At 33.5% G+C, this 56,364-nt stretch carries 58 protein-coding genes, 2 tRNA genes, 1 rRNA gene, 1 pseudogene and 1 riboswitch (1 of these 63 cut by a window edge); of the genes and pseudogenes, 6 read left to right on the top strand and 56 right to left on the bottom strand.

Features of this window, described 5'->3' with window-relative positions; all coding sequences use genetic code 11:
* The 20 genes and pseudogenes from JV528_RS07845 to kdpF all read right to left on the bottom strand — a co-directional run.
* A 16S ribosomal RNA gene (locus JV528_RS07845) occupies positions 1–58 on the bottom strand; the annotation flags it as partial.
* 119 nt (positions 59–177) lie between these two features.
* Positions 178–251: transfer RNA gene (locus JV528_RS07840), tRNA-Gly, on the bottom strand.
* A gap of 21 nt (positions 252–272) precedes the next feature.
* Positions 273–355, bottom strand: a tRNA-Leu gene (locus JV528_RS07835).
* 646 nt (positions 356–1,001) lie between these two features.
* Positions 1,002–1,457 carry a SprT family protein gene (locus JV528_RS07830; RefSeq protein ID WP_001058106.1) on the bottom strand — a complete coding sequence of 152 codons (456 nt, stop codon included), beginning with the start codon at positions 1,455–1,457 and terminating at the stop codon, positions 1,002–1,004.
* Entirely contained in the window at positions 1,450–3,600 is a 2,151-nt protein-coding gene (locus JV528_RS07825; RefSeq protein ID WP_204177625.1) for a Tex family protein, read from the bottom strand. Before JV528_RS07825 ends, JV528_RS07830 begins: the two co-directional genes overlap by 8 nt.
* A 433-nt stretch (positions 3,601–4,033) precedes the next feature.
* Positions 4,034–4,804 (bottom strand): RNA polymerase sigma factor SigB, encoded by a 771-nt coding sequence (gene sigB, locus JV528_RS07820; protein ID WP_001041107.1) that lies wholly within the window; start codon positions 4,802–4,804, stop codon positions 4,034–4,036.
* Positions 4,779–5,258 carry an anti-sigma B factor RsbW gene (gene rsbW / locus JV528_RS07815; RefSeq protein ID WP_001190825.1) on the bottom strand — a complete coding sequence of 160 codons (480 nt, stop codon included), beginning with the start codon at positions 5,256–5,258 and terminating at the stop codon, positions 4,779–4,781. Before rsbW ends, sigB begins: the two co-directional genes overlap by 26 nt.
* A 1-nt stretch (position 5,259) precedes the next feature.
* On the bottom strand, positions 5,260–5,586 hold the full coding sequence (locus tag JV528_RS07810; protein ID WP_001052491.1) for an anti-sigma factor antagonist: 327 nt from the start codon (positions 5,584–5,586) through the stop codon (positions 5,260–5,262).
* Positions 5,587–5,704: 118 nt separating this feature from the next.
* Entirely contained in the window at positions 5,705–6,706 is a 1,002-nt protein-coding gene (locus JV528_RS07805; protein WP_000390829.1) for a SpoIIE family protein phosphatase, read from the bottom strand.
* Between the two features lie 349 nt (positions 6,707–7,055).
* A complete protein-coding gene (locus tag JV528_RS07800) occupies positions 7,056–7,418 on the bottom strand; it encodes a type II toxin-antitoxin system PemK/MazF family toxin (RefSeq protein ID WP_000621175.1) in 363 nt (120 codons plus the stop codon).
* A complete protein-coding gene (gene mazE, locus JV528_RS07795; RefSeq protein ID WP_000948331.1) occupies positions 7,415–7,585 on the bottom strand; it encodes a type II toxin-antitoxin system antitoxin MazE in 171 nt (56 codons plus the stop codon). Before mazE ends, JV528_RS07800 begins: the two co-directional genes overlap by 4 nt.
* 84 nt (positions 7,586–7,669) lie before the next feature.
* Entirely contained in the window at positions 7,670–8,818 is a 1,149-nt protein-coding gene (alr, locus tag JV528_RS07790; RefSeq protein WP_001281150.1) for an alanine racemase, read from the bottom strand.
* Between the two features lie 65 nt (positions 8,819–8,883).
* A complete protein-coding gene (acpS, locus tag JV528_RS07785; RefSeq protein ID WP_000581198.1) occupies positions 8,884–9,243 on the bottom strand; it encodes a holo-ACP synthase in 360 nt (119 codons plus the stop codon).
* Positions 9,244–9,246: 3 nt separating this feature from the next.
* Positions 9,247–9,738 (bottom strand): PH domain-containing protein, encoded by a 492-nt coding sequence (locus tag JV528_RS07780; protein WP_001286982.1) that lies wholly within the window; start codon positions 9,736–9,738, stop codon positions 9,247–9,249.
* Positions 9,731–11,308, bottom strand: a pseudogene (locus JV528_RS07775) (PH domain-containing protein). The gene JV528_RS07780 and the pseudogene JV528_RS07775 overlap by 8 nt, the downstream one beginning before the upstream one ends.
* Entirely contained in the window at positions 11,301–11,780 is a 480-nt protein-coding gene (locus JV528_RS07770) for a PH domain-containing protein (protein ID WP_001287084.1), read from the bottom strand. The pseudogene JV528_RS07775 and the gene JV528_RS07770 overlap by 8 nt, the downstream one beginning before the upstream one ends.
* Before the next feature lie 208 nt (positions 11,781–11,988).
* Positions 11,989–12,549 (bottom strand): K(+)-transporting ATPase subunit C, encoded by a 561-nt coding sequence (locus JV528_RS07765; protein ID WP_001092415.1) that lies wholly within the window; start codon positions 12,547–12,549, stop codon positions 11,989–11,991.
* A gap of 19 nt (positions 12,550–12,568) precedes the next feature.
* Complete coding sequence (kdpB, locus tag JV528_RS07760) at positions 12,569–14,596, bottom strand: potassium-transporting ATPase subunit KdpB (RefSeq protein ID WP_204177626.1); 2,028 nt, start codon at positions 14,594–14,596, stop codon at positions 12,569–12,571.
* An 18-nt stretch (positions 14,597–14,614) separates the two neighbouring features.
* Positions 14,615–16,291, bottom strand: coding sequence for a potassium-transporting ATPase subunit KdpA (gene kdpA, locus JV528_RS07755; RefSeq protein ID WP_000402649.1), 1,677 nt, complete (start codon positions 16,289–16,291; stop codon positions 14,615–14,617).
* Between the two features lie 23 nt (positions 16,292–16,314).
* A complete protein-coding gene (kdpF, locus tag JV528_RS07750) occupies positions 16,315–16,425 on the bottom strand; it encodes a K(+)-transporting ATPase subunit F (protein WP_001793397.1) in 111 nt (36 codons plus the stop codon).
* Between the two features lie 137 nt (positions 16,426–16,562).
* On the opposite strand from kdpF, the gene JV528_RS07745 reads away from it, so the two are divergent.
* Positions 16,563–19,220 (top strand): sensor histidine kinase, encoded by a 2,658-nt coding sequence (locus tag JV528_RS07745; RefSeq protein WP_000072266.1) that lies wholly within the window; start codon positions 16,563–16,565, stop codon positions 19,218–19,220.
* The gene (locus JV528_RS07740) at positions 19,220–19,915 is read left to right on the top strand and encodes a response regulator transcription factor (RefSeq protein WP_001190844.1); all 696 of its coding nucleotides are present in this window, start codon (positions 19,220–19,222) and stop codon (positions 19,913–19,915) included. The genes JV528_RS07745 and JV528_RS07740 overlap by 1 nt, the downstream gene beginning before the upstream one ends.
* A 355-nt stretch (positions 19,916–20,270) precedes the next feature.
* Here the strand turns inward: JV528_RS07740 and cshA are convergent, their stop codons facing one another.
* From cshA to JV528_RS07725, 3 genes are all read right to left on the bottom strand, one after another.
* Positions 20,271–21,791: a degradosome RNA helicase CshA gene (cshA, locus tag JV528_RS07735; protein ID WP_001178942.1), complete on the bottom strand. Its 1,521-nt coding sequence runs from the start codon at positions 21,789–21,791 to the stop codon at positions 20,271–20,273.
* Positions 21,792–22,307: 516 nt separating this feature from the next.
* The gene (locus tag JV528_RS07730; RefSeq protein ID WP_000611455.1) at positions 22,308–23,666 is read right to left on the bottom strand and encodes a UDP-N-acetylmuramoyl-tripeptide--D-alanyl-D-alanine ligase; all 1,359 of its coding nucleotides are present in this window, start codon (positions 23,664–23,666) and stop codon (positions 22,308–22,310) included.
* Positions 23,667–23,680: 14 nt separating this feature from the next.
* Positions 23,681–24,751, bottom strand: coding sequence for a D-alanine--D-alanine ligase (locus JV528_RS07725; protein WP_000159631.1), 1,071 nt, complete (start codon positions 24,749–24,751; stop codon positions 23,681–23,683).
* Between the two features lie 317 nt (positions 24,752–25,068).
* On the opposite strand from JV528_RS07725, the gene JV528_RS07720 reads away from it, so the two are divergent.
* Complete coding sequence (locus JV528_RS07720) at positions 25,069–26,271, top strand: FtsW/RodA/SpoVE family cell cycle protein (RefSeq protein ID WP_204177628.1); 1,203 nt, start codon at positions 25,069–25,071, stop codon at positions 26,269–26,271.
* A 266-nt stretch (positions 26,272–26,537) separates the two neighbouring features.
* On the opposite strand, the gene JV528_RS07715 is transcribed toward JV528_RS07720, so the two are convergent.
* The 3 genes from JV528_RS07715 to csoR all read right to left on the bottom strand — a co-directional run bounded on the left by JV528_RS07715 (position 26,538) and on the right by csoR (position 27,317).
* Positions 26,538–26,675, bottom strand: a complete 138-nt coding sequence (locus JV528_RS07715) for an Lmo0850 family protein (RefSeq protein WP_000828354.1) — start codon at positions 26,673–26,675, stop codon at positions 26,538–26,540.
* A 127-nt stretch (positions 26,676–26,802) separates the two neighbouring features.
* Positions 26,803–27,012 carry a putative copper chaperone CsoZ gene (gene csoZ, locus JV528_RS07710; RefSeq protein ID WP_000581796.1) on the bottom strand — a complete coding sequence of 70 codons (210 nt, stop codon included), beginning with the start codon at positions 27,010–27,012 and terminating at the stop codon, positions 26,803–26,805.
* 11 nt (positions 27,013–27,023) lie between these two features.
* The gene (gene csoR, locus JV528_RS07705; RefSeq protein WP_000138932.1) at positions 27,024–27,317 is read right to left on the bottom strand and encodes a copper-sensing transcriptional repressor CsoR; all 294 of its coding nucleotides are present in this window, start codon (positions 27,315–27,317) and stop codon (positions 27,024–27,026) included.
* 165 nt (positions 27,318–27,482) lie between these two features.
* Between csoR and cls the strand changes: the two genes are divergently transcribed.
* Positions 27,483–28,967 carry a cardiolipin synthase gene (gene cls, locus JV528_RS07700; RefSeq protein WP_000571549.1) on the top strand — a complete coding sequence of 495 codons (1,485 nt, stop codon included), beginning with the start codon at positions 27,483–27,485 and terminating at the stop codon, positions 28,965–28,967.
* A 27-nt stretch (positions 28,968–28,994) separates the two neighbouring features.
* Positions 28,995–29,642 (top strand): HD domain-containing protein, encoded by a 648-nt coding sequence (locus tag JV528_RS07695; RefSeq protein ID WP_204177630.1) that lies wholly within the window; start codon positions 28,995–28,997, stop codon positions 29,640–29,642.
* Between the two features lie 744 nt (positions 29,643–30,386).
* Here JV528_RS07695 and yidC read toward each other — a convergent pair.
* From yidC to JV528_RS07660, 7 genes are all read right to left on the bottom strand, one after another.
* Entirely contained in the window at positions 30,387–31,259 is an 873-nt protein-coding gene (yidC, locus tag JV528_RS07690) for a membrane protein insertase YidC (RefSeq protein WP_000725802.1), read from the bottom strand.
* An 85-nt stretch (positions 31,260–31,344) separates the two neighbouring features.
* Positions 31,345–31,986 carry a thiamine phosphate synthase gene (thiE, locus tag JV528_RS07685; protein WP_000483160.1) on the bottom strand — a complete coding sequence of 214 codons (642 nt, stop codon included), beginning with the start codon at positions 31,984–31,986 and terminating at the stop codon, positions 31,345–31,347.
* A gap of 1 nt (position 31,987) precedes the next feature.
* Positions 31,988–32,779, bottom strand: coding sequence for a hydroxyethylthiazole kinase (gene thiM, locus JV528_RS07680; RefSeq protein WP_204177631.1), 792 nt, complete (start codon positions 32,777–32,779; stop codon positions 31,988–31,990).
* On the bottom strand, positions 32,763–33,593 hold the full coding sequence (gene thiD, locus JV528_RS07675; protein ID WP_000594952.1) for a bifunctional hydroxymethylpyrimidine kinase/phosphomethylpyrimidine kinase: 831 nt from the start codon (positions 33,591–33,593) through the stop codon (positions 32,763–32,765). The genes thiM and thiD overlap by 17 nt, the downstream gene beginning before the upstream one ends.
* Entirely contained in the window at positions 33,586–34,275 is a 690-nt protein-coding gene (gene tenA / locus JV528_RS07670) for a thiaminase II (protein ID WP_000396067.1), read from the bottom strand. Before tenA ends, thiD begins: the two co-directional genes overlap by 8 nt.
* Positions 34,276–34,354: 79 nt before the next feature.
* Positions 34,355–34,457, bottom strand: a riboswitch (TPP riboswitch).
* A gap of 204 nt (positions 34,458–34,661) precedes the next feature.
* Positions 34,662–35,357, bottom strand: coding sequence for a lytic transglycosylase SceD (gene sceD / locus JV528_RS07665; protein ID WP_000751999.1), 696 nt, complete (start codon positions 35,355–35,357; stop codon positions 34,662–34,664).
* Between the two features lie 388 nt (positions 35,358–35,745).
* Positions 35,746–36,141 (bottom strand): single-stranded DNA-binding protein, encoded by a 396-nt coding sequence (locus tag JV528_RS07660; RefSeq protein ID WP_000932694.1) that lies wholly within the window; start codon positions 36,139–36,141, stop codon positions 35,746–35,748.
* Positions 36,142–36,334: 193 nt separating this feature from the next.
* Here JV528_RS07660 and JV528_RS07655 point away from each other — a divergent pair, with 193 nt between their 5' ends.
* Positions 36,335–36,775, top strand: a complete 441-nt coding sequence (locus JV528_RS07655) for a YwpF-like family protein (protein WP_000846746.1) — start codon at positions 36,335–36,337, stop codon at positions 36,773–36,775.
* Positions 36,776–36,831: 56 nt separating this feature from the next.
* On the opposite strand, the gene fabZ is transcribed toward JV528_RS07655, so the two are convergent.
* The 23 genes from fabZ to rho all read right to left on the bottom strand — a co-directional run.
* Positions 36,832–37,272: a 3-hydroxyacyl-ACP dehydratase FabZ gene (gene fabZ, locus JV528_RS07650; protein ID WP_000447678.1), complete on the bottom strand. Its 441-nt coding sequence runs from the start codon at positions 37,270–37,272 to the stop codon at positions 36,832–36,834.
* Between the two features lie 33 nt (positions 37,273–37,305).
* Positions 37,306–38,571, bottom strand: coding sequence for a UDP-N-acetylglucosamine 1-carboxyvinyltransferase (murA, locus tag JV528_RS07645; protein WP_000358002.1), 1,266 nt, complete (start codon positions 38,569–38,571; stop codon positions 37,306–37,308).
* A gap of 110 nt (positions 38,572–38,681) precedes the next feature.
* Positions 38,682–38,915: a DUF1146 family protein gene (locus tag JV528_RS07640; protein WP_000384523.1), complete on the bottom strand. Its 234-nt coding sequence runs from the start codon at positions 38,913–38,915 to the stop codon at positions 38,682–38,684.
* A 620-nt stretch (positions 38,916–39,535) separates the two neighbouring features.
* Positions 39,536–39,940, bottom strand: a complete 405-nt coding sequence (locus JV528_RS07635) for a F0F1 ATP synthase subunit epsilon (protein WP_001094394.1) — start codon at positions 39,938–39,940, stop codon at positions 39,536–39,538.
* Positions 39,941–39,959: 19 nt separating this feature from the next.
* Positions 39,960–41,372 carry a F0F1 ATP synthase subunit beta gene (gene atpD / locus JV528_RS07630; protein ID WP_000511135.1) on the bottom strand — a complete coding sequence of 471 codons (1,413 nt, stop codon included), beginning with the start codon at positions 41,370–41,372 and terminating at the stop codon, positions 39,960–39,962.
* A gap of 21 nt (positions 41,373–41,393) precedes the next feature.
* Positions 41,394–42,260 (bottom strand): ATP synthase F1 subunit gamma, encoded by an 867-nt coding sequence (gene atpG, locus JV528_RS07625; protein WP_000157603.1) that lies wholly within the window; start codon positions 42,258–42,260, stop codon positions 41,394–41,396.
* A 30-nt stretch (positions 42,261–42,290) separates the two neighbouring features.
* Positions 42,291–43,799 carry a F0F1 ATP synthase subunit alpha gene (gene atpA, locus JV528_RS07620; protein WP_000974881.1) on the bottom strand — a complete coding sequence of 503 codons (1,509 nt, stop codon included), beginning with the start codon at positions 43,797–43,799 and terminating at the stop codon, positions 42,291–42,293.
* 21 nt (positions 43,800–43,820) lie between these two features.
* Complete coding sequence (locus JV528_RS07615; protein WP_000241343.1) at positions 43,821–44,360, bottom strand: F0F1 ATP synthase subunit delta; 540 nt, start codon at positions 44,358–44,360, stop codon at positions 43,821–43,823.
* Positions 44,360–44,881, bottom strand: coding sequence for a F0F1 ATP synthase subunit B (locus JV528_RS07610; RefSeq protein WP_000140679.1), 522 nt, complete (start codon positions 44,879–44,881; stop codon positions 44,360–44,362). The genes JV528_RS07615 and JV528_RS07610 overlap by 1 nt, the downstream gene beginning before the upstream one ends.
* A gap of 198 nt (positions 44,882–45,079) precedes the next feature.
* Positions 45,080–45,292, bottom strand: coding sequence for a F0F1 ATP synthase subunit C (gene atpE / locus JV528_RS07605; protein ID WP_001048816.1), 213 nt, complete (start codon positions 45,290–45,292; stop codon positions 45,080–45,082).
* 42 nt (positions 45,293–45,334) lie between these two features.
* Positions 45,335–46,063: a F0F1 ATP synthase subunit A gene (atpB, locus tag JV528_RS07600; RefSeq protein ID WP_000349655.1), complete on the bottom strand. Its 729-nt coding sequence runs from the start codon at positions 46,061–46,063 to the stop codon at positions 45,335–45,337.
* A 20-nt stretch (positions 46,064–46,083) separates the two neighbouring features.
* Positions 46,084–46,536 (bottom strand): ATP synthase subunit I, encoded by a 453-nt coding sequence (locus tag JV528_RS07595; protein ID WP_078061117.1) that lies wholly within the window; start codon positions 46,534–46,536, stop codon positions 46,084–46,086.
* A 67-nt stretch (positions 46,537–46,603) separates the two neighbouring features.
* Positions 46,604–47,731, bottom strand: coding sequence for a non-hydrolyzing UDP-N-acetylglucosamine 2-epimerase (wecB, locus tag JV528_RS07590; protein ID WP_000723421.1), 1,128 nt, complete (start codon positions 47,729–47,731; stop codon positions 46,604–46,606).
* Positions 47,732–47,754: 23 nt separating this feature from the next.
* The gene (gene upp, locus JV528_RS07585) at positions 47,755–48,384 is read right to left on the bottom strand and encodes a uracil phosphoribosyltransferase (RefSeq protein ID WP_204254816.1); all 630 of its coding nucleotides are present in this window, start codon (positions 48,382–48,384) and stop codon (positions 47,755–47,757) included.
* A gap of 27 nt (positions 48,385–48,411) precedes the next feature.
* Entirely contained in the window at positions 48,412–49,650 is a 1,239-nt protein-coding gene (glyA, locus tag JV528_RS07580; RefSeq protein ID WP_000120494.1) for a serine hydroxymethyltransferase, read from the bottom strand.
* Positions 49,651–49,676: 26 nt separating this feature from the next.
* Complete coding sequence (locus JV528_RS07575; RefSeq protein WP_204177632.1) at positions 49,677–50,201, bottom strand: TIGR01440 family protein; 525 nt, start codon at positions 50,199–50,201, stop codon at positions 49,677–49,679.
* A gap of 106 nt (positions 50,202–50,307) precedes the next feature.
* On the bottom strand, positions 50,308–50,727 hold the full coding sequence (locus tag JV528_RS07570) for a low molecular weight protein arginine phosphatase (protein WP_000697334.1): 420 nt from the start codon (positions 50,725–50,727) through the stop codon (positions 50,308–50,310).
* Positions 50,724–51,770, bottom strand: coding sequence for an L-threonylcarbamoyladenylate synthase (locus JV528_RS07565; RefSeq protein WP_000379896.1), 1,047 nt, complete (start codon positions 51,768–51,770; stop codon positions 50,724–50,726). Before JV528_RS07565 ends, JV528_RS07570 begins: the two co-directional genes overlap by 4 nt.
* Positions 51,771–51,853: 83 nt before the next feature.
* Entirely contained in the window at positions 51,854–52,690 is an 837-nt protein-coding gene (gene prmC, locus JV528_RS07560; RefSeq protein ID WP_000248731.1) for a peptide chain release factor N(5)-glutamine methyltransferase, read from the bottom strand.
* A complete protein-coding gene (gene prfA / locus JV528_RS07555) occupies positions 52,677–53,753 on the bottom strand; it encodes a peptide chain release factor 1 (protein ID WP_000460244.1) in 1,077 nt (358 codons plus the stop codon). Before prfA ends, prmC begins: the two co-directional genes overlap by 14 nt.
* Positions 53,754–54,353 carry a thymidine kinase gene (locus JV528_RS07550; RefSeq protein WP_204177633.1) on the bottom strand — a complete coding sequence of 200 codons (600 nt, stop codon included), beginning with the start codon at positions 54,351–54,353 and terminating at the stop codon, positions 53,754–53,756.
* A gap of 345 nt (positions 54,354–54,698) precedes the next feature.
* Positions 54,699–54,953, bottom strand: a complete 255-nt coding sequence (locus JV528_RS07545; RefSeq protein ID WP_000808968.1) for a type B 50S ribosomal protein L31 — start codon at positions 54,951–54,953, stop codon at positions 54,699–54,701.
* Positions 54,954–55,070: 117 nt separating this feature from the next.
* Positions 55,071–56,364, bottom strand: partial view of a transcription termination factor Rho gene (gene rho, locus JV528_RS07540; protein WP_001115100.1) — the 3' portion only. 23 nt of this gene lie beyond the right edge of the window; the window shows 1,294 of its 1,317 coding nt (coding positions 24–1,317); its start codon lies off the right edge, out of view — the gene reads right to left on this strand; the stop codon is at positions 55,071–55,073.

The raw sequence follows: 56,364 nt of genomic DNA, 5'->3' as shown, positions 1-56,364 counted from the left end.
GCATGTATTAGGCACGCCGCCAGCGTTCATCCTGAGCCAGGATCAAACTCTCCATAAAAATTATGATGTTTGATTAGCTCATAAATACTAAATAATGTTTGTAACTTATAGTTACGATTTTTGGAATTAACGTTGACAAATTGTCATTCAGTTTTCAATGTTCATTAAAATTATCTATGGAGCGGGTGATGGGAATCGAACCCACAACATCAGCTTGGAAGGCTGAGGTTTTGCCATTAAACTACACCCGCTTATTTAATTAAGAATTTTGATGCGGCCGAGAGGACTTGAACCTCCACGGGATTTCTCCCACTAGGCCCTCAACCTAGCGCGTCTGCCATTCCGCCACGACCGCGGATATAGGCATTTAAAACATCTTCGTTTTTCAGAACGTTATTTATTATATTATGATTAAAAATATTTGTCAATAACTTTTAATCGTTTTTTTACATTAAATTAATTTGTGTTATCAGTTGTTAACACAACGTTATTTATAATAAAACATTAAGAACTTATTGTCAACATATTTTATAAATTAAATTTAGAATTGACTGTCTTTCAAATCAAAGTTTATTTAATTTGTTCTTTTTTAAGGAACGTGTTTAATCATACTAACTATAAGCTGTACAGTCAATAGATAAATTCAATCAAAATGTCATTAAAAATGTATAATTATCTTTTGTGCTACTTTAAAGCTTTAATTGGGTAAAGTTTATATATTATTCATTACTAAAATACGCCAAGATTTTTAATCTAATCAATTGAATTTCATCCTATCAAGTCACAATTTATGCCATTACCTATATCAATAGTAGAAAAGCCGCGATTGCGAAGTATTAAATTACGACAATCTCGGCTTTAAACATTTTATAAACACAATTTCTTCTTATTCAATTACTATGTTTACCAATCAAAATAACTCACTGATAAATTCTATATAAATTCCATACAACTCCTAAATAATCTTACATATACTCGAATTAGCTCTATTTGTATTGTACTTATTTCAATTGTCTTTTCATTCTTAATTTTCCATTACAATGTCCGCAACGCATACGATTCGTATCAACTTTACGGATACGTATATATTTTGCATGACATTTAGTGCAATAATATTCATAATTCGCCCGTTGTTGATAGCTTTCAATGCTGTTACAAAATCTAGGCGCTCCAACCTGTTGGCTCAATCGTTTAAAATCTTGATCTTTATGTTGATAACCTTTACCAGCAATATGCAAGTGATAATGACATAATTCATGCAGTATAATTTTTACAATAGCATCTTCTCCATAATGCTCATATTGTTTTGGATTAATTTCAATATCATGGGACTTTAAAAGATAACGTCCGCCTGTTGTACGTAACCTTTTATTAAAATATGCACAATGTCGAAACGTACGTCCAAATTTTTCTTCCGAAAGGTTCTCAACCATTCGCTGAAGTTTGTCATTATTCATGTGGATCAATCATCGTTAATGATACTTTGTCTTTATTTTTGTCAATACTGTAAATCCAAACGTCAACGATATCACCGACACTGACAATATCCATTGGATTTTTTACGAACTTCTTAGAAAGTTTCGAAACATGGACAAGGCCATCTTGTTTAACACCTATATCTACAAATGCTCCAAAATCTACTACATTTCTAACTGTGCCACTCAATTTCATTCCTTCTTTTAAATCTTCAATTGATAGCACATCAGATTTAAGGATTGGTGTTTCAAACTCGTCCCTTGGATCTCGATTAGGTGCTTTCAAGGATTTAATAATATCCTCTAATGTAGGTACACCTACTTGTAATTCAATCGCCAGTTCATCCATATCCAATGAATTTAATTTAGCTTTTAATGCATCACTACCTAAATCATTGCCACCAAATCCGAGTTTATCTAATAACTGATACGTTACTTTATAGCTTTCGGGATGAATCGATGTATTATCCAATGGCTCTGACCCGTCTACTATTCTTAAAAATCCTATACTCTGCTCAAAAGTTTTAGCACCCAAACGCTTAATCTTACTTAACTCTTTATTATGCTTTATTGCGCCATTTTCTTCTCTATATGCAATTATATTTTTAGCAATTTGCGAACTTAGACCAGACACATATTGTAATAATAATGATGATGCTGTATTGACATCAACACCTACTTGGTTAACTGCTGTTTCAACAACGAAAGTTAATGCATTTTCTAGTGCTTTTTGATTAACATCATGCTGGTATTGTCCAACACCAATAGATTTAGGATCGATTTTAACTAATTCACTTAATGGATCTTGGACGCGTCGTCCAATTGATACGGCACTTCTTTCTTCCACTTGAAAATCAGGAAATTCATCTCTAGCAATTTCTGATGCTGAGTATACTGAAGCACCCGCTTCATTGACAATGATGAATTGTACTGGCAACTGATGCTTTTTAATTAAATCTGCAACAAATTGTTCTGTTTCACGACTTGCTGTACCATTGCCAATTGCAATTAATTGCACATCATACGCTTTAACCATTTGTACAAAATCCTTCTCTGCTGCTTCTTTTTTAGAAACTGGTGGATGCGGATAAATCACACCTTTTGCTATAAAAGTACCGAATGGGTTAATGACTGCTAATTTACAACCTGTTCTAAATGCAGGATCTACGCCTAATATTTGTTTACCTTTCATTGGAGGTTGCAGTAATAGATTTCTTAAGTTTTCACTAAAAACATCTATTGCATGATTTTCAGCTTTTTCAGTTAAATCAGCATGGATTTCACGCTCTATCGAAGGGACAATTAAGCGTTTCAAGCTATCTTTAATCGCCTCTAAAATATAACTGCGATTTACATTATTATGATTGATTTCTTGACGTGCAATGAAGTCCTCTACTGATGTCGTATCGAATTCAAACTTTACAGATAATACTTTCTCTTTTTCACCACGATTCACAGCTAAAACTCTATGATTAGCAATGCGTTTAATTGGCTCACTGTATGCATAATACATTTCAAAAATACCTTTTTCATCTTCAGCATTTTTCTTTTTAGATGTAGTTAACACACCTTGATGATACATATCTTTTAAAATTTTTGTTCTATATTTAGGATTATCTGAAATTTGTTCCGCAATAATATCTTGCGCACCTTTGATAGCATCTTCAACCGATTGCACTTCTTCATTTATAAATTGTTGTGCTTTTTCTTCAATTGAGACTTCATGTTTACGTGCCTTCATCCATATCGCTAATGGTTCTAATCCTTTACGTTTCGCCTCAGTTGCCCTAGTCTTTTTCTTTTGTTTAAAAGGTCTATATAGGTCTTCAACACGTTGTAATTTGTTCTGTTTTAAAATATCTTTCTTTAATTCCTCAGTAAGTAATCCTTGCTGTTCTATATTTTTGATAACTTCTTCTTTACGTTTTTGTAAATTGACCATATATTGGTATTCGTCATCAATTTGCTTTATTTGAACTTCATCTAGTCCACCAGTTTGCTCTTTTCGATACCTCGCAATAAATGGTACTGTATTTTTTTCTTCAAGCAGTGTTAACACTGCTTCAATTTGTTTTTTACTAAATTGATATTTCTCTATGATTGAATTAATCAATTGATTGTCCATTTACTTAACCCACACTTTTTCTTAAATTTACTCATTTATTTTAACATATTCTAAAGTACTTCTATTAAGGTATGATACTTAATGCAATTTTAACTTCCAAAATTTTAAAAACGAATTATTAGGTCATATAATATTTTAAAACGCACTAAGATTATTGAAAATGACACACCATCATTTCTTAAATTTCATAATCTAAGCCTACTTTTTTATTCTAATAGCAATCCACCTATTTAAGCCGACAATTAGATATCTTCCTCACTTAAATTATTAATACTATATCGCGACATTTATGTGGATACACATTAAACTACGTTAATAATGCATTAATTCGAAAATCTTAATTAAATTAAAAATACCCCTCGATTTCATTTGACTAATCAAGGGATAATTGTATGAATTTTTCATTATAAAACGCATCATTAATAAGCAAATTCTATTTATGTGCTGCTTCTTGTAATTTCTTAATTGCCGTTCTTTGAAGTCTTGAAACATGCATTTGACTCAAACCAATACGCTCGCCCGTTTCTTTTTGACTCAAACCTTCAATAAACGTACATTGTATGATTTCTCGTTCGCGATCAGATAATATAGGTAATATTTTTTCTAAAATCATACGTTTTTCAGTTAAGTCATAATGGTCATCTTGTTGTCCCATAATATCTAATAGCGTAACAGTTGAACCATCTTTATCAGCTTCAATGGAATGATCAACACTTAACGCATTATAACTTTGTCCCATTTCCATTGCTTCTAACACTTCTTCTTCCGAAACTTCTAATCGATCAGCTATTTCACTGATAGAAGGTGAACGCTCTAATTCAGCGGTTAGTTCATCGCTTACTTTTTTGATTCTTGGCCCAATTTCTTTAATACGTCTCGGAACATGTACACTCCAAGTTTTATCTCGTAGATATCTTTTGATTTCACCGATTACAGTAGGTACTAAAAAGGCTTCAAACTTCCGTTCAAAGGACATATCGAATCTATTTATGGCACCTATTAAACCAACCATACCAACTTGAACTAAATCTTCGTGATGTGATTGTCCTTTAGAATATTTATATGCCAATGACTCAATTAGTTTTTGGTAATGTTTAACTAACTTATCTTGTGCATCTGTATTCTTATTTTCTTGGTGTTCTTTAATCCATTGGTTAATTTGCTCAGGTGAAACTTCATTAGCTGATTTCGACTCTTTCGCCATTATTTCGCACCTGCTCTTTTTTTATATACTTAGTCATACTGATTGTCACACCAGATTCTTTATATACTGTCACTTCATCCATTAAAGATTCGATTAAAAATAAACCTAGGCCACCTTCGCGTAAAAAGTCTATATTTTCGTCTTTATCATAAGGACCTATTTTTGATTTAGTTGTTTCATAATCAAAACTGTCACCTTTATCAGAAATAACAATTTTAATTTTATCTTCTAAAATTTCAAAATATATGTTAATAATGCCCACATTGTTTTTTTCTTTGTATGCATGTTTAACTGCATTTGTCACAGCTTCACTAACTGCAATCTTGGCATCTTCAATATCATCATATGTAGCACCAGCTCTCGAAAAAACGCCAGAAAGTGTTAAACGAATTAAACTTACATACTCTGCCGATGCTGGCACGCGCATTTCGATAAAATCTTCTTTAGATTGCATGTTATTCGACCTCCGTTCCTTCATTAACATGCATTAAATCCTTAAGACCAGTAATTTCAAATAGTCTACCGATACGATCTGACACACCTAAAATGTATAGTTCTTTATCATTTTGGTTTAATGCTTTTAATGTACCTACGAATAAACCTAAACCTGTCGAATCCATATAACTCACATTTTCTAAATTAACATAAATATCACGAGTTCCATCTTGTCTCATAGGTGTTAAAACCTCTTCTAATTCAGGCACAGTATAAACATCTAATTCTCCACCGACTTTAACTTCGTAAAATTTATCTTGAGTGGTTGTTTCTATATTAAGATTCATTTCATTACACTCCTACTTATTAAAAATATTTATCTTCATTTTAAGCGCTGTATCCACCATATTTATATTTCAAATTATTATATACCCATCGAAATAATTTCTAATCTTCTTTTTTAAATTAATTTACTCTTTTTATAATCAAAATAGTCATATCATCTTTTTTATTTGGGTTTTGAAGCTTTAAAATTGCTTCATAGATAATTTGAACAATATCTTGTGGGTGCATATGTTTATGTTTTTTAATATATTCTAAAAGTTTTTGTTTATCTATAAAGGTACCTTCACTATTTCTAGCTTCAGTCACACCATCCGTTAAAATGATAATTAAATCATCAAGGTATATTGGAATTTCTTGTTGTTGATATCGTGTTTGTGAACTGATTCCTAACACTCTACCTCTAACTGAAATTTCTTCAAATTCTTCTTTTTCAGCGCGATAAATATATCCAGGCTCATGACCAGCTGAACTACAATACAATAAATGGTTCATTTCTTCATATAAACCATAAAACATTGTGACGAACATATTTTGATTAATATTCTTTTCAACAACACGATTTAAACGTTTTAAGCCATCACTCGGTAATTGTGAGTGTCCATAAGAATCCATGCCAAACTTTATCATACTCATTGCTAAAGCAGCTGGTATACCTTTTCCAATGACATCTGCAACAGCAAAGCTCATTGTGCCATCGTTATGGTCAATTAAATTAAAATAATCTCCACTTACTTTTTGTGCCGCCACTGAAATAACGCCAATTTGAATACTATCAAATTGTGGAATATCTGTTTTAAGCATTGTTTGTTGTAAGCTAGAAGCTAAGTCTATCTCTTTATCGTGAACTTGAAGTTTATCTACCAATCTTTGATAATCTCGATAACTATAACCAAAGCCTTTAACGATTTCTTGTAAGACATCTAATGTCTTGAACACATCTTCACGCGTTAAGTTTAACGTCAATATATAGTTTTTGTGAATATCGACAATGTCTTCAGGCAAGACGTCCTTACGAATCACTTCGTCAGTGTATTTCTCACACTTTTTTATCAATTCTACTTTATCTTGGCACGTTAAACTTTCATCAATTAAACCCTTATAATGTTGCTTAAATTCTTCCACGATTAGTTGCCTCCTCACTTCCCTTACAAAGCAAATGCTTAAGCAAGGATAATTATGATTCACTTACTAACATTTATTTAATTGCACTTATCAATTTTGTCGTTTGCAATTTTGCTGTAGATGATACTTTTAAGCTAAAAAAAACTTTAGGATGGAATACCTAAAGCCTAAAAAACTTAAGACATCCTTTTATAATAAAAAATATGAATATCATAACTGGTATTTGCTAAAATCTTTGTTTATAAGAAAATTCTTCGTACAGAATTTAGAAATAGTTATAATTATTATAAAGTTATTGTCTTTTATATCAATATTTTATTTATCTCTGAAAAATACATATAATAGACGCCTAATTTTTCTGATGAGCTACTGCATTCAGCCCTAAACTAATCATTAGTGCATTATCTACTTCTTTCATTTTATCATCGGATAAGTACGTCAGTTTTTCTTTCAATCGTTTTTTATCAAGTGTACGAATTTGTTCTAATAATATAACTGAGTCTTTATCCAATTTATACTTTTTCTTTTCAATCTCTACATGTGTCGGTATTTTCGCTTTATTAATCCTACCAGTTATTGCCGCAACAATAACTGTAGGACTATATTTATTACCAGTATCATTTTGAATTATGACTACAGGTCTGACTCCCCCTTGTTCAGATCCCTGTACTGGTGATAAATCTGCTAAATAAACATCTCCTCGTCTAATCATTCATTCGTTGAATTAGAAGATAAATATGTTTCGTTGCAATCGCATGCTTCACACTCTATCGGAAAAGCTTCGTTCGCTAGGGAGAGATTTAAATCAGCCATTTGTGAATATCCTTCTTTTAAAGATTGTTCTAAGCTATGACTTCTATTTTGACTAAAAGATAACATATGAGAACCTCCAATTGATTCCAAAAGTTATTAAATGACCTTTAATTACTCTAATGATAACAAATTTTATATGCACTGACCATATTATTTTAACAATTCATTTGTTACAAAACGTTGATCACCATCATGATAGATTCGTGGCAAACGTCTCGACAAGTTACAAAGCACTTCATAATTAATAGTATGTTGCTTTTCAGCTGCCACTTCTACCGACTGTGGACTTTCTCTATGATTATCTATTAAAATCACCGAATCTCCAGCTTTAACTTGATCTGGCACTTTTACAATTGTCTGATCCATACATACGCGACCAATAACTTCGCATTGATGACCATTTACATTTACAAAGCTACCTTGCATAATGCGTAAATAGCCATCTGCATATCCAATAGGTAACAATGCTATTGTTGTTGGATCAGTAGCTGTATAAGTTGCACCATAACTTACAGACTCACCCGCTTGTAGCGTCTTTGTTTGAACTACATTAGCAATTAATTGCACACTTGGTTTAAGGTGTACTTTAACTTTTTGCTGTACATACTCTGATGGATAATATCCATAAAGGGAAATTCCTGGTCTTATTGCATTACAGAATTGGCAATCCATTAATAGAGAACCTGCTGAGTTCTGACAATGTATATATTCAGGTTTAATTGCTTCATTGACCATATCTTTAAAACGTTGATATTGTTCAGTTGTCATATATCCTGGTTCGTCAGCGCAGGCAAAGTGTGTAAACACGCCTTCAAATACAAGTTGCTCATATTGTTGAATGATTTCAATCACTTCTTGATACGTTTTAGTGTCTTTAATACCTAAACGTCCCATTCCTGTATCTAATTTAATATGCAACCACAACTTTTTCTCTTGCTCACCAGAAATGTTTTTAATTGCTTCTTTCAACCACTGTTTAGACGGGACCGTTAAGGCAACACGGTGTTGTATCGCTTTATCAATATCTTTAGCTGGTAACACACCTAAGACTAAAATTTTAGCAGTAATCCCATGCATTCTAAGTTCTATCGCTTCATCTAACGTTGCTACAGCAAAAAATGTGGCACCATTTTCCATTAAATGACGTGCTACTTTAACACTACCTAGTCCATAGGCATTGGCTTTAACGACAGCCATCACTGTTTTATTTGGATGCAATGTACTGAATACTTTGAAATTTGATGCAACAGCGTTTAAATCTACATTCATATACGCAGATCTATAATATTTATCTGACATATTACTTCCTCCTGTAATTCCCACACGTTTTAAAACTAGATCTTAATTATCATTGTATAACAAATTTAAAATGCTGACTTTTCTAAAACAACTTGGCTCATCGCATATTGCTCAGTGTGTGAGATACTAACATGTACGATGAACCCTTCGTAATCAATCTTTGGTTTGCCAAGTTCGTCGTTGTAACAGTCTATATCGTTAAAAGCTACATGTTTTCCTAAGCCTGTGCCTAATGCTTTACTGAACGCTTCTTTTGTAGCAAACCTGCCAGCTAAAAATTCAATTTTACGTTGCTCATGTGTGAAATTGTTGAATTTGTGCTGTTCATTTTTAGTTAAAATCCGCTCAACCAATTTTGGTTGCTTACTATATAACACTTTTATTCGATCGATTTCGATTAAATCCACACCAATTCCATGTATCATTGATTATTCCTCATTTTTATTGTTTTCTAAATGTCTCTCGTTATTTAACCATCGTTTCAATCTACGTGCTTCACTTCTATCTATTAATTCAATTTCAGCTTGACCACCCGCTGTATAAAGTGTCAAAGTTGCTAATCGATAGCGTCTCATTATAGGTCCAACATCGATATCAATATTTTGAATACGAAAATATGGTATTACTTTTTCATCCAAAAATAAAATGCCGTTTCGTACACGCAAATGGTGTTTTTCAAATGCATATCTGCAGTGCTTATATCGATAGACTGGCACTATTACAAGCGTGAAAACAGCAACAAGTAATATTATAATCACACTACTAACAATGGATATATAGTTATCTAATATCTCCCAAAATAGCCAGTTCAAAATATTAAATGCTATTAAAAGTACAAGCGCTATGGGTATCCAAAACAGCACAGCGCTTAACCTCATCACTTTTTTAGCATGTGGTGACATAAAATTATAATCACTCATCATTTTCACCTCTCAAATACCATGATTTCAATTTATTTGCATCTTCACTTCTTGCGTATTTTAAGTTAATCGATTGGGCTCCCACACCTTTAGCAACAATAAAACTAAAATTATTTAAATTGTTGCGTTTAAGTAATGTATGTTGCCAAGTGTCAAATCCTATAATGTGATGCGCTTTAAAATAATAAATATTTCGTTTCAATAGCTCGAAATTCTGGATAGTAATTTGTTCTTCTGTCATTTTAAAACCCGCATGTTTGACATAAAGATATCCTTTGATCACAAATAAACCAATAATGACTACCGTTATAATCGTAAATAACAATAATAATTGATTCCAAAAATAACAGCCAATTCCTGCCATAGCTATGACAATAATACTAGGTATTAAAAAGTGCCTGTGGAAACCTGACAAAGGCATACCTTCATTAACTTGTTGATAAGATAAATCAGGTACTAAATTCTGGATAATTTGATAGGCTTTGTCTCGTTTAATAAACGGCAATATCGACACACTACCTGAATCATTGTCATCATCTTCAATTTTTTTATTTTCAAAATCACTTGTGATGATAAAATGTATTGCTGTGTAGCCAAATAATCTTCGTATATATGACTGATGTTCAACAACAGCTTGCAATCGTTTCGTTGGTACAGTCACTTTCTTCTTGTTAAATAGACCATATTCAATTTTAAGTTGCTCATTTTCAAGCATCACCGAAAAGCCATAAAATCTTATCATCGTTATAATCGTTCCAATAATATATGCCAGTATTAATACTAGTAAAATGATGATTAATACTGAAACACTTACAATTTGAACCCATTGACTAATTTCATGATTTAGCTTCGACCATGGGATCAACTCTCTTACAGCGCCGTAAATCGGTACTAAAGCTGCTAACGTTACCCCAATGGCGCCACTGGTCATTGCCATAAATAACGATTCTTTAAAATTCATTTGATATATAGGAATACGTTTATTTTTCTGATTAAGCTTACTATCAGAGTTCTGCACTTCATCTAGCCGACCTTCTGCGATGTCTTCCACATTACCTTCAATGTCATGATTACGGTTGCCATTCTGCTCAGTACTAGACTTTTACGCCATTTCTGTCTTCAACTCTGTTTGCAATTGATCAATATAGCGTTCAAGATATTCACCTTGTTTTTTCGAAATAACACTTAACACAATACCATCACTTGGTGTTTTGATTTGTAAATCCACACCACCAATGATTTGATTGACGACCCCTTGTGTCATATCAACGGACTGAATACGTTTTATATTTAATTCTTTACGCTTTTTATTAAAAATACCTGTTGTTAAAATGAAATAATTATCCTCAATCCAATATCGCGTGTTCATAATTCCGACAATTTGAGAAATGTATGATATTAAAAAGAATACAAATACAATACCTATCCATAAATATGATTCGGGATTCGTATAATCAAAATCTTTCAATTGAAAGATAACAAAAATAAAAAAGACGACTATGTTTTGTTTGATAGCATTAATTATGCCATTAAAATATGAAATCGGATGTAATTTTTGAGGTTCAGACATCACTTTCAACCCCTCTCAAATTCGACATAGTTCTCGCTTCGATTATTTTAACATCGTCATGAGACATCATCGGTAAATAAATAGTATGACCTGCAGTCATAAATCCAACTTTATACAAATTAAGCACTTTACTAATTGGATTAGATTTAATCGACAAGTATTGTAAACGTTCAATTCGACTCGTTTCTTCTTTATATATTAAAAATGATGTACGATATTGTACACTTAGTTGATCAATTTGATAAAAGCGACAGTGATATTGCCATAAAGACTTAATAAATAATTTTAATGTACTCAGAGCACCTAAAACCAACAAAATATAAATTAAGTACTGAGGCCATTCAAATCTTAACCATATAAAATAAAAAATGACATACACAGCTACACTCAATATAAATTCTAAGCCATTCGTAATGTAGTAATACAACAATGCTGACTTAGGACTCTTAGACAACTTAGTATAATCTGACATATACCCCTCTCCCCAAATAAAAAATTATACGGATTTATAATCTATTTCATTTTATTTTTATATGTTGATAATTATAGCATATGGAATATTTCATGCTAATTTATTCTTCCTAAAGGTTCATCTAAAAGTTTAGTTAAGCAGAAAGTGCTTGAATTGCTAAAAAGACACCATGTTATAATTTTATCAACATGATGCCTTTCATCTATATTCAATCTTTCATCTTATCAAGAGCAATATTTAGTTCAAGCACATTCACATAATCATTTGTTAGCACACCACGCTGCTTACGATGTTGAATCAAGTCGGTCACTCTTGAAGTAGATATATGACGAGCATCAGCAATACGAGGTGCTTGCTTCAATGCATTTTCAAGCGTAATATGCGGATCTAAGCCCGACCCAGAACTTGTTGCAGCATCTATTGTTACATTTGAATTACCAAATTTAACATGATGTTTCACGCGTGCTATTAATTCGGTGTTTCCATTCGATTCATTACTTCCACCTGATGATACGCCGTTTTTATATAATTTTTCAGGATTCATATTATAATCAACTGCACTCGGTCTCCCGTGAAAATATCGTGTCTCTGTCCAGTGCTGTCCAATCAATTTTGATCCAACTATACGATTGTCATACGTAATTAAACTACCATTTGCTTGTTGATAAAAAAATATTTGACCAATTAACGTGATAGCTAACGGGAATAAAAATCCACATAATACCATAGTTATTATCGTTAAACAAATACTATTTCTTATCGTATTCATGGTACAGACTCCTTCCTCTTTACACAAAAAATTGTACAATCATATCTATTAATTTAATGCCTAAAAACGGGACGATTAATCCACCTAATCCATAAATCAACATATTATTTATAAAAATTCTATCAATGCTGTAACCCTTTACTTTTACACCTTTCATGGCAATTGGAATTAAGGCAACAATGATTAATGCATTGAATATCAAAGCTGATATGATTGCAAATTTAGGTGACGATAAATGCATAATATTTAGTGAAGTCATTTCTGGAATCGTTGACATCATTAGTGCAGGTAAAATTGCAAAGTATTTTGCTACGTCATTAGCCAAACTAAATGTCGTTAATGCACCTCTCGTCATTAATAATTGTTTGCCTATTTTTACAACCTCTATTAACTTTGTAGGATTCGAATCTAAATCAATTAGATTGGCCGCCTCTTTAGCACTAATTGTCCCTGAGTTCATAGCTAATCCTATATTCGCTTGTGCTAGCGCAGGTGCATCATTTGTACCATCTCCTGTCATCGCAACAATATGGCCTTTCGCTTGTTCATCTTTGATGACTTTAATTTTATCTTCGGGTTTACACTCTGCAACAAATCTATCAACACCCGCTTCTTTTGCAATTGTAGCTGCTGTTAAAGCATTATCGCCCGTACACATAACTGTTTCAATGCCCATTTTTCTCAATTCAGCAAATCGTTCTACTAGACCATCTTTAATCACATCTTTTAAATAAATCACGCCAAGCATGACGTTGTTTTCAATAACTATTAATGGTGTGCCACCTTTACTCGATACATCCATACAGATAGACTCAATATTAAGAGGAATATCGCCTTGTTGTTGTTTGACAAGATTTATCATACTATTAGGTGCACCTTTGAATACCGATATTTCATTTGTAATGATTCCGCTCATTCTAGTTTCAGCTGTAAAAGGCTTATATGTGCCATCAATGTCTTTAGGCAGCTCATTTATATACATCTGCTTCGCTAATCGCACAATACTTTTTCCTTCTGGCGTATCATCGTAGATTGATGACATATAAGCAGCGACTATCAATTTTTCCCACATTTGTTGATTCACTGGTAAAAATTCACTAGCGATTCGATTGCCATAAGTGATTGTGCCTGTCTTGTCTAAAATCATTACATCGACATCTCCACATACTTCTACAGCACGCCCACTTTTCGCTAATACATTGAATTGAGTAACACGATCCATGCCAGCAATACCAATTGCCGATAACAAACCACCGATTGTCGTTGGTATTAAACATACTGTTAACGCAATGAGCATCGCAATAGGTAAAATTAAATGCAGGTAAGATGCTATTGGATATAATGTTACAATAACGACTAAAAATATAATTGTTAACGTTGTTAATAATGTAAAAAGTGCAATTTCATTTGGTGTTTTATTTCTTTCCGCCCCTTCAACTAAGGCAATCATTTTATCTAAAAAAGATGTACCCGCTTCACTCTCAACACGTATTTCTAACCAATCAGATGTTACAAGTGTACCGCCAATGACTCCATCAAAATCGCCACCTGATTCTTTTATCACAGGTGCAGATTCACCAGTAATTGCAGATTCATCAACGGTTGCTAATCCATTTATTACAACGCCATCAGCAGGGATTGTTTCTCCATTTTCTACCCGAATATTTTGTCCGGCTTTTAACTCTGTGGCGTTCACTATCCGATACGCACCATTTTCTTCTATCAATCGAGCAGTTAAATTTGATTGTGCTTGTCTTAAACTATCAGCTTGCGCTTTTCCACGACCTTCAGCAAAGGCTTCTGAAAAATTAGCAAACAATATAGTTATTAATAATATGATAAAAATTGTAATCAAATAACCTCGCGATAGATAGCTAGTTCCAAATATGTCAGGAAAACATATTAATATCAACGTTAAAATCATTCCAACCTCAACGACAAACATTATCGGATTTTTTATTAATTGTTTAGGATTCAGCTTATAAAAACTCATTTTCAAAGCTTCTATCACCATTGTTTGATTGAAATATTTATTTACATGATGCATTTTTTCCATCCCTTTACTTTATTTTAAAGTTAAAAATTCACCAATAGGACCAAGTAATAGTACTGGAATAAATGTCAAACCACTTAGTAAAACGATAAATACGATTAGTGATACGCCAAAATAAGGTTTATCAATCGCTATTGTATATTTATCTTGGTGGTATGATTTTTTATTCACTAAACTTGATGCAATCATTAATTGCAAAATAATTGGTATATAACGAGAAAGCAACATAATGATTCCTGTAGAGATATTCCAGAATGTTGTATCATCTTTCAGTCCTTCAAACCCTGATCCATTGTTCGCTGCAGCTGACGTCATTTCATACATAACTTGTGAGATACCATGAAAAGACGGATTCGTTATACTTTCACTTGCTCCAGGAATCATAAAAGCAAGTGCTGAAAATACTAAAATTAAAATTGGATGTATGAGAAAGACTAAGACAATACATTTCATTTCACGGGCGCCAATTGGCATATTTAAATATTCTGGTGTTTTACCAACCATCAAACTGCATATAAACACCGTCAGTAAGACATATATCAATAAATTCATGAGTCCTACGCCTTCGCCACCAAATACAACATTTAGCATCATTAATACCATTGGGCCTAATCCACCTAAAGGCGTTAAGCTATCATGCATGTTATTAACAGAACCCGTTGTAAATGCCGTCGTAATAACTGTAAATAGTGCTGACAAGCCTGCTCCAAACCGTACCTCTTTACCTTCCATATTCGGTCCATAAATGCCTAAATTTGCTAGTATTGGATTACCACGATACTCACTCCACATAGTTAATGTAAGAATTGCTATAAAAATGAAAAACATTGCGACAAATAATATTAGCGCATGACGATGCACTCGTTTACCATGTCTACTTAACATTCGACCAAATAAGAACAACATTGACATAGGAAGTAACATCATACTGCCCATTTCTATAAAATTACTCCAAATATTTGGATTTTCAAAAGGTGTTGCAGAATTTCCTGCTAAAAATCCTCCACCATTCGTACCAAGATGTTTTATAGATTCAAGTGATGCAATAGGTCCAAATGCAATATGTTGAATATGTCCACTTAAAGTCCGAATCATTAAATTAGCATGCAACGTTTGTGGTACACCTTGAGTCATCAATAAAATACTAATTAAACATGATAATGGTAAAAGCACTCGGACAATAAACCGAACAATATCTTGATAAAAATTACCAATGATATTAGTCAATCTAGTTAAACGTCTCAACATCGCTATACAAACGGCGTAACCTGATGCACTAGATGTAAACATTAAATATGTCATTACAATCATTTGCGTTAAATATGTCACACCTGATTCACCGTTATAGTGTTGTAAATTACTATTTGTTAAAAAAGATATTGCTGTATTAAACGCTAAATCTATCGATTGGTTTAAATTATGATTTGGATTTAAAAAAAACCATTGCTGAACTATTAGCAATACAAATGTTATAAACCCCATAAATCCATTAAATGCCAGAAAATGTTTGACATATGTTTTAGCTGACATGTGTTCTAAATCTGTGCCGATAATTTTAAAACACACATTTTCAAATCTAGTAAATATTAAATCTACTCTTGACGACTGCACCAATGCTACGCGATATAGATATCCACTAAAAACATACGCAATCATAACCATCATTGTTAGAAACAAAATTATTTCCATGATAACCCTCACTTAATAAATTTCTAAAATTTTTCACTACGAATTAAGGCATAAAATAAATACAAAACTAATGCAATTACTACCAATAATAAAACGATGAGCATTGTCATAACCTCCTTACAACACAACAACATCGTAACAACTTGTTTATGAGAGAAACATTAATTTTCAAACTTAGTTATTAAGAAATCATTAAGATGTGTATGCAGAAATAAATTTTATAGCATTTAATTGTGAAGAATATTATGATATTGCTATCGAGGTGAAGGTTATGTCAAACACTGAATCGCTAAACATAGGAAAAAAGCGTGGATCTTTAACAATTTACATCGGTTACAGTCCGGGTGTTGGTAAAACATTTGAGATGCTTTCAAATGCCATTGAACTATTTCAAAGTAACGTTGATATTAAAATAGGATATATTGAACCGCATCAACGTGATGAAACAAATGCATTAGCTGAACAATTACCTAAAATCGCAACCAATTTTACTAAACATGGTAGTCATCATTTTCAATATTTAGATGTCGACCGCATAATCGAAGAATCGCCGACAATAGTACTTATCGATGAGTTAGCACATACGAACATTTCTAGAGATCGTCATGAAAAACGATATATGGATATTGAAGAAATTTTAAATCATGGTATCGATGTTCATACTACTTTGAACATTCAACATATTGAAAGTTTAAGTAGTCAAATTGAACTGATGACCGGTGTACATGTTAAAGAACGTGTACCCGACTATTTCATAATGAGCGCCGATGTATTAGAAGTCGTAGATATCTCACCTGAACAATTAATTAAACGCTTAAAAGCTGGCAAGGTATATAAAAAGGATAGGCTAGATGTAGCTTTTAGTAATTTCTTTACGTATGCCCACCTAAGCGAACTGCGTACATTAACGTTAAGAACAGTTGCCGACTTGATGAGTGATAAAGAAAAAGTCCGACACAACCATAAAACGTCACTCAAACCTCATATTGCTGTGGCAATTAGTGGGAGTATTTATAATGAAGCAGTAATTAAAGAGGCATTCCACATTGCTCAAAAAGAACATGCAAAATTCACTGCTATTTATATAGATGTATTCGAAAAAAACAGGCAATATAAAGATAGTCAAAAGCAAGTGCATCAACATCTCATGCTTGCAAAATCATTAGGAGCAAAAGTAAAAGTAGTTTATAGCCAAACCGTTGCATTAGGATTAGACGAATGGTGTAAAAATCAAGATGTAACCAAATTAATTATCGGACAACATATTAGAAATAAGTGGCGAGACTTTTTCAATAAACCTTTAATTGACCATTTAATGTCCTTTGAACATAGCTATAAAATCGAAATCGTTCCAATCAAACAAATACCTGTTGAATTGAAAATGAACAAGTCACCCTATCGTCCTAAAGGCAAACGTTTCGCCATAGATATGTTAAAAATGATTTTGATTCAAATAATTTGTGTAATGATGGGACTGTGGATTTATCAACTTGATAAGCATGAGTCTAGTACGATTATTTTAATGATTTTTCTCATCGGCATCATTTTGTTATCCATTTGGACGCGGTCCTACATCATTGGCTTTTTAGCAGCAATTATTAACGTATTTGTTTTTAATTATTTTTTTACGGAACCTAGATATACATTTGAAGTATACCGCTTTGACTATCCTATTACATTTATCGTTAGCATTTTAACAAGTATTTTAACGAGTGCTTTATTAAAACAAATTAAATTCCAATACTCCATTACTAAAAAGCAACTTTATCGTACAGATTTATTATTTCAATTTAATGATTCGATTAAACAAACTTATACAGTTGAAAACTTACTAATAAATGCTGGATACCAAATTAATCAATTATTGCAACAATCAATTACTATATACGTTATCAATCAATCCAAAGTAATTAAAACAATACCATTGCAAAACCATATCGATAATACGACTCAACAGCATGAACAAGCATTAAGCTGGGTAATTAAAAATGAAAGACAAGCTGGTGCAACAACAGATACATTTCCAGGCATTAATAAATGGTTGATACCAATTGGCACATCTCCGATTAAAGGCATTCTAGCCATTGATTACCAAAGTTCTCAAGTGATTAATCCATATGATGCATCAATATTAGAATCAATGTTAAATGAACTTTCTCTCGCCGTTGAAAATGTGACGTTACTTAAACAAACGAGAGAATCCATGTTACAGGCTGAACGTCAACTGACACATTCAAATTTTTTAAGATCAATTTCGCATGACATACGTACACCGTTAACAACAATTATGGGGAATTTAGATATTTTAGTATCACATAGTAAAGATATGTCTATCATAGAAAAGGAACAATTACTTGTGCATAGTTTTCAAGAAAGTCAGTATTTATATCTATTAGTAACAAATATTTTATCATTAACAAAATTACAGTCATCAAATGTTCAGATAAAAGTGCAACCTTATCTCGTTAGTGAATTAGTAGAAGAAATCGATATGATTTTAGAACGTCGCCATTTAAAAAAGCGTATAACTGTATCATCCTCAGTAGATTTACAGTTTATACACATTGACAGTAAGTTGATTTTACAAGCTTTATTCAATTTGATTGAAAATGCAGTTAAACACACTTCTACTGACACCAAAATCAATTTATCTATTCGTTATGCTAGCGATGAACAAATCGAATTTGCCGTTATAGACGAAGGATCTGGAATTAGTTTAGAAGAACAACAAAAGATATTCGAGCCTTTTTACACAGGATCAAATAAATATTTTAAAGATAACCAAAAAGAAAGCATGGGACTAGGCTTATATTTAGTACAGACTATCCTACACAAACATCAATCAAACTTACAATATAAACCAAACCAACCACACGGCAGTATATTCTATTTCAATATAGATACAGACTTTAATGAAGGAGACATATAATGCAATCTAAAATATTGATAATTGAAGATGATCACGCAATCACACATTTACTTGATGTTGCATTAACTTTAGATTATTACAATGTAACTACAGCCGAAAATGCCACACAAGCACACTTTAAAATTCAAATCGATAAACCAGATGTCATTTTATTAGATTTAGGTTTACCAGATAAAGATGGATTATGTCTGATTTCAGAAATCAGGCAACATACTGACATTCCTATCATTGTAATAAGTGCAAGACAAGAAGAACAAACAATTATTCAAGCTTTAGATAACGGTGCGAATGACTATATGACTAAGCCTTTTAATGTTGATGAGCTTCGGGCACGAATTCGAGTCATCGAAAGAATCGCTAAGTCACATCAAGAAACTAACATTGTATTTACTAACGGTTTGCTAAGCATCGACTTTGGCTCCAAATCTGTTGTTATTAATAATCAGGAGGTACATTTGACACCAAATGAATTTAGCTTGTTAGAACTATTGGCAAATCATAAAGGAAAAGTACTCACTTATGAGATGATATTAAAACGAATATATGGCTATGTTAATAAGACTGAAATGCCTAGTTTAAGAGTGCATATGACATCATTAAGACAAAAACTTTCACAATGTCACGAGGACGCAAAAGATATTATTAAAACACATCCACGCATTGGTTATCAAATGTTGCAGTGGAAAGAGAAATAATTAAATAAAAAAGATCGCTGCCATTAAACGAATGATTGGCAGTGATCTTTTTTATATTCAACTTATTATTTATCGCGCACTAGTGTCAGCAAAATGCCCTATTGTTTTTTACAAGAACATGATACCGAAATTACTTTTATAAAGTTTATTTATGTTCGATTATTCTTAATTTAAGTAGTCGTTATATTCTAGATTCATATTTATATTTACACAGAATGATATAACCGCACACAGATCTCAATCCAATTAAATATTTAACCTTTAAAACGTTAGTACTTTGATATCTACAGAGAATCAGTTATTGAAAACAAAAAAGAGCTCAAGACATTACATCTTTAAGCTCTTGATCTATAAATTATTTTTGATGGTCAGCAAATGTGCGACCTTTCATAGGTCTGCTTCCACCGCTGCTCTTCTCTTTACGGTCAAATTTTTTTGTACTTTTCTTCTTACTTGAGTATCCTTTTGAACGTTTACTCTTACTGTCAAATTTAGGATTACCACGCTTACTATTTCTGTTACGAGAACCACTTGGTTTACCGTTACGGCCTTTGCGAGATAATGGTTTTTCAAAAGTTAATTGAACTTCAACTTCATCGTTCGCTTCTACTAACTCTTGTAAAAGTGCAGCAACTAAATCAACATCGTTATATTCATTTAACAACTCTGTAGAAATGCGTTTCAAGCGTGATTCTGACTCTTTAGACATCCAGTTTTCAACTTTTTCTTTGATGTCATCTTCACGTGCTTGAAGTACTTCTTTACGATGTGGTGGACGAAGTGCGCTCATTTTTCTACCATTAGCATCTTCAATTTGTCTAATGTAATCCATTTCAATTGGATTTACAAATGTTACCGCGATACCTTCTTTACCAGCACGACCCGTACGACCAATACGGTGTGTATAGCTTTCAGTATCTTGAGGTATATCAAAGTTATAAACATGACTCACACCAGAAATATCTAGTCCTCTTGCTGCTACATCAGTAGCGACTAAAATATTAATTTGGTCATTTTTAAATTTCTTTAATACTTCTAAACGTTTCGCTTGTGTAATATCACCATGTAAGCCTTCAGCTTTATATCCTTTAGAAATCAAAGCACTTGTTAATTCATCAACACGACGTTTTGTACGTCCGAATACGATTGCTAATTCAGGTTGATGAACATCTAGGAAATTTGTAAATGTATCAAATTTCTCTAATTCTTTAACAATTGTATAGAATTCTTCGATTTGTGGATCAGACATTTCATTATTCATTGTCTTAATGATTTTTGGTGATTTCATAAATTGTTGTACTAAAGCTTGGATTGCTTTAGGCATTGTAGCTGAGAACAACATTGTTTGACGTTGTACTGCTGGAATTTTATCCATAATAAATCTCATATCATCGATGAATCCCATATTCATCATTTCATCAGCTTCATCTAAAATCAAAGTATGAATTCCGTCCGTTTTTAATGTGCGACGATTTAAATGGTCGATAACACGCCCAGGTGTTCCGACTACGATTTGTGGGCCTTTTTTCAAGGCTTTAATTTGGCGTTCGATAGGCATACCACCGAATACAGTAACAACTTGGACACCTTGTCCACGGCTAAATTCTCTTAATTGTTCAGCTACCTGCATTGCCAATTCTCTTGTAGGTGCTAAAATCAACGATTGAACCCCTTGTTTCCCTACTACTTTCTCAATTAAAGGAATACCGAATGCTCCTGTTTTACCTGTACCGGTTTGAGCTTGCCCAAGGATATCAATTCCTTGTAACGCATAAGGGATACTGTCTTTTTGGATAGGTGTCGGCTCTTTAAATCCCATTGATTCAAGTGACTGAACCGTATTATCCGAAATCCCTAGTTCTTTAAAATTTTGCAAAATAATTCTCCTTTTTACCTGTTTATTTCTCAATATACTTTTGCATATAAGTTCATTAATATTTCATCAACTTCTATATAGTACCACCAAAAAAATTTAATCGCAATAAAGCAATTTGCGAATATTTATTAGAATCACATTAATTGATTGTCATATTTTTGTCAAAAAGCTAGCATTAGATAAGATGTAAGCGTTACGCATCATTCGAATAATCATTATAAAAAATTTTTTATAAAATACGTATATCGTTAACATTCCACAACAAATTTTACTGAAACACATGTGAAATTAGACATTATAATACTACATCTTTTTGTAAAATATTATATAAACATTCAAACTACTTCCTATATAAAGTGTGTACATAGAATTAACCTTGATTTAGTTTCAAATTTTTAGATTTAACATAAAAAGAAAAAGGTAATTTTGTATTTACACACAAAACCACCTCTTCTTTGTAATCTTTTAGTATTAATTCAAATCATTTTTATAAGTAAAAGGTCGCTCGACTAATCTCTATGAAATTAAAGCATTTACGACTTCTTCTAACTTCATACCACGTGATCCTTTAACTAATACACGATCATGCGCTTTTAAATCATTTGTTAAAACTTCTATCATATCGTCTTTAGAATTGAAGTGTTGTGCTTTTTCGACATGTTGCTGGCCCGAATCATAAATATACTTTGCTTCATTACCAAACGTATACAACACATCTATATGCTTTTCTTCTAAATAATTACCTACACCGATATGCATTTCTTTGCTATTTTCACCTAATTCTAAAACATCTCCTAAAATTAGAATGCGACGCCCTGTCAAAGTACTCAGTGTATCAATAGCTGCTCTCATACTTGTAGGACTTGCATTATAGGCATCATTTATCACAGTAATATCATTTTCTAATGTGTGTTGCTCCATACGCATACCAGTTAAGCTGACATTTTTTAAATTTTGATAGATTGTGTTATATGTCAAACCTAATTCATGACCAACCGCAATGGCAATCGTCGCATTTTTCATATTATGCTTTCCTAATATTGGCAGATCATAATGTTCTTTATTATTAATCGTAAATGAAATACCTGTAGTATCTCTATCATCAACAGAACAAACTAATGCATTATCAGTAGCAACACCAATACTAATACATTTTGCATTTTCAACTTCTTTAACATGCGGTTTCAATAATGGTTCATCGCCATCATATATAAACGTACCATTATCTTTTAGACCTATTGTAATTTCAGATTTAGCTTTAGCAATCCCCTCGCGCGAACCTAAATCTTGCATATGTGACTCACCAATATTAGTTATAACTGCAATATCTGGTTGAGCGAGGTTTGACAGAAATTCAATTTCATGGAAACCTGACATCCCCATCTCCAATATTGATATTTCAGTATCATTATCTAATTCCAAAATAGTTAAAGGTAAACCAATTTCATTATTGTAATTACCTTGCGTTTTCTTAACTTTAAATTCGGTATGCAATACACTTTCAATCATATCTTTAGTCGTTGTTTTACCATTAGATCCTGTGACGGCAATTACTTTAGGGTTTACATGTCTCAAGTAAGCTTGTGCCAATTGTTGTAATGCCGTTAATGTGTCTTCAACCCATATAATAGGCCCGCTTACATTTTCATCTATAGGTGTCCCTCTTTGATAAAAAGCAGCTCCAGCACCATCTTGTAATGCTTTAGAGACAAAGCGATGACCGTCAACATTTTCACCTTTAAATGGTATAAATAACATATTTTTAGAAATTGCTCGTGAATCAATTGTGACTCCATTTATCTCTTGATTTATAAATTGATCTTCAATTTCACAAGGAATCCATGATTGAATTTGCTTTAATGTAACATTAATCATAATAACAACCTCAGTTAGTCAATTTTGTATTTATTTTTCTGTTTATCCTGGTGACGTTCTTTAGCAAGCTCGATAAGTTTTGTAATCAATTCTGGATAAGATAAGCCCATATTTTCCCATAACTTTGGATACATACTGAAAGCCGTAAATCCAGGCATTGCATTTGTTTCATTAATATATATTTGGTTGTCTTCTGTTACAAAGAAATCAGCACGGACTAAACCAGAACAATCTGTCGCTTTGAATGCCTCTAATGCCATATTTCTAAGCGTTAATTGAACATCTTCGTCTAAGTCAGCTGGAATTTGTAATTGAACCTTACCATCTTTATATTTTGATTTGTAATCGTAAAACGCGACATCTTTTACGACTTCACCTGGCCATGTCGCTTCAGGATAGTCATTTCCTAAAACTGCTACTTCAATTTCACGTGCGTTAACGCCTTGTTCAATAACAAGCTTACGGTCAAATTGGAATGCTTCTTTAATACCTTCTTTAAGTTCCGCTTCATTATTACATTTACTGATACCTACACTTGACCCTAAGTTAGCAGGTTTAACAAAGACTGGGTAATTTAATTTATCATTTACTAATTTTAAAATGTTATGTTCATATTTTTCATATTCAGAACGTAAGAAACTAATATAAGGTAACTGTGGTAATCCTCGATGTTCAAATAATTGTTTCATTACAAGTTTGTCCATAGAACTTGCAGCTGACAATACACCATTTCCTACATATGGTACATCCAAAACTTCAAAAAGCCCTTGAATCGTGCCATCTTCACCATTAGGACCATGTAATAATGGGAATACTGCATCGTATGGTTGTCCTGAACTACTTTCTTTCAATAGCTGTGAAATCTCAAGCGCCTCTCCATTTTCTAAATGAAGCTCATCAGTAGATTTAATTTCAGCTGTAATATTATTTTGCTTTCTCCAATCACCATCATTGGTAATATAAATGATATCAACATGATATTTGTCTTTATCTATTGCATTTAATACATTTTGTGCTGTCAGAATCGATACTTCGTGTTCTGCACTTTTCCCTCCAAAAACGATACAAATATTTTCTTTTGTCATTTCGTTTTCCTCCAATGATATATCAGGGTTTGCTACCTTAATATAAATTAATATTGATTTAGTCCAATTGTTAATTGATTTATTCGCATCTTTGAATCTTAATAGTATCACATTTTAATGCTATTTTGCATTTTAAAAACGAGGCGTTATGTGTCTGTATCTATGTTGATTCATTTATAATCAGAACAATATTCCCTTCTATTTTATTCCTAATTCAAATTGAAATCTATAGCTGATATCACTGTGATATTCTAGCTAATTTTTAAAAAGTCATGTAAAATTGATATAAACATTAGTGAGTATAAAAGGAGTTTGCAATGAATTATTCATCTCGTCAACAGCCGGATAAGCATTGGCTTCGCAAAGTAGACTGGGTATTAGTAGCCACTATAGCTGTTTTAGCAATTTTCAGTGTTCTGCTTATTAACTCGGCAATGGGCGGTGGTCAATACAGTGTTAATTTCGGTATCAGACAAATTTTTTATTACATTTTAGGTGCGATTTTTGCAGGTATCATCATGTTTATTTCACCTAAAAAGATTAAACATTATACATATTTATTGTATTTCTTAATCTGTCTATTATTAATAGGCTTGCTCGTTATTCCTGAGTCACCTATTACACCTATTATCAATGGTGCCAAAAGTTGGTACACGTTTGGCCCAATCAGTATTCAGCCATCTGAATTCATGAAAATTATTTTAATTTTAGCATTAGCGCGTGTCGTTTCTAGACATAATCAATTCACATTTAATAAATCATTCCAAAGTGATTTGTTATTATTTTTCAAAATTATTGGTGTCTCGTTAGTACCAAGTATTTTAATATTACTGCAAAATGACCTAGGAACTACATTAGTATTAGCTGCAATTATTGCAGGTGTGATGTTAGTAAGTGGTATAACATGGCGTATCTTAGCACCTATCTTTATTACAGGTATTGTTGGTGCAATGACAGTCATTTTAGGTATTCTATATGCACCCGCATTAATTGAAAATTTATTAGGTGTCCAACTGTATCAAATGGGACGAATCAATTCATGGCTTGACCCCTATACATATAGTAGTGATGATGGCTATCATTTAACTGAATCACTTAAAGCTATCGGTTCTGGACAGTTACTAGGTAAAGGATATAATCACGGTGAGGTTTATATACCTGAAAATCATACTGACTTTATCTTTTCAGTGATTGGAGAGGAACTTGGTTTTATCGGTTCTGTCATATTGATCTTAATATTTTTATTTTTAATCTTCCATCTAATAAGATTAGCTGCGAAAATTGAAGATCAATTTAACAAAATCTTTATCGTTGGTTTCGTCACTTTACTTGTGTTCCATATTTTACAAAATATTGGTATGACAATTCAGTTGTTACCAATCACTGGTATTCCATTACCATTTATTAGTTATGGTGGTAGTGCGCTATGGAGTATGATGACTGGAATAGGTATAGTCTTATCAATTTATTATCATGAACCAAAACGATATGTAGATTTATATCATCCGAAAAGTAATTAATTTAAACTATTTTGAGTTTCTAATATCATAACTTTTCAAGATGACGTTATATAGTCTATTTATGTCGTCGATTTAAAATGTCATATATAGATATTACTCGATAATAACAATCATCCCTCTTTGAAGTTCACATTGTAAAATGTACACTCTAAAGAGGGATTTTGTTATATAGTACTTGCTTTCATTTTAGTAAATACAGTCAAAAAAGCTATCATCGAATAGTCCGACGATAGCTTTAACGGTGTGTGATTCACAATCACAGTCAATTATTTTAATTCGTGACTTACTTTATTAGATGCTGGCAAAGTATTAATAATGTCTAAACGAGATTTAGTTTTTTTAATATTCACACCTAATGATGACAATAGTTTGACTACATTTTGAATCTTTTCAGGACGTTTCATTATTATCACCTCGTTTGGATCGCTTTCAATATTATCTTACCCTATTCGACATACCTTTACTACATCATTTACAAATTTTTTAATTTATTTTCAAAATTAAAATCTATAGCGCACTCTACATTATACCCTAAAATACAATTTTGTATCCTTCATCATAGATTTCTTTTTCAATACTATTCAAATTTGCTGGTGTCTCATACGATACAGTTACTTGACCGTCTATTATATTAATATTCACTTGATGAACACCTATCATATTTGAAATGCGTTCTGTCAATTGACTTACTTGTTCTTCTGTTTCAATTCCCGATGTGTAAATCGTATTTTGATGTATCATCTTAAACTCCTTTAGTCTTTAATCAATTTTTGAAAAGTCACTAATAACTCTTCCATTGCCTCTTCCTGAGCACCTTGATTAACTTTATTCATAATACAACTTTTCATATGTTGTTCTAATAACTTTATCGCAACACTGTTTAATGCCGAACGTGTCGCTCTTATTTGCGTAAGGACATCATCACAATAGACATCTTCTTCAATCATGCGATTAATCGCTCTCACTTGTCCTTCAATTCGATTTAAACGTGATTTAAGATTCGTTTTTATTTGTTCAGAATGATGTGCATTATCTTGTTCAGTCATAGCATTCACTCCTTCATTTACATTCCTTACTATACTATATCCCATAAAACACAACGTCAACACAAAGTGTGTTTTTCAAACTAAATTGTCATGATATTTAAATTGCTTCATGATACAATTAATAAGATATACTACTCGTTTAAGATTTTCGATGGGAGGTTTCAAATGATAGAGTTATTATCCATTGCACTCAAGCATTCTAATATTATTTTAAATTCAATATTTATTGGTGCATTTATTTTAAACTTATTATTCGCCTTTACCATTATTTTCATGGAAAGACGTTCTGCCAATTCTATCTGGGCTTGGTTACTAGTCTTAGTTTTCTTGCCTTTATTCGGCTTCATTTTATACTTACTATTAGGACGACAAATTCAACGTGACCAAATTTTCAAAATTGATAAGGAAGATAAAAAAGGATTAGAGTTAATCGTTGATGAACAATTAGCCGCTTTAAAAAATGAAAACTTTTCAAATTCCAATTATCAAATTGTAAAATTTAAAGAAATGATTCAAATGTTGTTATATAATAACGCAGCATTTTTAACAACAGACAACGATTTAAAAATATACACAGACGGCCAAGAAAAATTTGATGACTTAATACAAGACATCCGTAATGCTACTGATTATATTCATTTTCAGTACTATATTATTCAAAATGATGAATTAGGTCGTACCATTTTAAATGAACTTGGTAAAAAAGCGGAACAAGGTGTAGAAGTTAAAATTCTTTATGATGACATGGGTTCTCGTGGACTGCGTAAAAAAGGCTTACGCCCGTTTCGCAATAAAGGCGGACATGCTGAAGCATTTTTCCCATCAAAATTACCTTTAATTAACTTGCGTATGAACAATCGAAACCATCGAAAAATTGTTGTAATAGATGGGCAAATTGGATATGTTGGTGGTTTTAATGTTGGTGATGAGTACTTAGGTAAATCAAAAAAATTCGGCTATTGGCGAGATACGCATTTACGAATTGTCGGGGATGCAGTAAATGCATTGCAATTACGATTTATTCTAGATTGGAATTCACAAGCCACACGTGACCACATCTCCTATGATGATCGTTATTTCCCAGATGTAAATTCTGGTGGAACAATTGGCGTTCAAATAGCTTCTAGTGGTCCTGACGAAGAATGGGAACAGATTAAATACGGTTATTTGAAAATGATTTCATCTGCTAAAAAATCGATTTATATTCAATCTCCCTATTTCATACCTGATCAAGCCTTTTTAGATTCTATTAAAATTGCGGCATTAGGTGGTGTTGATGTCAATATCATGATTCCTAATAAACCTGACCATCCGTTTGTTTTTTGGGCTACTTTAAAAAATGCAGCATCCTTATTAGATGCTGGTGTTAAAGTATTTCACTACGACAATGGCTTTTTACACTCAAAAACACTTGTTATAGATGATGAAATTGCAAGTGTGGGAACAGCTAATATGGACCATCGCAGTTTCACATTGAATTTCGAAGTCAACGCCTTTATTTATGACCAACAAATTGCCAAAAAATTAAAACAAGCTTTTATAGATGATTTAGCAGTATCTTCTGAATTAACAAAAGCACGTTATGCTAAGCGAAGTCTTTGGATTAAATTTAAAGAAGGTATTTCACAATTATTGTCACCTATCTTATAAAATAGAAATATGAGGAGTGTAACTTTAATGCAACAATCAGACATCATTAGTGCAGCCAAAAAATATATGGAATCTATTCATCAAAATGATTATACAGGCCATGATATTGCGCATGTATATCGTGTCACAGCTTTATCTAAATCAATCGCTGAAAATGAAGGTGTTAATGATACTTTAGTCATTGAACTCGCATGTTTGCTTCATGATACCGTTGACGAAAAAGTTGTAGATGCTAACAAACAATATGTTGAATTGAAGTCATTTTTATCTTCTTTATCATTATCAACCGAAGATCAAGAGCACATTTTATTTATTATTAATAATATGAGTTATCGCAATGGTAAAAACGATCATGTCAATTTATCTTTAGAAGGTCAAATTGTCAGGGATGCAGATCGTCTTGATGCTATAGGCGCTATAGGTGTTGCACGAACATTTCAATTTGCAGGACACTTTGGTGAACCTATGTGGACAGAACATTTGTCACTAGATAAGATTAATGATGATTTAGTTGAACAGCTGCCACCATCTGCAATTAAACATTTCTTTGAAAAATTACTTAAGTTAGAATCTTTAATGCATACAGATACGGCGAAGATGATTGCTAAAGAACGTCACGACTTTATGATGATGTACTTGAAACAGTTTTTTACGGAATGGAATTATCACGACTAGACATTGGAGTTGTAGTATGATGATGCGATGTAATGGCGTATTGTTGTGGAAGCTTGGTGTCATGCCATGTTACTTTGATGTGCTGGTGCTACGATGCGACTTGATGTAGTGCTATGATGCGGCGTTGCGGTGTTATGGTGTTATGGTGTTATAGCCCGGTTTGGTGTTGATGCCATGCTACTTTGATGTGCTGTTGTGGAAGCTTGGTGTCATGCCATGCTACTTTGATGTGCTGGTGCTATGATGCGACTTGGTGTAGTGCTATGATGCGGCTTGATGTAGTGCAATGATGTGGCGTTGCGGTGTTATGGTATTATAGCCCGGTTTGGTGTTGATGCCATGCCGTTACGATTCTATGATATGTTGTCGGGACGTTGCAATGTGTATTTTGCCGTTGTGACTTTATTATTTCACACTGTTACATGTATTAGTGAATTGCTGTGGAAATGTTGCGACATATACTGCTACACTGATGAATCATTGTGTCAAGATGACATTGCAATGAAGAATAGCAATTCTGTTATTAACCACTTTTTACATACTGAAATCTCGTTAATATTATTTCAAATAAAAACAGCAGTAGGATGACTTTCACATTTGAAATCATCTTACTGCTGTTTCTATTTATCACATATTGTATAATGTGACACTATGTTTCGCTATTGAAGCGAAAAATAATGTGCGCCCTATAAAGTTAAAATTATCTTCAACTTTTAGGGGGCACATTATTTGGACTTGCTAAGGTTATTTCTTTTTCTTTTTAGACACTACTTGTGTGTTTTTGCCTTTTTTATTGCTGCCGCCGTTGTGCTCTCTTTCATACGCTTCAATGAAAGGTTGTACTTCTTTTTTAGCGACTTTTTCATAATAAATGTTTGCAAAGTGTGTTTGAACTACAAGGAACGCCGCACTGACTGACCAGTACAAACCAAGTGCTGATGCTGAGCTTAATGAAATCCAGATAATCATAATTGGTGAAATGACCATCATCATGTAACCCATTTGACGTTGTTCGTCTGGCATCGTTTTACTTGATACATATGCTTGGATAAAGTATAAAACACCGGCAATAATTGTAATCCAAATATCAGGACGTCCTAAATCGAACCATAAGAAGTGTGGATATTTAAACAAACCATCTACAAGTTGGTCTTTTAGTACAAAGTATAATCCCATGATGATTGGCAATTGGATTAGCATTGGTAAACAACCCAACATACTCTTAATCGGGTTCATGTCATACTTTTTATATACTTGCATTAATTCTTGGTTTGCAGCCATTTTTTCTTCTTGTGTACGCGCACGTTTCACTTTTTCTTGAATTTTTTCAACTTCTGGCTTTGCAACTTTCATTTTTTGACGCATCATATGACTATTTTTATAGTTTGACAACATGAATGGTAATAAAATAATACGAATTACCAATACAAGGATAATAATAGCTAAACCATAATTGTCGTTTAATAAGTTATTTCCCAACCAATCCAATACATTTTTCATTGGATCTACGAATGTATTGTAGAAAAACCCACTACGTTTTTCAGGTTTAGAATAGTCACAACCAGCCAAAAAGACCATAATACCTAAAAATAATGGTAGTAACGCTTTTTTCTTCATTTTTCCACCTCTATCATTATATTCACATAGGATTTATTCTATCACATTAATGAGTACGTATGAAACAATAAGTGGAAAAATTTAACTAATTATTAAAAAAATCTTTGAATCGATTAACAGTCTTTTCAATATTTTCACTTTTAGAAATGGCTGAAATGACTGAAATTCCATTGGCACCTGCTTCTACAATCGGCGCCACGTTACTAGTATTTATACCGCCAATAGCTACAATCGGTAGTTGCGGATTCATTTCTTTAAATGTTGCAATCATTTCTGGACCTACTGGTGTATGCGCGTCATGCTTTGACGGCGTAGGATAGATTGGTCCAACACCTATATAATCAACATGAGTTAAATCAGATTTTGCATACTCACCTAAATCACTAATACTTAGTCCAATAATTTTATCAGTGAAATATTGTGCTATCTCTTTGACTTTCGCATCATCTTGACCGACATGTATACCATCCGCGTTAATTTCTTTTGCCAAGGATACATCATCATTAACGATAAAAGGCACATCATATTGATGACAGAGATGCTGTAATTCTTTAGCTAATACAAGTTTATCGTTTCCTTTTAAAGCTGATTCACCCTTTTCTCGAAATTGGAAAAGTGTAATCCCTGCCTTTAATGCTGCTTCTAATACTTCATGAATAGTTCGATGACTCGGAACATCGGAGGTCCCACAAATAAAATACACATTTAGATACGATTGGTTAAACATATTATTCCACCTCTTGAATGCAAATCCGTTGTTGATAGGTTGTTTCATTTAAATGATATAACGTATCAAGCAACAATGGTGAAAACGTACCAGGACCACCACAATTTTCATTTTCAGCAGCTACCTCAGCAGCAATATTAAATATGCTTACCGCTTCAATTAACGCTTCTATGTCTGGTTCTGTTTCTCTAAATAAAAATCCAGCAATAACGCCTCCTAATAAACAACCAGCTCCAGTTACTCGTGCTAATAATGGAGATCCATTAGCTAATACGATGGCTTTATCACCTTGAACAATAACGTCCTCTTTACCTGTGATTACTATTGCAGTTTTATATATTGCGTAAGCCTTTTTCGCTATTGCAACCGCATCAAGATTAGCATCACTATCTGTACCTTTCATAGTTGCTGTATCGTCAATCAACGCTAATATTTCAGATGCATTGCCTTTAATTACTGATACTTTCGCTGATTTCAATAATAATTTACAAAATTGCTTTCGATATGTAGAAGCACCAACAGCTACAGGGTCAAATACAATAGGTAAGCCTGCCTCATTTGCCGTTTGAGCAATCGCAATAATATCTTGTTCATTTTGTGCTGTTAAAGTACCGATATTGATTAATAGCGCTTGTGCAACTTTGTAAAATTCTTCAGCTTCTTCGGGAGCTTCACTCATTGCAGGGCTCGCACCAATACTTAATAAACCATTCGCTGTAAAATTTTTAACTACATCGTTTGTATAACAAATTGTTAATGGGTTTTCAATACGTATTTTATTTAGATAATTCATCGTCTAATCCCTCTTTCTTTAAATATGCAAAATGATTCACTGGACCTCTACCACGGCCGATTTCAGGCGTATATTGTATACTCATTGAAATAAACTTTTTAGCCTTGTGTACAGCCTCAAATAATGGTCTACCTTTTGCAAGTTCTGCCGTTATAACTGCTGAAAATGTACACCCTGTTCCATGCGTATGTTTTGTTTTAAATCGTTCATTTTCAAATGTTTGAACATCTTCTTTAGTAAATAAATAATCTTTTGCTATATCAGTATCATTTGAATGACCGCCTTTAATGATGACACCTTTACTACCAATATCATTAATAAAGATGCGGCCAGCCTGCATAATTTTTTCTTCACTATCAATGGTTAGTCCCGTTATTTCTTCAGCTTCTGGTAAATTCGGTGTTACTACATCAGCTAATGGCAATAACGTATGCTGCAAGTTTTGTTTTGTGTCATTATCCATTAATGAATCACCGCTTTTCGCCAACATAACAGGATCAATTACATACGGAATAGATTCATGTTGCATTAAATAATGACGAATCGTTTCCATAGTATCTGCTGTAGCAATCATCCCCGTTTTAATAGCATGCGGTAAGGTATCATTGAAGACACTATCAAGTTGTTCATCTACCCATTGATGATTTAAATTATGAATATGTTGTACGCCCAATGTATTTTGAGCAACAATACTTGTAACGACACCCATACCATATACACCACATGAATGAAATGATTTTAAATCAGCCATTACGCCGGCACCACCTGTTGGATCAGTACCTGCAATGGTTAATGCTATTTTAGGTTTAATCATTTACTTTCCCTCCAAATTCCCATTGTTCTAGTGTCATAGCCATATTGAAAAATCGACGCTCATGTATGCAACTTTCTAAAAATACTTGCTTCACTTGTTCCAATTCCTTGTCAGACATTGATTCGGCTAATTTATTCATTAATGCCTCAAATACGTTAATTATGTCATCCATTTCAGTACTATAAAAATCAAACCATTTTGCCGTATCTTTTTCTCTATTAAGCTTATGATCACTTTGAGAGCGCTTAGCTAATTCTGCATAAATATATGGACAAGGTGCCATTGCAGCAATTGTATAAATAGCATTTTCACGACTATGCGCTTGGAAATACATATGTTTTATGTAATGGTCGCCACTTGGAGGCCAAACTTTTGTTTTAATGATTTCTTCGTATGATTCACCAACAATTTGCGCTAAAATATCATGCGCAAGTACTTCACCTTCAACCATAAATTCTATTTGCTCTACTAAAAATTTTACGTCATTCATGCTATTCATTTTTGGAATTAACAAAGCATATAAGTTTGTAAATTCTTTTAAATAAGCTGCATCAGCTTGTAAATAGTGACGTAATGCATCAGCTTGTATATTGCCTAATAACATTTTTTGAATAAAGTCATCCTCATAAATATCATTAATGATTGGCTTTGCAGCTTGGTACAATTTTTGTGAAAATTCCATTGTAAAAAATCCTCCCTAAATAAAAAAACTACTTCCAACATGAAAGTAGTTTGATGGCAATGTTGCTATACTAGCCCCATCACTTCAATAACTACTTTCCTACGTTGGTACTAACCAAATCAGGTCATAAGGGTCTGAACAGTTCATCTCAGCCATATCATTAGGCTCCCCTAGTAGTTCCTTAGTATTCAATTGCAAATTAATCTTAGCAAACGGTTTCAACATTTTCAATTATTGTTGCTCAGTTGTATTATTATCTTTAAATAATAATTCTATAATTATATATATTTGCGAAATAAAAAAGACCGGAACATATCGAGAATTCCCCGATATATTCCAATCTAAAAGTTACTTATATAACTATTGGTTAGCTATGCATAAATGGCTTATGCAGTAACCCAATGTCCAGCGCCACCAGTGTTATATAATTTTACTGCTGCGGCATCTTGAACACTTTCAGGAGCATTTGCTGGTGATACACCTTTGTATTTAGCAGGTGCTACTGAATCCCAAGTTGATTGTAAGAATTGATACTTACCAGCTGCACCTGATGTTGGATTTACAGCATGAATATTGCCACCTGATTCACGTTGAGCAATTTGTTTTAGATGATCATTCACATTTACTGATGAACCTTCTGATGCTTTTGATTCAGTTGGTGTTGCAGTAACTTGTGAATTGTTTGATGTTGATGCTTGTGGTTGTTGAGTTTGAGCATTTTGTGGTGCTTCAACTTCTTGTGATTGTACTTGATTAGCTTGATTAGCTGATGGTGCAACATTATTAGTTGCAGGTGCTTGTGCACTCATGTCTGCTCCATTAGCACCTGTTGCATGGTAATTCCAAGCAAAGTGTGTACCATCTGATTCAAAGTGATAAGTAAACCCTTCATAGTCAAATGTATAATTATAAGCGCCAGCTTCAATTGGTTTTTGATTTAATGTTTGATCATTTGATTGCGCCATTTGCGCTAAAGATGCTTTATTTAAGTCCGCTTCACTTGCATGGGCTTCGTGACCTGCATTTCCTGCTACGATTCCTAAACCTACTGCTAATGATGATGCGAGTAATGTTTTCTTCATAATCTTAAAATCCTCCTACAAGTAATTTGTTTCTCTAAAAGTTTTACAGAGACTACTGTAACATCTGTAAAATCCGTGCAGGTTACAACAAAATAAAAAAATAGCCTTGTTTTTTACACAGTGATTACAACGAAATCCCCCATAATTTCAGATATGATTCTATCGAGAATTGTTATGACAGTAAAAATGTTTTTCATTTGCAATTTTTTATGTAATCGTTTTGCAATCTATGTCTATTTTCTATTAGAAAAACTACACAAAAAGACGACCTACACAACAGTACTAGTCATGTAAGTCGTTTTTAAGTGAGTATATTTCAAGTTAATTAGATCTATAAAAAATTTAGGATGGATTAAATGTATATTAAGGATGTTTAGGATAATTGGATTTAAATTTCTAATAAGTCATGATTATCTATATTTTGAGAGTCAATATCTAAAATACTATCTGAGAGAATTTCATTATTTTGGGATTTAGGGGACATAAATTTTATTGTTTCAACATATAATTCAGTGACAAAGTGTGTTTGTCCGTCTTTATCATACTTTCTTGATCTCATTTGACCAGTTATACCAACCAATGTACCTTGATTAGTATATTTTTCTATATTAGAAGCTAACTTGCCAAATGCTTTACAGAATAAGTAATCACAGACGATTTCTCCATTTTCATCTTTATAATTTCGGTGCGTTGCAACACAAAACGTTGCAATTTTTCTATCCTCCTTTTCAAATATTTGTGCGTCTTTCGTCAGTCTCCCGACAATTACGATTTTATTTAGCATGTAGTGTGTGATTCACCTCCTATGCCTATATCTTAATTACTAGCTTAAAAATGGTCAAAATGGCAAATTTTATATAATTAATAGCTATAGCATCTCGTTATTTGTTATATTTAAAGAAATTAGTCATGAAATGACCTTAATTCTTCTAATTAATTCAAAAATCATAAATATTAAACTAATGGGATGTGGGAATATGAAAACTTTTAAAGCAGTAAGGTTTCAAATTGTAAATGAACACGGCAGAATTATAGAATATGAATTAGAAGATGGCGTAATAATTAATAAAGAGGAAAGTGGCACGGGTTGGTTGCTTGAAATTGTCATTTCTAATGAGCATTATGAAACATTTAAGGAATATCAAGACAATGAACAGTTATTGGATATTCGTGTCGTCATCACGCGTCCAGCCAATGATCCAGCTTTATTTGAATCTACTGTGAAAAGTATTAAAAATTTTAAAACAACAATGTCTATCGTATTTGAATGTCATATTTACACTTTACGTCAACAGTATGCTGAAAGTTTATTAGAACAACTTATTGATGATGGATTATCTGGTGAAGAATTAAAAAAATCATTTAATCGAATGATGCAGTCTAAACCAAAGTTAAAGGATGAAAAATTAGAAGAGTAAAATAAAAAACATTCAAAGATTATGCCAACACATTAAATCTTTGAATGTTTTTTGTTTTATTTTACATCTTGAATTGCAAATGTAAGTTCACAACTACAAGCAAGTTGACCATCGACAGTAGCTTTAGCATTACCTTTACCGATTGGTCCTTTAATTTTAGTGATTTCTACTTCCAACGTTAAAGTATCACCAGGTACTACTTGACGTTTAAAACGACATTTATCAATACCAGCAAATAAAGCGATTTTACCTTTATTTTCTTCACTATTTAAAATAGCTACCGCACCTGTTTGAGCTAACGCTTCTGTAATTAATACACCTGGCATTACCGCATACTCAGGAAAATGTCCTTGAAAGAACGGTTCGTTTCCTGATACTTGTTTAATAGCTACACAACGTTGACCTTCTTCATATTCAACTACTTTATCAATTAATAAAAATGGCTGTCTGTGAGGTATAATTTGTTTAATTTGGTTATAATCAAAAATTGTTTCCATGGTTGAAATCCTCCATTATATTAATTTACTGAATTAATCGTTAATACGTTCAATGTCTGCACCTAATTGCTTCAATTTGCCATGTAAGTCAACATATCCTCTATCTAAATGATTCAATTCAGTGACACTTGTTTTACCATCAGCAACTAATCCAGCTAAAATTAAGGCTGCTGCTGCTCTTAAATCAGTCGCTTTAACTTGCGCACCTTGCAATTGACTTTTGCCTTCAAGTTTTGCACTGCGACCTTCAACATTGATGTTCGCGTTCATACGTTTGAACTCTGCAACATGCATAAAACGATTTTCAAATACAGTTTCAGTTACTACTTTATGTCCGTTTGCTGTTAATAATAATGCCATCATTTGTGACTGCATATCGGTTGGGAAACCAGGATGCGGTAATGTTTTGATGTCAACAGGCTGTAAATCTCCTTCAGCTCTTACACGAATGCCGTCTTCTTGATAGTCCAATTCAACGCCCATTTCTTCTAATTTATACACTAAACTAGCCATATGTTCTTTGATTGCACCACGTACAAAAATATCGCCACGAGTAATGGCACCAGCGATTAGTAATGTGCCTGCTTCAATTCTATCTGGAATGATAGCATGTTCTACACCATGTAATGATTCTACACCATTGATTGTAATTGTGTCTGTACCAGCACCAGTAATTCTACCGCCCATTTCATTAATGTAGTTTGCTAAATCGACAATTTCAGGTTCTTTAGCTGCATTTTCAATTAAAGTCTTACCCTTAGCTAATGATGCTGCCATAATAATATTTTGTGTTGCTCCTACACTTGGAAAATCTAAATGAATTGATGTACCTTTTAATCCATCTTTAGCATTAGCATAAATATTACCATTTTCAAGATGAATTTCTGCGCCTAAAGCTTCAAAACCTTTAATGTGTTGCTCAATCGGTCTACTTCCAATTGCACAACCACCAGGCAATGCAACAATAGCATGTCCTAGTCTTGCTAAAAGAGGTCCCATAACTAAAATACTTGCACGCATTTTACTAACATATTCATATGGTGCCTCTTCATTTAGAGTCTTTGTTGCATCAACGACAACAGCGTTTTCGTCCTTTTTGTATGTAACGTCAGCATTTAAGGTTGTTAATACATTATTTATTGTTTCTACATCACTTAAAGCTGGAACATTAACTAATTTGCTCGGTTTATCAGAAGCTAATAAAGATGCTGTCAATATTGGTAATACTGCATTTTTAGCACCTTCTACTTTAACTTCACCCGTTAATTTATTTCCACCTTTGATAACTATTTTATCCATCGTAAATCCTCCACTTAGAACTCCTATTACTTTACATTTCCCTATTTTAAAATTATTTTAAGTCATTATTTAATTATATCTAGTTTTGATTACAAATCATAGAGTTAGACTTATTTTATTAAATATTTTACCTGCGTCGAGTATTGTAACAAATCTACAATAAAATTGCTTACTGCAGTGCCTAATAAAATAGCAACAAATATCATACACACTTGTAATTGAGTGGCGTATCCTTTTTTAAAAAATTGATCTAATCTAATTGATTGTAAAGCCCAATAGGCAATACAAATACATACAACATGTAACACTAAATGGATAACTGCATATTGTCCGATATAATCCATTTTATCACCTCATAAGATTACTGTATTACATTGTACATGAAAAATTTAAATAATGATACAAAGTTTAATACCCGTTTTTAGTAAAGTTTAAGCTAACTTACTATATAATTCTTTTTACATAAATATCATAACTATAAAGTATCTTGGCATGAAAAAATGTAGCTACTTTCAAAAAATGAAACGTCGACTGTAGAAGTGGTGAAAAGAAATTTTGATTTTAGCAATCTATTAGTGATTGTAAAAAGTAAAACTATTCTTGAGAGTCGGACATAAATCAATGTCTAGACTCTATAGTGTTATATTTGGCAGTAGTTGACGGGGCCCCAACACAGAAGCTGGCGGAAAGTCAGCTTACATTAATGTGCAAGATGGGGGCGGGGCCCCAACACAAAGAAATACTTTTTCTTTAGAAATTAGTATTTCTTATACATGAGTTTTACTCATGTATTCCTATTTTTAAATACACATTAGCTGTGTTTAATAATAAGGAACCACTACATCATAAATCTTTAATGGTTCTTTATCAATTCCTTCTCCCCTCTCAAGTTTTGTATTTTTAAATCAATATAATTCAAAAAAAGGGTCGAAGATATGAAATCACATCTTCGACCCTTTATTTACTATTTTAATTCAGCCACACGCAAACGGTTATTTGCTCTCTCTAAAGCTCTTTCGGCTCTATGAATATCAGTATTGTCGTCATCATTTTCCAAGTGAGACTCTGCTCTTGCTTTGGCTAATTTAGCTCTTTCAACATCAATTTCTCTTGCAGTTTCTGCAGTCTGAACAATGATTGAAACTTTATCTTTTCTAACTTCAACAAAGCCATCGCTTACAGCAATATACTCAGTTCCATCGTGAAATTTCACTTTTACAAAGCCTGTTTTTAAAGCAGCTACAGTTGGAATATGTCCACTCATGACACCTATCTCACCAGCTGTTGTTTGCATAACAACGAGTTCAACATTATCACGATTGTAAACAGAACCATTAGGAGTGACAATATCTAGGTTTAATGTATTCATTATCCATTCCTCCTAATTGTTATACTTCAACACCCATATCTTTAGCTTTTGCAATAACATCATCCATGCTACCAACTAAACGGAATGCATCTTCTGGAATATGATCATATTTACCATCTAAGATATCTTTAAAGTTTGCAACTGTTGTCTTAACAGGTACATAAGAACCTTTTTGACCAGTAAATTGTTCCGCTACGTGGAAGTTTTGAGATAAGAAGAATTGAATTCTACGTGCGCGTTCAACTGTTTGTTTATCTTCATCAGATAATTCGTCCATACCTAAGATAGCAATGATATCTTGTAATTCACGGTATTTTTGAAGTGTTGATTGTACATCACGAGCTACTTCATAATGTTCTTGACCTACAATTGATGGTTCCAATGCTCTTGATGTAGACGCTAATGGATCCACGGCTGGATAAATACCCATTTCAGTTAATTTACGTTCTAAGTTTGTAGTTGCATCTAAATGGGCAAACGCTGTCGCTGGCGCTGGGTCAGTATAGTCATCGGCAGGTACGAATACCGCTTGAATAGAAGTAACTGATCCTTTAGTTGTAGACGTAATACGTTCTTGTAATTGTCCCATTTCAGTAGCAAGTGTTGGTTGGTAACCTACTGCAGAAGGCATACGACCTAATAATGCAGATACCTCAGAACCAGCTTGTGTAAATCTGAAAATGTTATCGATGAATAATAATACGTCTTGACCTTGTTCGTCACGGAAATATTCAGCCATTGTTAAACCAGATAATGCAACACGCATACGTGCACCAGGTGGCTCATTCATTTGCCCGAATACCATGGCTGTTTTCTTAATTACACCACTGTCACTCATTTCGAAGTATAAATCGTTACCTTCACGAGTACGTTCACCTACACCGGCGAATACAGAAATACCACCGTGCTCTTGAGCGATGTTGTTAATTAATTCTTGGATTAATACTGTTTTACCTACACCGGCACCACCGAACAATCCGATTTTACCACCTTTAATATAAGGTGCTAGTAAATCTACTACTTTAATACCTGTTTCTAAAATTTGAACTTCTGTTGAAAGTTCATCGAATGCTGGTGCTTGACGATGGATAGGATCGCGTCGAACAGAATCACTAATTTCTTCTTTAAGGTCAATTGTTTCACCTAGTACATTAAATACACGACCTAATGTTTCGTCACCAACAGGTACACTAATTTCTTTGCCTGTATCTTTTACATCCATGCCTCTTTGGACACCATCAGTTGAATCCATCGCAATTGTACGAACAACGTCGTCACCTAATTGCAGCGCAACTTCTAATGTTAGTTGTATTGTACCTTCTTCTTTAGGCACATCAATAACCAAGGCGTTATTAATTTTAGGAACTTCGTTATGTTCAAATCGAACATCAATTACAGGACCCATAACTTGAGTTACACGGCCAATTCCCATGCTATTTTCCTCCTTTAAATATTATTCAAGCGCTGCGGAACCACCAACAATTTCAGTAATTTGTTGCGTAATTTCTGCTTGTCTCGCTCTGTTATATTCTAATGATAAGTCATCAATAAGTTCAGTTGCATTATCAGTGGCATTTTTCATCGCAGTCATACGTGTTGCATGCTCACTTGCTTTTGCGTCTAATATTGTTCCGTAAATCAAACTCTCAACATATTGAGGCAAGATTACACTTAAGATAGATTCTTTATCTGGCTCAAATTCATAAGAAGACAAATGACCATGTCCCTTACTAGAATCCTCTTGAGATAATGGTAATACTTGTCTAGATGTAGGCTTGTTTTCAAGAACGCTGACATAATGACTATAGTATATATTTAATTCATCAATTTCTTCTTCACTGTATAAGTCTATAGCATGGTTAGCTAGTGCTTGAACAGATTTGAAAGAAGGTTGATCAGGTACGTCTACTTGAGAATACTCAATGTCATAACCTCTATTTTTTAGGAAATCAACACCTTGTTGCCCTAAAACTACAATACTGTATTCGCTACTATCTTGATGTTTCGCTTCAATATCAGTAATCAATTTTTTAAGCACGTTTGCACTATATGCACCTGCTAAACCTTTATCACTCGTGATAACTAAATATCCACTTCTAGTAATTTTACGAGGTCTTAGCATTGGATGGTTTGTATTGCTACTTGCCCCTGCAACTGCAGTAATTGCATCTTGCATTTTATCCATATATGGTGTGAATTGTTTTGTATTTTTTTCAGCTCTACGAAGTTTTGAACTTGATACCATGTTCATCGCTTTCGTAATCTGCTTCATTTTTTTGGTTGATTTTATTCGAGTATCTATTTCTTTAAGAGAAGCCACTATCTCACCACCTTATACTAAACTTGTTTATTATTCAGATTTGCTAAAGCTTTTTTTGAATTCGTTAATTGCTGTGTCAAACTTCTCAGCATCTGGTAAGCCACCAGTTTCTCTGATTTCATTTAACAGTTCAGTAGCATTTGATTCTGCCCAGTGGTTTAACTCGTCTTCAAAACGTGTGATATCTACAACTGGAATATCATCTAAATATCCTTTTGTTAATGCATAAATAATCAACACTTGGTGTTCAACTGGTAATGGTTTGTTTTGATCTTGTTTTAAGACTTCAACAGTACGTTTACCACGTTCTAATTTACTTGCAGTAAATTCATCAAGGTCTGAACCGAATTGTGCAAATGATTCAAGTTCTCTGTATGACGCTAAGTCAAGACGTAACGTACCAGCAACTTTCTTCATTGCTTTAATTTGTGCAGATCCACCAACACGAGATACAGATTGTCCGGCATTAATCGCTGGTCTTACACCTGAGAAGAATAAATCAGATTGTAAGAAGATTTGTCCATCTGTAATTGAAATAACGTTTGTTGGTACATAAGCTGAAATATCACCAGCTTGTGTTTCGATAATTGGTAATGCAGTAATTGAACCGCCACCTAAGTCATCGTTTAATTTTGCTGCTCTTTCTAATAATCTACTATGTAAGTAGAATACGTCACCTGGGTATGCTTCACGACCTGGAGGTCTACGTAATAATAATGATAACTCACGATAAGCTGCTGCTTGTTTAGTTAAATCATCATAAACGATTAAAACATGTTTACCGTTAAACATGAATTCTTCACCCATTGTTACACCTGAATATGGTGCAATATATAATAATGGAGAAGGTTCAGAAGCTGATGCTGCTACAACAATAGTGTAGTCTAAAGCGCCTGCTTGTCTTAACTTTTCAACATTTGCTCTTACTGTTGAATCTTTTTGACCAATAGCAACATAGATACAAATCGTACCTTGATCTTTTTGGTTCAAAATTGTGTCAATTGCAATTGTTGTTTTACCTGTTTGACGGTCACCGATGATCAACTCACGTTGACCTCTACCAATTGGTACTAAAGCATCAATTGCTTTGATACCTGTTTGTAATGGCTCATCTACTGATTTACGATCCATTACACCAGTAGCTTTTTTCTCTACTGGACGTGTTTTAGTTGTGTTAATCGGTCCTTGTCCATCAATAGGTTGTCCTAATGGATTAACAACTCTTCCGATTAGTTCTTCACCTACTGGTACTTCCATGATACGACCAGTACGTTTAACTTCGTCACCTTCAGTAATACCTGTGTATGGTCCTAAAATAACCACACCCACGTTTGACTCTTCAAGGTTTTGGGCTAAACCAAGTACGCCGTTATGGAATTCTACTAGCTCACCAGCCATAACGTCATTTAATCCGTGAATTAATGCAATACCATCACCAATTTGTAATACAGTACCTACATCAGTTACGGACATTTCTGACTCATAATTTTCAATTTGTGAGCGAAGTAATGCACTGATTTCTTCAGCTTTTATGGCCATCTATGTCACTCCTCTTTATAATTAATTAACTCTTCTAAATTTTCTTTGTAATTGGACAAGATCATTTCTAACACTACCATCTAATACAGTTGTGCCGACTTTAACTCTAAATCCACCAATTAAATCTGGATTAATTTTTGTATCTACAATAATTTTAGATAACTTCGTTTGTTGAGTTACTAGTTTGACAATCTTATCTAACTCTTCTTGACTCAATTCATATGTTGACTCAATTGTTGCAAAATCTTGATTGTAGTGTCCGTTATATAAGCTTTGGAACGCCTTGAATACGTCAGCTATTAATGAGATATGTCTATTATCTGCTAACACGTACATCATATTTTTAATGTATGGATTAATGTCAGTAAATACACCATTAATCAACTCACGACGTTGTTCTGCTGTTTGAGTTGGATTACTGTCAACCATTTTCAATTGCTCAATTTTATCTTTTACTGCTTCATTTATAACTGTTAATTCTTCATTAATAGTTTCTAAATTATTTGTATCTAATGACACGTCAAATAATGCTTTAGCATACTTGTTAGCTACTTTTACCATTATTTATCGCCTGCCTCTTTTAGATACTTGTCAACCAATGCTTTTTGGTCTTGTTCAGAAATTTCTTTTCTAAGAACTTTAGAAGCAATTAACACTGATAGTTCAGATACTTGATTATTAATATCTGCAATGGCACGTTCTTTTTGGCTATTGATTTCACTTTGTGCTGTTTCAATCATACCGTTTGCACGTACGTTTGCTTCATGAATAATTTGTTCTTGCTGTTGACGTGCTTGAACCTTAGCATCTTCTAAAATCTTTTGAACTTCTTCTTGTGTTTCTTTAAGTTTTTGTTTATTTTCTTCTTCAAGTTTCTGTGCATTTAACTTAGCTTGTTCTGCGTCATCGATATCTCTGTTAATATCTCTTTCACGTTTATCCATTACATCTTTCAATGGACCCCATGCGAACTTTTTAAGTAACGCAAGTAACACGATGAAAGTTAGGACCTGTACAATCACAGTACCCCACTCAACGCCTCCAGCTGCACCAAGAACGAATAAGTTAGCTGTTTCAGTCACGGGTTCATGACACTCCTTTCATTAAAATAATCGCTAGTGTTATATAGAAAAAAACGACGAGGTTAGGACCTACTGAATTTATGCGATAGGCATGGTGCGTTCATATCTCAACTATTTAATAAAGTTCAAAGATATTACTATATATGCATCATGAATTATGTCCTATGCGCTTTGTCCCGACCTCTTTTTATCTGTTAATTATCCAGCAAATGTCATGAATGCAATTACTACACCGATGATAGGTAATGCCTCAACTAAACCTACACCAATGAACATGATACCCATTAATTGACCACGTGCTTCTGGTTGACGTGCTACACCTTCAACTGTTCTTGAAACGATTAAACCGTTACCGATACCTGCTCCTAATGCTGATAAACCAATTGCGATTGCTGCTGCGATTAAATTCATAATTTAATTTCCTCCTGTGATTGTATATAATTATTGAAATTTTTAGTGTTCATCTGCCACTTTATGTGACATATAAACCATCGAAAGCATAATAAAGATATATGCTTGGATTGTTCCTACAAATATTGAAAATGCTTGCCAAACAATTAATCCTGGGATACTAATAATCCAACCCCATGCTGGTTCGTTAAAGAATAAGCCAGCAAGTAATGTTAATAGTATCTCACCTGCAAATATGTTACCGTACAAACGCAGACCAAGCGTTAATGTTGAAGTGAACTCTTCAAAAACATTAATAATTGCCAATGGCCAAAACGGCTGTACATAACCTTTAAGATATTGTTTCGTACCACGCATTTTAATTCCATAAAAGTGAGTTAACAGTATTATCGTTGTAGACAACGTTAAAGTCACTGTTGCATCAGCTGTTGGTGATTTCCACCACAATGTGTGATCTTTCGTTACTATAGAAAACGGAAGACCTAACATATTAGCTATAAAAATGTACAGAATCAGCGTTACTGCTAAGAAGTGGAATTGACCACCTTTTTTCCAAGCCATGTTACCTTCAATGATTCCCCTCACGAAATCAAAAATCCATTCAACGAAATTTTGTTTGCCAGTTGGTCTTTTTTTCAAATTACGCGTACAAATGATAGCAAGTAGAAAAACAAGAAACGCCGTAACAAGTATCATCAATATACTTGATAAATTGAAAACGATATCAAAACCGAATAAATTCCAACTCACGAGCGGGGATTTGTGATCCATAATCTCACCTCTTTCTTAATTTATTTGCTCACCTTTAGTAAAGGACGTATGATAACTACAACATATGAAATCATTAAACCAACAATTATACCGATTATACTTACATGCGCTTTATTAAAGTACCAAATCATACAGGCAATAATTGCAACTAAGTATCGCCACATATTTCCAGTTGAAATATGCAAAGTGTCTGGTCTTTTAGCTTTAGCTAAATAGCATTCAAAAATACATGTGTTGATTGCAGAACCAGTAACACCAATGATTAATCCTAAGATAAATGCATGGTGTGTATAAAGGTATAATCCTCCCAATATTATTATTAGATAAAAATAATATTGAATGAACTGTTTAAAAATGTTGTAGAAACGACTCATTTTATATGCCTCCGTGTGACTGATATCAATCATGAAAACCGTTCCACTCATACAAACTAAATGATAATATAGGCGATTTGTGGTGTCAATTCTATTCAAATTGTTGTAAAAAAATAAGCATAGTTAGACACAATTTAGACACAATTAGACAAAAAGTCTATTTTCCTCAGAAATCGCTTGGTTTTTCAGTGATTAAATTCAAATAATACTTAATATGATTAACTATTCTTTCTGAAGCAAATCCATCACCGTAAGGATTAGATGCTTCAGACATTTGATGATATAATCTCTCATCATCGATTAATTCTTTTGCAGCTTGATACACATTTTGCTTATTTGTTCCAATGACTTTTAATGTGCCAGCTTCAACACCTTCAGGACGTTCTGTAACGCTTCGCAAAACTAAAACTGGCTTATTAAATGATGGCGCTTCTTCCTGAATTCCACCTGAATCTGTCAAAATAAAATAAGATTTTTTAGCAAAATTATGGAAATCTACTACGTCCAAAGGTTCAATCAATTCAATTCTGTCATGACTACCTAAAATCTTTTGAGCCACCTCTCGAACTTTCGGGTTTTTATGCATTGGATATACTAGTGCTAAATCAGTATACTCATCTATTAAGCGTCTAACCGCTTTAAATATATTTTCCATGGGTTGCCCGATATTTTCTCGTCGGTGTGCTGTCATAAGAATGAATTTTTTGTCATGGTATTTATCCATAATGTTAGATTTATAATTGTCATCAACTGTATATTTCATAGCATCAATCGCTGTATTACCAGTGACAACAACACTTTCTGAATATTTCCCTTCACTTAACAAATGCGATGCAGCATTTTTAGTAGGTGCAAAATGTAAGTCAGCTAATACACCAACTAATTGTCTATTCACCTCTTCCGGAAAAGGTGAATATTTATCATAACTTCTAAGCCCTGCTTCAACGTGTCCAATCGGCACTTGATTATAAAATGCCGCTAAACCACCTGCAAATGTCGTCATCGTATCACCATGTACAAGTACCATGTCTGGTTTTTCTAATTGAATCACTTGTTCTAATTGAGTGATTGATTTAGAAGTTATCTCAGAAAGTGTCTGTCCTGATTTCATAATATTCAAATCGTATTTTGGTTTGATTTCAAAGGTACTTAATACTGAATCAAGCATTTCTCTATGCTGTGCTGTAACAACAACAATTGGCTCGAGCATTTTTTCTTGTTCCAAAGCTTTAACTAAAGGAGCCATCTTTATGGCTTCGGGTCTTGTTCCAAATATGGTCATAATCTTTTTCATCAAACTACTTATCTCCGATTCTTCTATTTAGTACCAAACAATCTATCTCCAGCGTCGCCTAACCCTGGTGTGATATATGCTTTGTCATTTAGCTTTTCATCAAGTGCAGCAATATAAATATCTACATCTGGATGTGCCTCATGCATCTTTTCTACGCCTTCTGGTGCTGCAATTAAACACATGAAGCGAATATTTTTAGCGCCACGTTTCTTCAATGAAGTAATAGCTTCAATTGCTGATGTGCCTGTTGCTAACATAGGATCAACAACAATGATTTGTCTTTCAGTAATATCTTGAGGTAACTTAGCAAAATACTCTACAGCCTTTAATGTTTCGGGATCTCGATACAAACCGATATGTCCAACTCTTGCTGCAGGTACTAAACTTAAAATACCATCAGTCATACCTAAACCAGCTCTTAAAATTGGAACGATAGCTAATTTTTTACCAGCTAATCGTTTAGCCGTCATTTTAGTTACAGGCGTTTCAATATCAACATCCTGAAGCTCTAAGTCTCTAGTTACTTCATATGCCATCAACATACCAACTTCGTCTACAAGTTCTCTAAATTCTTTAGTACCTGTATTTACATCTCTAATATAGCTTAGTTTGTGTTGAATTAATGGATGATCGAAAACGTGTACTTTACTCATAAAAATTACTCCTATCTTTGTGTATGTTTATTGATATAGAGGATATTCAGCTGTTAATTTCGCAACGCGTTCTTTAGCTTGTTGTAATTTTTCTTCATCTTTACTATTTTTCAATGCTAAACTGATGATTTTTGCAACTTCCTCAAAAGCTTTTTCATCAAATCCACGCGTTGTTGCAGCAGGTGTACCTAAACGTATACCACTCGTTACAAAAGGTTTTTCTTGATCGAACGGAATGGTATTTTTGTTACATGTGATACCAACTGAATCTAAAGTCTCTTCAGCTTCTTTACCAGTAAGTCCTATAGACCCTTTTACATCAACAGCTACTAAGTGATTATCTGTACCGCCAGAAACAATTCTAAATCCTTCATTAATTAATGCTTCTGCAAGAACTTTTGCGTTTTTAACCACTTGTTGTTGATACGTTTTGAAATTATTTTCTAACGCTTCTCCAAAAGCAACTGCTTTTGCTGCAATAACATGCTCAAGAGGTCCACCTTGAATACCAGGGAAAATTGTTTTATCTATGTCTTTTTTATATTCTTCCTTACATAAAATCATACCACCACGTGGTCCGCGTAATGTTTTGTGTGTTGTAGTTGTTACAAAATCAGCATATTCTACTGGATTTGGATGTAAACCTGCCGCTACTAATCCTGCAATATGTGCCATGTCTACCATTAACTTAGCGTTTACTTCATCTGCGATTTCTTTAAACTTTTTGAAGTCAATTGTTCTTGAATATGCTGATGCACCTGCCACAATAAGCTTAGGCTTATGCTCTAACGCTAATTTACGAACTTCATCATAATTAATTCGTTCTGTGTCTTTATCTACTCCATATTCAACGAAATTGTAGAATTTACCACTAAAATTAACAGGCGCCCCATGTGTCAAGTGACCACCATGACTCAAATTCATACCTAAAACTGTGTCGCCCATTTCTAATGCAACTAAGTAAACAGCCATGTTCGCTTGTGAACCTGAATGTGGTTGAACATTGACATGTTCAGCTCCAAACAATGCTTTAGCACGATCAATTGCGATGCTTTCAGTAACATCTACAAACTCACAGCCACCATAATATCGGCGTCCTGGATAGCCTTCAGCATACTTATTAGTCAACACTGAACCTTGTGCTTCCATAACCGCTTCCGATACAAAATTTTCCGATGCGATTAACTCTATGTTGCTATTTTGTCTCTGAAATTCTCTCTCGATTGCTTCTGCGATAACTTTATCTTGCTTGGTGATATAAGACATAAAATCTCCCCTTCTTTCAAAAAAACTTATTGGTATTTAGCACGTTCGCCACCAATCTTTTTCGGCCTAGATGTGGCAATAGTTACAATTGCCTGTCCTACTTGCTTTACTGAGGTCCTTACAGGTACACATACATGTTTAATATGCATGCCTATTAATGTTTGACCAATATCAATTCCACAAGGAACAGTAATATGTTCGACCACGATCGGATCCTTCATATGCTGAAAAGCGTATGTTGCCAAACTCCCTCCAGCATGTACATCTGGAACGACGGAAACTTCTTCCATTGTTAATGGATTAAACTGAGATTTTTCTATTGTTATCGCTCTGTTGATATGTTCACATCCTTGAAAAGCAAAAGTAACGCCTGTCTCTTTACTCACAACATCTAATGCATTAAAAATAGTTTCTGCAACTTCCATCGAACCGACAGTCCCTATTTTTTCGCCTATGACTTCCGATGTTGAACATCCAATTAAACATATATCTCCTTTATTAAAAAATGACATATCTTTTAATTCGTCTAATAACATTGTCAAATCTTCCATAAAAGCCCACCCTTCCTAAAAATAAAAAAGGAATATAGCAAAGTGCTACACTCCTCTATTATAACTTATTTAACTGTTAACATATACTAATTATACAGAATTCCTACTAGCAAATAATATCTTTTAATTTTAAAATTAAACTTACAAGTTCTTCATAGGTATGTACATACATTTCTTTTGTTCCGCCGTATGGATCTATAACTTCTCCTGCTTCTTTTACATATTCATGCAATGTGAAAACATGATTTTGCAAACCAAAGTGTGCCTCTATTAATTCTTTGTGCGAATACGACATCGTCAAAATAATATCTGCTTTCAAATCTGCTTCAGTAAATTGTTGCGATAAGGTCGTTTCAGCTAAATGATGTTCTTCAACTAAGTCTTCAACATAATTCGAAACACCCTGATTGTTCACAGCGAATATACCTCTTGATTCAAATTGATGATTTGGCATAACCTCTTTTGCAATACTTTCCGCTAATGGGCTACGACATGTGTTACCTGTACAAACGAATAAAATCTTCATAGTTCACACCCTTTAATAATGTGATTACCTGCAGCTTTTAACATGCGATTCATAATTGCTTCTGTATTATCATTCAGCTCAAAGCCGTATATATACGCAGCTGAAATATTTTCATTTTCATCAAGTGAATGTAACACATCATAAAGATTATGACTTGCTTGTTTAACATCATTGTCATCCTGACATAATTGAATGAATTGCGCTTCACTTGGTATAAACGCCGCCTTATTACTCGGCACAATAAAAGCTATATAAGACCAATCTTTACCGTCATTTCCAATTTTGCTCTCAATATCTGTAATAATTGTAAGTGGTGTATTGGGTGAGTAATGCTTATACTTCATACCTGGTGCAATTGGCTGTTCAGTATCATTATAATCAGCATGGGCGATACTATTCGGAAGTATATCTGTAATCATTGCTGCTGTTATAGAACCAGGTCTTGCAATTTTATAAGGAAAAGATGTGCAATCTAAAACCGTACTTTCTAATCCTTCTTCACTTTGTTCAGCTTGAACAATACCATCGATACGGCCATTCAAATCTTGATATACATGATTGAAAGTTGTTGGTGAAGGTCTACCACTTAAATTAGCACTTGGAGCAGCTAGAGGTTCATTTATGATTTGTAATAATTGTCTGCCTACAGAATGGCTTGGCATTCTAACAGCAACTGATGATAAACCTCCAGAAACTTTTCGACATAGATAGCCTGGCTTTAACGGCAATATAAACGAAATAGGGCCCGGCCAGAATGCCTGCATTAACTTTTCTACGCGTGGATCCAAAGTATATGTAAAATCTTTTAATTGAACTTTACTGTGTATATGAACAATAAGCGGATTGTCAGATGGACGGCCTTTAGCTTCGTATATTTTAGCTACAGCTTCTTCATCTGTCGCATTTGCTGCAAGTCCATAAACTGTTTCAGTTGGTAAACCTATTAAACCACCGTTTAAAACAATGTCTTTTATTTCATTAATTTTAGGATATTGCTGTAAATCTTCATTATATTCTCTAACATCCCAAATTTTAGTATCCAACTTAATCACGCCTTTCTTATTTATCATAATACAAAGTAAAAAGCTATGCACTTAACTAATCATAGCAAAGGCATAACTTCTAATTACCATTTAAATGAGACGATTCGATCGTGGCCATTTATATCTTTAATAATGTCGATTTTTTTGTCAGGAAATTTACTTAAAATTATTGATTTAAGTGCCTCACCTTGATTGTAACCAATTTCAAAAACAACTGGGCTGCCTTTTTCCATAACGTGAGGTAAATCTTCAATGATTGATTCATAAATAGCATATCCATGGTTATCTGCAAACAATGCCTGATGTGGTTCGAATCTCGTAACCGTTGGAGACATCGTAACCATATCTTTTTCATCTATATATGGTGGATTAGATATCAAGCCGTTCAACTTGATACCTTCTTTAATTAAGGGCTTTAATGCATCCCCTGTTAAAAATTGTATTTGTGATTGATGCTTCTCAGCATTATTACGAGCCATATTCATTGCTTCAAGTGAAATATCAGTAGCAATAACATTTAAATCCGGCTTTTCGCATTTCAAAGTAATTGCAAGTACACCACTACCCGTTCCGATATCTACGATTGTTGCATCATCTTCTAACTGTTGTAAGAAATGCAACATTACTTCTTCAGTTTCAGGTCTTGGTATCAAACAATTTGAGTTTACATCAAACGTTCTACCATAAAATGAGGCAAAGCCAACTATATACTGTATAGGCTCTCCTAATAACATACGTTGTAATGCTAAGTCGAACTTCATAATCATCGCTTTCGGCATATCATCATGCATGTGGACTACAAAGTCCGTACGCGTCCATTGAAATACATCTAACATTAACCATTCAGCTCGTGTTTGTTCAAACCCTTTTTGTTGTGTTAAATGAATTGCTTCATCTAACTTTTCTTTATAATTCACCATTATTAAGTTCTTTCAATTTATCTGTCTGCTCTGATAAAGTCAGTGCATCTATAATTTCTTCTAAATGGCCTTCCATAATTTGCCCTAATTTTTGAAGCGTTAGACCTATACGGTGGTCTGTTACACGGCTTTGTGGATAATTATAAGTTCGAATACGTTCTGAACGATCACCAGTACCGACTGCTGATTTACGTTGTGACGCATACTTTTGTTGTTCTTCTTGAACTTTCATATCGTATAAACGTGCTTTTAACACTTTCATTGCTTTTTCACGGTTTTGAATTTGAGACTTCTCAGAAGATGTTGCAATGACACCAGTTGGCAAATGGGTAATACGTACTGCAGAGTCAGTTGTGTTTACGTGCTGACCACCTGCACCACTTGAACGATACGTGTCGATTTTTAAATCTTCATTTCTAATTTCAATTTCTACATCTTCAACTTCTGGTAAAACTGCCACTGTAGCTGTTGAAGTATGAATACGTCCACCTGATTCTGTTTCAGGCACACGTTGAACGCGGTGCGCACCATTTTCAAATTTCAATTTACTATACGCACCATTACCAGAAACTGAGAAACTAATTTCTTTGTAACCACCATGGTCACTTTCAGACGCTTCTACTATTTCAGTTTTGAATCCTTGTGATTCAGCATACTTTGAATACATACGCATTAAATCACCAGCAAAAATCGCAGCCTCATCACCACCAGCTGCTGCTCTTATTTCTACAATAACATCTTTGTCATCATTAGGATCTTTAGGAATCAATAATATTTTAAGCTCTTCTTCAAGATTTGGAAGTTCAGCTTTAATACCGCTACTTTCCTCTTTTAACATTTCTACTTCTTCTTTATCATCAGTTTCACTTAACATTTCTTCAATATCAGCTAATTCTTCTTTTTTAGCTTTATAGTTACGATAAACATCTACAGTTTTTTGTAAATCAGCTTGCTCTTTAGAATATTTACGTAATTTATCTGAATCATTTACAACATCTGGGTCACTTAACAGTTCATTTAACTGTTCGTATCTTTCTTCTACAATATCTAATTGATCAAACACTTATAATTCCTCCTTATTATTATCACTAGGTGCTACGATATGGTGCGCGCGACAACGTGGCTCATAACTTTCATTGGCACCTACTAAGATAATCGGATCATCGATTTTAGCTGGTTTACCATTTATTAATCGTTGCGTTCTACTAGATGAAGAACCACAAACAGCACAAACTGCTTGAAGTTTCGTTACTTGTTCACTGACAGCCATCAATTTAGGCATTGGTTCGAACGGTTCGCCCCTAAAATCCATATCTAATCCAGCAACAATAACACGGTGTCCATCTGCTGATAGTTTTTCTACTATACTTACAATTTCATCGTCAAAAAATTGCACTTCGTCTATTCCAATAACATCAACATTAGTTAAGTCATACGTCATAATTTCACTTGCTTTAGAAATATTAATCGCTTCAATGGCATTACCATTATGAGAGACCACTTTTTCTTTATGATATCGATCATCAATCGCCGGTTTAAATACAACGACTTTTTGTTTAGCGTATATGCCCCTTCTTAAACGTCTTATAAGTTCTTCGGATTTACCGCTAAACATACTACCTGTAATACATTCTATCCAACCGGAATGGTAAGTTTCATACATTGAGAGTTCCACCTTTTTCAAAACATAATCGCTTTATTATATCATATTTCAAATATTCATAAATGTCTTTTTCATAATTATATCGATATTGTACATGAACAATTATTTTATAAATTTGTCTTGCATATTTATATACAGCTATTCTACTTTGTTCCTTTTTATTCGTGCGATTTTTCTACTCAATACAAACTTTAATGAAGGGGGAATTTATCATTATGTATTAACAACATGGTATTGAGTCACTTTTTTGAACACAGTCGTAAGTATATACCCTTACTACGCTTATAAATAAAAAAGCTGTCTACAATTCCATTATTGGATGCAGACAGCTTAACGATTACTATATTAGTTGTTTGATTTAAGACCAAACTTTTTGTTGAAACGTTCCACACGTCCATCCGCAGCAGCGAATTTTTGACGTCCAGTGTAGAATGGATGTGAATCAGATGAAATATCTAAACGAATAACTGGGTATTCTTTTCCATCTTCCCACTCCATCATTTCTGAAGATGTTTTTGTAGAACCGCTTAAGAATTTGAAGTTTGTAGTAGTATCTAAAAAGATTACTTGGTGATACTCAGGATGAATTCCTTGTTTCATTATTTTCAGCTCCTTTGCCCTGAACCATCTGGAACAGAGTTATTTGTGAGTTTTTACCCAATACTGTGTAATTATAAAGGTAATTAATTCAAAACGCAAGCCCCTATATAATGTTTATTAAATTATAGGTCGACCCGTTTTAGTACTTTCTTCTGCAGACTTTTGTAGCTGCTTGAAGAAATCTTCATTATTCTTAGACTTTTTAAGTTTGCGAATAAATCTTTCAGTAAAGTCTGTTGAGTCAGTGAATAGATTTCTTAATTGCCATAATGTGTCTAATTCAGATTTACTTATCAACAATTCTTCTTTACGCGTTGAACTTCTGCCAATATCAATTGCAGGGAAGATACGACGTTCAGACAATTTACGATCTAAATGTAACTCCATGTTACCTGTTCCTTTAAATTCTTCGTAAATCATATCGTCCATACGTGAACCCGTATCAACTAATGCAGTTGCAAGTATTGTTAAACTTCCACCTGCTTCAATATTTCTCGCTGCACCGAAGAATGCTTTTGGTTTGTGTAAAGAGGCAGGATCTAAACCACCTGATAATGTACGACCACTTGGTGGAATAACTAAGTTATAAGCGCGTGCTAATCTCGTTATAGAATCCATTAAAATAATGACATCTTCCCCAATTTCTACTAAACGCTTTGCACGTTCAAGTAATAATTCAGCTACTTTAACATGGTGTTCTGGTGGTTCGTCAAACGTTGAATGAACGACTTCAGCAGCTTCTACTGAGCGTTCTAAATCTGTTACCTCTTCAGGACGCTCGCCAACTAACAAAATAAATAGCTTTGCATCTGGTTTGTTCGTACTGATTGCATTCGCTATCTCTTTTAACAACGATGTTTTACCTGCTTTAGGTGGCGCCACTATTAAACCACGTTGACCTAAACCAATCGGTGTTACTAAATCCATGATGCGCGTTGAATAATTTTGTGTTTCTGTCTCTAATTTAATACGCTCATCTGGATAAAGTGGTGTCAAAGCTTGGAAATGCGGACGTTTCTTCACTTCTTCTGCGTTATGGTCATTAACAAAGTCAACTTGTAATAAGCCATAATATTTTTCGTTATCTTTAGGTTTTCTAACTTTCCCAGTTACTTTATCCCCACGTTTAATTTCAAAACGACGAATTTGGCTAGCAGATATATAAATATCTTTTTCCCCTTTAGAATAGTTCACTGTTCTTAAAAAACCATAACCATCTGGTTGTATATCATCTAAGATACCTTCCATATAATAGTTACCATCTTTTTCCATTTGTGCTTCCATAATAGCTAGAACAAGTTCTTTTTTATTTAATTTACTATAGTTCGTCAACTTAAGAGTTTTAGCTTTTTGAGTGAGTTCCTTGGTAGTATAATTCTTGTACAGTTCGTGGAATGATTCATACTGAGGA

The sequence above is a fragment of the Staphylococcus sp. GDB20D11A genome (assembly GCF_016893255.1).
GTDB classification, from domain to species: Bacteria; Bacillota; Bacilli; order Staphylococcales; family Staphylococcaceae; genus Staphylococcus; species Staphylococcus aureus.
Note: the sequence above shows the minus strand (reverse complement) of the source record. Positions and strands in the feature narration are given on the sequence as shown.

Bases quoted from the DNA above. Each gene is read 5' to 3' on its own strand.
- JV528_RS07830 (WP_001058106.1), bottom strand. From the start codon at position 1,457: ATGAATAATGACAAACTTCAGCGAATGGTTGAGAACCTTTCGGAAGAA.
- JV528_RS07825 (WP_204177625.1), bottom strand. From the start codon at position 3,600: ATGGACAATCAATTGATTAATTCAATCATAGAGAAATATCAATTTAGT.
- sigB (WP_001041107.1), bottom strand. From the start codon at position 4,804: ATGGCGAAAGAGTCGAAATCAGCTAATGAAGTTTCACCTGAGCAAATT.
- rsbW (WP_001190825.1), bottom strand. From the start codon at position 5,258: ATGCAATCTAAAGAAGATTTTATCGAAATGCGCGTGCCAGCATCGGCA.
- JV528_RS07810 (WP_001052491.1), bottom strand. From the start codon at position 5,586: ATGAATCTTAATATAGAAACAACCACTCAAGATAAATTTTACGAAGTT.
- JV528_RS07800 (WP_000621175.1), bottom strand. From the start codon at position 7,418: ATGATTAGACGAGGAGATGTTTATTTAGCAGATTTATCACCAGTACAG.
- mazE (WP_000948331.1), bottom strand. From the start codon at position 7,585: ATGTTATCTTTTAGTCAAAATAGAAGTCATAGCTTAGAACAATCTTTA.
- alr (WP_001281150.1), bottom strand. From the start codon at position 8,818: ATGTCAGATAAATATTATAGATCTGCGTATATGAATGTAGATTTAAAC.
- acpS (WP_000581198.1), bottom strand. From the start codon at position 9,243: ATGATACATGGAATTGGTGTGGATTTAATCGAAATCGATCGAATAAAA.
- JV528_RS07780 (WP_001286982.1), bottom strand. From the start codon at position 9,738: ATGAGTGATTATAATTTTATGTCACCACATGCTAAAAAAGTGATGAGG.
- JV528_RS07770 (WP_001287084.1), bottom strand. From the start codon at position 11,780: ATGTCAGATTATACTAAGTTGTCTAAGAGTCCTAAGTCAGCATTGTTG.
- JV528_RS07765 (WP_001092415.1), bottom strand. From the start codon at position 12,549: ATGAATACGATAAGAAATAGTATTTGTTTAACGATAATAACTATGGTA.
- kdpB (WP_204177626.1), bottom strand. From the start codon at position 14,596: ATGCATCATGTAAATAAATATTTCAATCAAACAATGGTGATAGAAGCT.
- kdpA (WP_000402649.1), bottom strand. From the start codon at position 16,291: ATGGAAATAATTTTGTTTCTAACAATGATGGTTATGATTGCGTATGTT.
- kdpF (WP_001793397.1), bottom strand. From the start codon at position 16,425: ATGTTGTTGTGTTGTAAGGAGGTTATGACAATGCTCATCGTTTTATTA.
- JV528_RS07745 (WP_000072266.1), top strand. From the start codon at position 16,563: ATGTCAAACACTGAATCGCTAAACATAGGAAAAAAGCGTGGATCTTTA.
- JV528_RS07740 (WP_001190844.1), top strand. From the start codon at position 19,220: ATGCAATCTAAAATATTGATAATTGAAGATGATCACGCAATCACACAT.
- JV528_RS07730 (WP_000611455.1), bottom strand. From the start codon at position 23,666: ATGATTAATGTTACATTAAAGCAAATTCAATCATGGATTCCTTGTGAA.
- JV528_RS07725 (WP_000159631.1), bottom strand. From the start codon at position 24,751: ATGACAAAAGAAAATATTTGTATCGTTTTTGGAGGGAAAAGTGCAGAA.
- JV528_RS07720 (WP_204177628.1), top strand. From the start codon at position 25,069: ATGAATTATTCATCTCGTCAACAGCCGGATAAGCATTGGCTTCGCAAA.
- JV528_RS07715 (WP_000828354.1), bottom strand. From the start codon at position 26,675: ATGAAACGTCCTGAAAAGATTCAAAATGTAGTCAAACTATTGTCATCA.
- csoZ (WP_000581796.1), bottom strand. From the start codon at position 27,012: ATGATACATCAAAATACGATTTACACATCGGGAATTGAAACAGAAGAA.
- csoR (WP_000138932.1), bottom strand. From the start codon at position 27,317: ATGACTGAACAAGATAATGCACATCATTCTGAACAAATAAAAACGAAT.
- cls (WP_000571549.1), top strand. From the start codon at position 27,483: ATGATAGAGTTATTATCCATTGCACTCAAGCATTCTAATATTATTTTA.
- JV528_RS07695 (WP_204177630.1), top strand. From the start codon at position 28,995: ATGCAACAATCAGACATCATTAGTGCAGCCAAAAAATATATGGAATCT.
- yidC (WP_000725802.1), bottom strand. From the start codon at position 31,259: ATGAAGAAAAAAGCGTTACTACCATTATTTTTAGGTATTATGGTCTTT.
- thiE (WP_000483160.1), bottom strand. From the start codon at position 31,986: ATGTTTAACCAATCGTATCTAAATGTGTATTTTATTTGTGGGACCTCC.
- thiM (WP_204177631.1), bottom strand. From the start codon at position 32,779: ATGAATTATCTAAATAAAATACGTATTGAAAACCCATTAACAATTTGT.
- thiD (WP_000594952.1), bottom strand. From the start codon at position 33,593: ATGATTAAACCTAAAATAGCATTAACCATTGCAGGTACTGATCCAACA.
- tenA (WP_000396067.1), bottom strand. From the start codon at position 34,275: ATGGAATTTTCACAAAAATTGTACCAAGCTGCAAAGCCAATCATTAAT.
- sceD (WP_000751999.1), bottom strand. From the start codon at position 35,357: ATGAAGAAAACATTACTCGCATCATCATTAGCAGTAGGTTTAGGAATC.
- JV528_RS07660 (WP_000932694.1), bottom strand. From the start codon at position 36,141: ATGCTAAATAAAATCGTAATTGTCGGGAGACTGACGAAAGACGCACAA.
- JV528_RS07655 (WP_000846746.1), top strand. From the start codon at position 36,335: ATGAAAACTTTTAAAGCAGTAAGGTTTCAAATTGTAAATGAACACGGC.
- fabZ (WP_000447678.1), bottom strand. From the start codon at position 37,272: ATGGAAACAATTTTTGATTATAACCAAATTAAACAAATTATACCTCAC.
- murA (WP_000358002.1), bottom strand. From the start codon at position 38,571: ATGGATAAAATAGTTATCAAAGGTGGAAATAAATTAACGGGTGAAGTT.
- JV528_RS07640 (WP_000384523.1), bottom strand. From the start codon at position 38,915: ATGGATTATATCGGACAATATGCAGTTATCCATTTAGTGTTACATGTT.
- JV528_RS07635 (WP_001094394.1), bottom strand. From the start codon at position 39,940: ATGAATACATTAAACCTAGATATTGTCACTCCTAATGGTTCTGTTTAC.
- atpD (WP_000511135.1), bottom strand. From the start codon at position 41,372: ATGGGAATTGGCCGTGTAACTCAAGTTATGGGTCCTGTAATTGATGTT.
- atpA (WP_000974881.1), bottom strand. From the start codon at position 43,799: ATGGCCATAAAAGCTGAAGAAATCAGTGCATTACTTCGCTCACAAATT.
- JV528_RS07615 (WP_000241343.1), bottom strand. From the start codon at position 44,360: ATGGTAAAAGTAGCTAACAAGTATGCTAAAGCATTATTTGACGTGTCA.
- atpE (WP_001048816.1), bottom strand. From the start codon at position 45,292: ATGAATTTAATCGCAGCAGCAATCGCAATTGGTTTATCAGCATTAGGA.
- atpB (WP_000349655.1), bottom strand. From the start codon at position 46,063: ATGGATCACAAATCCCCGCTCGTGAGTTGGAATTTATTCGGTTTTGAT.
- wecB (WP_000723421.1), bottom strand. From the start codon at position 47,731: ATGAAAAAGATTATGACCATATTTGGAACAAGACCCGAAGCCATAAAG.
- upp (WP_204254816.1), bottom strand. From the start codon at position 48,384: ATGAGTAAAGTACACGTTTTCGATCATCCATTAATTCAACACAAACTA.
- glyA (WP_000120494.1), bottom strand. From the start codon at position 49,650: ATGTCTTATATCACCAAGCAAGATAAAGTTATCGCAGAAGCAATCGAG.
- JV528_RS07575 (WP_204177632.1), bottom strand. From the start codon at position 50,201: ATGGAAGATTTGACAATGTTATTAGACGAATTAAAAGATATGTCATTT.
- JV528_RS07570 (WP_000697334.1), bottom strand. From the start codon at position 50,727: ATGAAGATTTTATTCGTTTGTACAGGTAACACATGTCGTAGCCCATTA.
- prmC (WP_000248731.1), bottom strand. From the start codon at position 52,690: ATGGTGAATTATAAAGAAAAGTTAGATGAAGCAATTCATTTAACACAA.
- JV528_RS07550 (WP_204177633.1), bottom strand. From the start codon at position 54,353: ATGTATGAAACTTACCATTCCGGTTGGATAGAATGTATTACAGGTAGT.
- JV528_RS07545 (WP_000808968.1), bottom strand. From the start codon at position 54,953: ATGAAACAAGGAATTCATCCTGAGTATCACCAAGTAATCTTTTTAGAT.